This is a genomic window from Streptomyces sp. NPDC017225, from assembly GCF_044331465.1.
Taxonomy (GTDB): domain Bacteria; phylum Actinomycetota; class Actinomycetes; order Streptomycetales; family Streptomycetaceae; genus Streptomyces.
Map to the genome: position 1 here is coordinate 677,973 of NZ_JBIRNE010000001.1, position 57,209 is coordinate 735,181.

Below are 57,209 nucleotides of genomic sequence, written 5' to 3' on the forward strand. Positions count from 1 at the left end.
CGGCGGTGAGTCCGCTGTAGGAGTAGAAGGAGTTCCTGCCGGGGAACGTCTGGTCGAACTGGGCCTCGCTGACCACGAATTCGGCCGCGGCGGCCGACAACGCGAGTTTGCGGGGTCGCATGAGGTCGACTCCTGGTCGGTGGGAGATGCGGCGTGTGCCGGAGGGGGAGGGGGAGCGGCCGCGGGTGCCCAGGGGGCAGGACGGTCGCTCCCCGTCCGCGCTCGTCCGTCAGCCGCCGACCTTGACGTCGATACAGGCGTAGAAGGCGTTGTCGGTGTCGGCGACGTTCCAGACGGCGAGTACCTTCTGCCGGCCGGACAGGCCACCGAAGTCGACCTGGTGGTTCACCACTTCACCCGGCTTGGCACCACCGTCGTCGAACAGCGCGATGCGCTGACCACCGACGTAGTACTCCCAGGTGCTGGTGGCGTGCTGCGCGGTGAGCCGCCACGAGAACGTGGTGTTCTTCGGCACCGGTGTGACGGCCCAGCCCTTGCCGTCGTCGTCCAGCTCCGAGAAGCGGCTGTTGCCGCCGCTGCAACTGGTGAGGCCTTTGGGGCCTTCGACACTCTGGGGTTCGTAGGTGATGTCCCCGCAGGACACGGTGCCCGCGGCGCACTGGGCCTGGCGACTGGGCGGATCGGAGATGTAGCCGTGCGCGCTCGCCGAGGCGGCGGGGAGGCTGACGGCGATGACGGGAGCGAGGGCCGCGCCGATCAGGGCAGCCGTCTTCCGGTGGGTGTGCATACGGAACTCCTTCACATCGGGCCGTCCCACGGCACGAGCGGTCATGTGTGGGGGGTGACCGCACGCGCCGAGTACGACCTCTCGTGGGTGGGGCCAAGAGGCGCGAAGGTGACGCGCACTCGCCGTCCTGGCAGAGGAGTACGAGCCCCGGCAGGGGTCAACTCCGTAAACGGAGCGGCGAGTTCTGTTGGACTAGACCATACAAGCGATCGTCGTGACCGTGTCAAGGGTGTGACGCGGCGCCGTTGTCTTCCACCAGGTCGAAGCGCTCCAGTAGTTCGGCGGTGACCCGTTGTCCCTCCTGCTTGGGCAGGTGGTGCAGGTCGGCCATGAGGAGCATGTTCTCCTCGCCGGTGATCAGTCCGTCGACGGCGGAGAACTGCCCGGTGACGCCGATCGCGGCGCGTACGGCCTGGGGGGTGGCGGCGAGGTCGTTGCCGGCGACCTGGGCCTGTCCGCCGTCGGCGGTGATGAGGGTGGAGAGGATCTTGACGGCGGTGGTCTTGCCGGCCCCGTTCGGTCCGAGCAAGGAGAAGACGGTGCCGGCCGGTACCCGCACGTCAATGCCGTCGAGGACCGTCTTGTCGCCGTAGGCCTTGCGCAGCCCCCTGGCCGCGATGGCGAGTGTGTGCGATGTCCGTGTCGTCATGCCGCAGATGGTGCGGCAGCGCGCGTTCAGCGCGGTTTCACCGTGGTTTCAGCGCCCTGAAGCCGGACCGAGGGGTCACTTGTCGGCCGAGGAGGACTGAGTGCCGCTATCGGTGCCTGCGCCCGTGCCGGTGCGGGACCACGCGAGTCCCTCCAGATGCTCGATGCCCTGGTTGAGCTCGATCAGCAGGTCGAGGAACTGCTGGGTCTGATCGCCCGCCCATCCGGACGCCTCGACGAGCCGCGCGGTCCCCGCGCGGCTGACGGCCCGATCGGCCCGCAGGCGCTCCAGACCGAGCGCGGTGGGCCGGAACTTGCGTGCCATGCCCCCGTCGGGGTCGGGGATCCGCTCGACGAGGCCGTTGCGGAGCATGGCGCTGACCTGCCGGTTGATGGTGGAGACATCCACCTGGAAGGTGTGCGCCAGCTCCTTGAGGGTGAGCGGTTCACCGGTCTCCAGCCGTGTCAGCAGCACATAGGCCGAGCGTTCCAGGCTCTGACCGATGCGGGGGCCGCGCGAAGCGACGAAGTGCCGGGACAGCAGCGTCAGTTCCCGCTCCAGATCAATCAGCCGGCGCTCTTGCTCGCTCATGTCCTGGTCCTGTCCCGCCGTCGTTTCCCGCTCGCCATCGCTCATGACCACTGAATGGGAGGGGCCACACCGAGTTCTGGGTGCGCATGGTGCATATCATGTGAATGATACACATCCTCCATGTGACGCCGTTCTCGTTCGGCGGTGACAGCCGCCGACGGGGTCGCCCCGCGAGTGCGCCGAGCGAGCCGGAGAACGCGTCAGCGTGACGCCGGGCGTGTCGTCGGCTGGGGAGGTGCTGCGAGTGTGTCGAGCAGGAGGTCGGCCGACAGCGCGGGTACGGTCCGGCCGCCGAAGCCCGTGGTCGTGGTCGCCGCGAGCAGGGAATTGAGCACCGCTTCCTCGACCCCGTCCAGGACGGACTCGAACAGCGGGCCGAGTTCGGCATCCGCCACGGGGGCGCCGTCCGGTCGCGTGGAGAAGGCGATGGCGTAGTCGCCGCTCCCATGGCTGTAGGCCGCGCCCGTGCGGGCCAGGGCGAACACCGCGCGCCGTGCGACACGGGTGAGCTGCCGGGCGTCGAGAGGGGCGTCCGTGGCCACCACGATCATGCACGAGCCGGTGTCCGCGGCCGGCGACGCACCGTCGGCTCCCACGCCCAAGGATCGCGGAGTCAGTGTGCGGCCGAGCACCCGCAACGTGCCGCCGAAGTTCGCCTGTACCAGGACCCCGGCGGTGAAGGACCGGCCCGCCAGGGCGGGGGTGCGTGAGGCGGTCCCGATGCCGGCCTTGAAACCCAGCGCGACGGTGCCGGTCCCCGCGCCGACGCACCCCTCCGCCACCGGTCCGCCGGACGCCGTGTCGAGGGCCGCCCGCACGTGCTCCTCGTGCACGGGTCGTGCACGGATGTCGGACAGCAGGCCGTCGTTGCACTCACCCACCACGGGGTTGAGGCTCCGCACCTCCTCGCATCCCGGCCGCTCGAGCACCCAGCCGACGAGGGCGTCGGCGACGCGGAAAGCGGACAGGGTGGAGGTGAGCAGGACCGGGGTCTCCAGCGTGCCGAGTTCGGTGATCTGGGTGGTCCCGATGAGTTTGCCGTAACCGTTGCCGGTGAAGACCCCCGCAGGCAGGGGTGTCCGAGGGCCGGCGAGGTCGGGTACGACGGCGGTGACTCCGCTGTGCACGTCGGGCTGCCGGCGGACGGTGGTGTGTCCGACGCGGACACCCGGCACATCGGTGATCGCGTCGAAGGGCCCGGTGCCGGCCGGTCGGGTCACGATGCCGAGATCTCGGGCCCGGCGCCGGCTGGTGGTGCCGGGCGGGGACTGGGGGTGCGGCTGCGCTTCCATGCGGCCGAACGTTACGCGTCGGGCCGACGAGACGGACGAGACACGAGACGGACGAGACATACGGGGGGACAGGGCGCCGAGGTGGTGACCGGCACCGATCGGCCGGCCGCCGGTGACCGTCGGCTTCCCGGCTCCTCCGTCGTGCCGTCAGTCCGGCGGGGCGAGACTCCGCCCGAGTTGCTCCACGGCATCCGTCCACAGGTCGGGCAATTGCTCACCAAGAGGCAGCGCGGAATCGCCCAGGAAGGAGACCTCGGCCCGGTCGCCGAAGAAGGCCAGACCCACGCCAGATCGTCCCGCAGACCCGCTTGATCGGAGTGGACATGGAGATCCTGGCCATCGGTGAGGACGCGCGAAGCCGATGGGCCACCGCCGAGGCGACGCTGTGGAGCGACGACACCCGCGTGTACCGCGCTCACGGGATCGGTATGCGGGTGGTCCGAACACCGGCCCGGAGGTTCTCAGCGCCGGGGGAGGCTGGAGCCGCGGACGACCAGCTCGGGCTGGAGAACCACGTGCTCGTGACGGTGCTCGGCCGCCCGGTCACCGGTTTCCTGGAGGAGCAGATCGGCGGCCATGGCCCCCATGACGCGTGCGGGCTGGCGCACGGAGGTCAGCGGTACGGTCGCCGCGGCGGCGAACTCGATGTCGTCGTACCCGACGATGGCAAGGTCGTCGGGGACCTTGACCCCGGCCGTGTACATGAACTGGAGCATCCCGAGGGCCAGCAGGTCGTTGGCGCAGAAGACGGCGGTGGGCCGTTCCGCCAGACCCAGCAGTCTGGCGCCGGCGTCACGGCCGGCGGACACGTCGAGGCGCTCGGTGGGGATCTCCCGCAGCGCCGCGGGAGACAGGCCGGCCTGGGCGACGGCCTCCAGTGCCCCGGTCCGGCGGTCCCGCACCTGCCGCAGGTGGGGCGGGCCGCTGACGTAGGCGATGGAGCTGTGTCCGGCACCGGTGAGGTGGCGGATCGCCAGGGCGCCACCGGTGACGTCGTCGACCGAGACGGAGCAGCCGCCCGCGTCGCCGGCCACCCGGTCCACGAGGACGTAGGGAATGCCGTGCCGGCGGAACTCGCCCAGGCTGCGCCCACTCGGGTCGGCGGGGGTGACCAGCACCCCGCGGACCCGCTGTTCGGCGAAGAGTTCGAGGTACTCCGCCTCCTTCCGGGCGCTCTGCGCGCTGTCGCACAGGGCGACGGCGAGTCCCGCCTCCCGCGCCGTGCGCTCCGCACCCTGGGCCAGGTCGACGAAGAACGGGTTGCCCATGTCGAGGACGAGCAGCGCCAGGACGCGGCTGTGGCCCGCCCGCAGCTGCCGGGCGGACTCACTGCGCACGTAACCCAGGCGTGCGATCACCTGCTCCACATGACGGCGCGTCCGCTGCGAGACGCGGCCGGGCCGGTTGAGCACGTTGGATACCGTGCCCACGGAGACACCGGCCTCCCGAGCCACGTCCTTGATGCCGACCGGAGGCGTCGGGTGCGTCATGTGTGCCTCCCGCTGTTCTGACCCCGCCCATCGAGCCGGTCCGGGGAAGCGTTCATCCTACGAAGCCGGTGCTCCGGTTCACGCCAGGTGGAAGACCTCGGTGAGGGGGCGCATGGAGGCGTCGGGGGCCCGCCCGTCCAGTTCCTCGAAGAAGTCCGCCATCTCGGCCTGCCAGCGCGCGTTCACCTCGGTGGCGTCCATGGCCGCCCGGGCCGCCTCGAAGTCGTCGGTCTCGAGGTAGCCGACGAGCAGGCCGTCCTCCCGCAGGAAGAGGGAGTAGTTGCGCCAGCCGGCCTCACTGAGCGCGGCGAGCATGTCGGCCCACACGTCCCTGTGGCGCTCGCGGTATTCGGCGGCCCTCTCGGAGCGGACCTTGAGAAGGAAACAGACGCGTTGCATCGGATCACCCTGCTGCCGAGCGTGGGGCCCCGGCGATCACCGGGGTCCACGACTGATGGACGGATCAGAAGTCGTACTCGTCGATGTTGTTCTTGTCGAAGACCGTCGGCTCACCCGGCGAGACGACACCGTCCGCACCGATGGTCATGGTGCCGAGGTCGCCGGCGGCGAAGGTCTCGCCCTCCTTGCCGGTGATCTGGCCGGATTCCAGGGCGACCGCGGCGTGGGCGGCGAGTGCGCCGAGTTTGGCCGGCTCCCACAGCTCGAACTGCTCGACGGTGCCGTTCTTGACGTAGGCGCGCATGTCGTTCGGGGTGCCGAGACCCGTGAGCTCGACCTTGCCCTTGTACTTGGAACCGGACAGGTACTGGGCGGCGGCCTTGATGCCGACCGTGGTGGGGGAGATGATGCCCTTCAGGTCCGGGTACTCCTGCAACAGGCCCTGGGTCTGCTGGAAGGACTTCTGGGCGTCGTCGTCCCCGTAGACCGTCTTCACGAGCTTGATGTCCTTGTAGGCGGGCTTCTTCAGCTCCTCCTTCATCACGTCGATCCAGGCGTTCTGGTTCGTCGCGGTCTGCGCCGCGGACAGGATCGCGATCTCGCCCTTGCCGCCGATCTGCTCGGCCAGCAGCTCGACCTGGGTGCGCCCGAGGTCTTCGGCGGACGCCGGGGAGACGAACACCTGGCGGCAGTCCTTGTTGGTGTCGGAGTCGTAGGTGACGACACTGACGCCGTTGCGCATGGCCTGCTTGAGGGCGGTGCACAGGGCGCCGGGGTCCTGCGCCGAGACGGCCATGGCGTCGACCTGCTGCTGGGTGAGGGTGTTGACGTAGCTGACCTGTCCGGCGGTGTCGGTGCCGCTGCTGGTGCCGACCTCCTTGAAGGTGGAGCCCAGTTCCTTGAGCGCCTCCTCGCCACCCTTGTCCGCGGTGGTGAAGTAGGGGTTGTTGACCTGCTTGGGCAGGAAGGCGACGGTGAGGCCCTTCTTGGTCTCCGCGCCGGGGTCGGCCTTGCCGACTGCCGCGCTGCCGTCCCCGTCCTTGGACGCGTCGTCCTTGGTGGTGCCGCCGCAGGCGGTGGCGCCGAGAGCGAGGGCGGTGGCACTGGCGAGGGCGAGGGTCAGGCGACGTGATCGGGCGGTGCTTCCGAACATGGGAAGGTCCTTTGCCTGTGCGGGAGGGAGGGGCGGGGGACCTCCCGGCCTGGCGGGCCGGCCGGGAGGGCGGGAAGGAGCCGGTGAGGGCGGACTACGGGGAAGGAGCCGGCAGCGGTGGGGGAGCGGCCGTTCTCCCCCTGGCCCGGGCCTGGGCGATCCGGCGGCCGATCCGCGGCGCCAGAACGGAGAGCACCAGGAGGACCCCGGTCGCCACGGTCTGGGACTGGGCGGTGACGTTCAGCAGACTCATGACGTTCTGCATCGTGCCGAGCAGGAACACACCGGCGACGGCGCCGCCGAGTGTGCCCTTGCCGCCGTCGAAGTCGATGCCGCCCAGCAGCACCGCGGCGATCACGGACAGTTCCAGTCCGGTGGCGTTGTCGTAGCGGGCGCTGGCGTAGTGCAGCGTCCAGAAGACGCCGGTCAGCGCGGAGATCACCCCCGTGGACACGAACATGGCCAGCTTGAGCCGCTTGACCCGGACCCCGGCGAAGCGGGCCGCCTCCTCGGAGGCACCGATGGCGAACAGCGAACGGCCGAAGCGCGTGGCGTGCAGCACGACGACGGCGATCGCCAGCAGGACGACGAAGGGGACGACGGCGTACGGGAGGAACGTGTCCCCGAACCGGCCGGCCCCGAAGTCCAGGTACGGGGCCGGGAAGTCGGTCACGGAGTCGGAACCGAGCACGATCTGCGCGATGCCCCGGTAGGCGCCGAGTGTGCCGATGGTGACGGCCAGCGAGGGCAGCCCGAGCCGGGTGACGAGCAGGCCGTTGACCAGTCCGCACACCACGCCGAGCAGAACGCAGAGCGGGATGATCGTCTCGATCGCCATGCCGGCGTTCCACAGCGCGCCCATCACGGCACTGGAGAGACCGGCCGTGGAGGCCACCGAGAGGTCCACCTCGCCACAGACCACGAGCATCGCCATCGGCAGGGCGATCAGGGCGATGGGCAGGGTGTTGCCGATGAGGAACGACACGTTCAGGGCGTTGCCGAAGTTCTCCACGAAGGAGAACGAACAGATCAGCAGGACGACCAGCAGAACGCCGACCGAGGTGTCCCAGCGCACCGCGCCGCCGAGGCGGGAGAGCACGGGGGACTTGACGGTGGTGTCAGGCATGACGGGCGCTCCTCGACTGTGCGGCCTTCTTGCGCAGGGCTCCGGAGACTCTGAGCGCCAGCACCCGGTCGACGGCGATGGCGAGCAGCAGCAGGAAGCCGTTGATGGCGGTGACCCAGACCGAACTCACGCCGAGGGCGGGGAGCACCCCGTTGATGGAGGTCAGCAGCACGGCACCGAGCGCGGCACCGTACACGGTGCCCGATCCGCCGGTGAAGGCGACGCCGCCGACGACCACGGCGCTCACCACGACGAGTTCGTACCCGTTGCCGGTGTTGGAGTCGACGTTGCCGAACCTGGCGAGGTACAGGGCACCGGCGAGTCCGGCGAGCGCCCCGCAGACCACGTAGGCCGTCATGACGCGGGCCCGGACCGGGACGCCGGCGAGCCGGGCGGCCTCCGGGTTGGACCCCAGTGCGTACATGTCCCGTCCGCCGCGGTAGTTGCGGAGGTAGTAGGCCACGACGACCAGCACGGCCACGGTGAGCAGCGCGAGGTAGGGCACCACCCGGATGCCGTCACTGCCGAAGTCCACGAAGCCGTCGGGCAGGGCACTCGCCGTGATCTGCCGGGAGCCGACCCAGATCGAGTCGACGCCGCGGATGATGTAGAGGGTGCCCAGGGTCACCACCAGCGCCGGCACCTTGCCCAGACTCACCAGTGCGCCGTTGACCACGCCGAACAGCGCGCCGACCCCCACGGCCAGCAGGACGGCGACGAGCGGGTGGCCGCCGTCCTTGAGGTGGAGCCCCGTGGCGAAGGCGGAGACGCCCAGCACGGAGCCGACCGACAGGTCGACGTTGCGGGTGATCACCACCATCGCCTGGCCGATCGCGACCAGTACGAGAATGGTTGCGTTCAGCAGCAGGTCCCTGATGCCCTGCTCCGACAGGAACTGCGAGTTGGACAGCTGGGTCGCGCCGAGCATCACCACCAGCACGGCGATCACGGCCAGTTCGCGGGCCTTGAACATCCTGTCCATGAGCCGCCGCGCGGCGGCGGACTCGGGTGCGACCTCCGGCCGCACGGGCTCGACGGTCGTGGTCATGCCGCCTTCCTCCCTCGGTCGGTGCGGCCGGTCGCGGCTGCCATCACGCTCTCCTCGGTCGCTTCCGCCCGGGGGATCTCCGCGGTCAGCCGGCCCTCGTGCATCACCAGGACCCGGTCGGCCATGCCGAGGATCTCCGGCAGGTCGGACGAGATCATCAGCACCGCCACCCCGTCGGCGGCGAGCGAGGACAGCAGGCGGTGCACCTCCGCCTTCGTCCCCACGTCGATACCGCGGGTCGGCTCGTCCACGATCAGCACCTGGGGGGAGGTGGCGAGCCATTTGGCCAGGACGACCTTCTGCTGGTTGCCGCCCGAGAGCGTCCCCACGACATCGGCCAGGCGCGCGTACTTCACCTGGAGTCTCGTCGCCCAGTCCACGGCACGGCTGCGCTCGGCCCGCCGGTTCATCAACCCGGCACGGGAGGTGGCCGCGAAGCCGGTGAGCCCGATGTTCCGCTCGATGGACATGTCCATCACCAGGCCCTGGGCGCGGCGGTCCTCGGGCACCAGGGCGAGACCGGCGGCCATGGCCAGGCTCGGGGCTCCCGGCGGAAGCTTCCGGCCGAGCACCTCGACCTCACCGCCGTCGAACCGGTCGACGCCGAAGACCGCCCGGGCCACTTCGCTGCGGCCCGCCCCGACCAGACCGGCGAGGCCGAGGATCTCGCCGCGCCGGACGTCGAAGGAGACGTCGGTGAACACGCCTTCGCGGGTCAGCCGGCGCACGCTGAGGGCGACCTCGCCGATCCGGGTCTTCTGCTTGGGATAGAGCTCCGCCAGATCACGGCCGACCATGCGGCGCACCAGGCCGTCCTCGTCCAGCTCGGAGAGGGGCTCACTGGCGATCCAGGCACCGTCCCGAAGGGTGGTGACCCGCCGGCACAGCTCGAAGATCTCCTCCAGCCGGTGCGAGATGAAGAGCACCGCCGCCCCCTGCTCGCGCAGCGTCCTGACCACGCCGAACAACCGGGCCACCTCGCTGCCGGTGAGCGCCGCCGTCGGCTCGTCCATGATCAGCACGCGGGCGTCGAAGGACAGGGCCTTGGCGATCTCCACCAGCTGCTGGTCGGCGATGGAGAGACCGCGGGCCGGCTGCGCCGGGTCGAGGGCGACACCGAGGCGGGCGAAGAGTCCGGCGGCGGCCGACGTGACCGTGCGGTGATCCACCCTGCCCAGGGAACGCCGCGGTTGCCGCCCGATGAAGATGTTCTCCGCGACGGACAGGTCGGGGAAGAGCGTCGGCTCCTGGTAGATCACGGCGATTCCCGCGTCCCGGGCGTCCGCCGGGCCGTGGAAGGCCACCGGCTCGCCGTCCAGGAGGACCCTTCCGGTGTCCGGACGGTGCACGCCCGCGAGTGTCTTGATCAGGGTGGACTTGCCGGCGCCGTTCTCCCCCGCCAGGGCATGGGCCTCGCCCGCGTACAGCCGCAGCGAGACATCACGCAGCGCTCGGACGGCACCGAAGGACTTGCTCACTCCCTCCAGGGCGAGCACCGCGGTGGTCTCCGGTTCGGGACGAGTCATGAGTTCTCCCCAGTACGTGGGCCGAGCGGAAACCCCGCTGTGAAATGTTTCAATGGGGTTGCGGGGAAGCTAGCTTCAGCCCGTCCGGGCAGTCAAGGGTCCGAGGCGTATGCGGTCGCCCGGATTTGAAGTCGAGGGAGCAGGCGACATATGGGCTGAGCGCTGTCGTGACCCTTGACGGGTCCTGTGTCACGGGTTAGTTTCGGCGCAGACTGAATCGATTCATACGAGCAGGTTTCTCAAGTCCCCACGACGGGGCAGCTTGCGCATCCAGAGGTGGACATGCCTGACATCACTGCCGTGAGAACCGCACTCGCCGACCAGCGGGTCGAGACGCCTTCCTGGGGCTACGGCAACTCCGGAACGCGTTTCAAGGTGTTCGCGCAGCCCGGCGTGCCGCGGACACCGCGCGAGAAGCTGGACGACGCGGCCAAGGTGCACGAGTTCACCGGCGTCACCCCCCGGGTGGCGCTGCACATCCCCTGGGACAAGGCCGACGACTACGCGGCGCTGGCCGCGTACGCGAAGGAGCGGGGCCTGGAACTGGGCACCATCAACTCCAACGTCTTCCAGGACGACGACTACAGGCTGGGCAGTGTCTGCCATCCCGACGCCGCCGTGCGGCGCAAGGCGCTCGCCCACCTGCTGGAGTGCGTCGACATCATGGACGCCACCGGCTCCCGCGACCTGAAACTGTGGTTCGCCGACGGCACCAACTACCCCGGCCAGGACGACATCGCGGCACGTCAGGACCGGCTCGCCGAGGCCCTCCAGGCCGTCTACGAGCGCCTGGGCGAGGACCAGCGGATGCTCCTGGAGTACAAGTTCTTCGAGCCGGCGTTCTACACGACCGACGTCCCGGACTGGGGCACCGCCTACGCGCACTGCCTGAAGCTCGGTGACAAGGCCCGGGTCGTCGTGGACACCGGCCATCACGCGCCGGGCACCAACATCGAGTTCATCGTGGCCGTCCTGCTCCGTGAGGCGAAGCTCGGCGGATTCGACTTCAACTCCCGCTTCTACGCCGACGACGACCTGATGGTCGGCGCCGCCGACCCCTTCCAGCTCTTCCGGATCCTCCATGAGGTCATCAAGAACGGCGGCCTGGACCCCGCCGCAGGCGTGGCCTTCATGCTCGACCAGTGCCACAACATCGAGGCGAAGATCCCGGCGATCATCCGTTCGGTGATGAACGTGCAGGAAGCCACCGCCAAGGCGCTGCTGATCGACGACGAGGCGCTGGCCGCCGCCCAGCGGGAGGGCGACGTCCTGGCGGCCAACGCCGTCCTGATGGACGCGTACAACACCGACGTGCGGCCGCTGCTGGCCGAGATCCGTGAGGAGAAGGGCCTGGACCCGGACCCGGTCGCCGCCTACCGCGCCGGTGGCTGGCAGGAGCGGATCGTCGCCGAACGCGTGGGCGGCGAGCAGGCCGGCTGGGGCGCCTAGGGGGTGCCGTTCGCATCCTGCCGGGGTCGGGGGGTCCGGCACGCGCGTCTGCGGCGTCGTCGTCGGTTGCCAGGACTCCGCCCGGATCCGCCCTGCCGCCCTCCTCCGCCTTGCAGCCGCACGCACCGGACCCCGTTCGGGTCAGTCGCTGGGCACCGTTGCCCGGAGCGGGCCTGATCCGACCGACACCCCCGAACCGCCGCTCCGGGGCGCCGCCCGGCTCGGGCCTCCTCCGTCGTCAACCCATCCCGAAGGAAAGATCATCATGGCCTCCGCCATCCATCCCCAAGTCGCCGGGCTCCTGGCGCGCTCGCACCGGCTGGGCTCGGACCCGCGCAACACCAACTACGCGGGCGGGAACACGTCCGCCAAGGGCACCGCCACCGACCCCGTCACCGGCGGCGAGCTGGAACTGCTGTGGGTCAAGGGCTCCGGCGGCGACCTGGGCACGCTGAAGGCCGAAGGACTGGCCGCGCTGCGCCTGGACCGGCTGCACGCGCTGAAGGACGTCTACCCGGGTGTCGAGCGCGAGGACGAGATGGTCGCCGCGTTCGACTACTGCCTGCACGGCAAGGGCGGTGCCGCGCCGTCCATCGACACCGCCATGCACGGACTGGTCGACGCGGCCCACGTGGACCATCTGCACCCCGACTCCGGTATCGCGCTGGCCTGCGCGGCCGACGGCGAGAAGCTGACCGCCGAGTGCTTCGGCGACAAGGTCGTGTGGGTGCCGTGGCGGCGGCCCGGATTCCAGCTCGGTCTGGACATCGCCGCGATCAAGGAGGCCAACCCGCGGGCGGTCGGCTGCGTCCTCGGGGGCCACGGCGTCACCGCGTGGGGCGCCACCTCCGAGGAGTGCGAGGCCAACTCGCTGTACATCATCCGCACCGCCGAGGCGTTCCTCGCCGAGAAGGGCCGCCCGGAGCCGTTCGGCCCGGTGCGGGACGGCTACGCGCCGCTGCCCGGCGAGGAGCGGCGCGCCCGTGCCGCCGCGCTCGCCCCGTACGTCCGCGCGATCGCCTCCGCCGACCGGCCGCAGGTCGGCCACTTCACGGACTCCGAGACGGTGCTGGACTTCCTCTCCCGCACGGAGCACCAGCGTCTCGCGGCCCTGGGCACCTCCTGCCCCGACCACTTCCTGCGCACCAAGGTCCGGCCACTGGTCCTGGACCTGCCGCCCGGGGCGCCGCTGGAGCAGGCGATCGCCCGGCTCACCGAGCTGCACGCCGAGTACCGAGCCGAGTACCGGGCGTACTACGAGCGGCACGCCGTGCCCGGCTCGCCGGCCATGCGCGGCGCCGACCCCGCGATCGTCCTGGTGCCGGGGGTGGGCATGTTCTCCTTCGGCAAGGACAAGCAGACCGCCCGGGTCGCCGGCGAGTTCTACGTCAACGCGATCAACGTGATGCACGGCGCCGAGGCCGTCTCCTCCTACAGCCCCATCGAGGAGTCGGAGAAGTTCCGCATCGAGTACTGGGAGCTGGAGGAGGCCAAGCTGCGGCGGATGCCCGCGCCCAAGCCGCTGGCCACCCGGGTCGCCCTCGTCACGGGAGCCGGCTCCGGCATCGGCAGGGCCATCGCCCACCGGCTCGTCGCCGAGGGCGCCTGCGTCGTGGTGGCCGACCTCGACGCCACGGGGGCGGCGGCCGTCGCCGAGGAACTGGGCGGGCCGGACCGTGCCGTGGCCGTGACCGTGGACGTCACCAGCGAGGAACAGATCGCCGCCGCGTTCGCCGAGGCCGTACTCGCCTTCGGAGGCGTCGACCTCGTCGTCAACAACGCCGGCATCTCCATCTCCAAGCCGCTGCTGGAGACCACGGCCAAGGACTGGGACCTCCAGCACGACATCATGGCCCGGGGCTCCTTCCTGGTCTCCCGCGAGGCCGCCCGGGTGATGACCGCGCAGAAGATCGGCGGCGACATCGTCTACATCGCTTCCAAGAACGGCGTCTTCGCGGGCCCCAACAACATCGCCTACGGGGCGACCAAGGCCGACCAGGCACACCAGGTGCGGCTGCTGGCGGCCGAGCTCGGCGAGCACGGCATCCGCGTCAACGGCGTCAACCCCGACGGAGTCGTGCGCGGCTCCGGCATCTTCGCCGGCGGCTGGGGCGCCAAGCGGGCCGCCGTGTACGGCGTGGCGGAGGAGAAGCTGGGCGAGTACTACGCGCAGCGCACGCTGCTCAAGCGCGAGGTGCTGCCCGAGCACGTGGCGAACGCGGTCTTCGCCCTCACCGGCGGCGACCTGACCCACACCACCGGACTGCACGTCCCGGTGGACGCGGGTGTCGCCGCCGCCTTCCTGCGCTGACCGGCGCCTCGCCCCGATGCCGCCGCCACTGGCGCGGCGGCATCCGGGCGGACGGCACGGGCCGGCGCCGCAGCCCTCGTTGCCCCACTCTCCATCGTTCAAGGGCCCTTCGCCTCGTCCCTCCTCGCCGCGCACAGCGGAGGTAACACCACGTGACCACCACCCCGGCCTCCTCGGCCTTCCCCTCGGCGTTCGCCGCGGTCGACCTCGGGGCCACCAGCGGACGGGTGATCCTCGGCCGGGTCGGGCCGGACAACCTCGACCTGACCGAGGCCCACCGGTTCCCCAACACTCCCGTACGCCTGCCCGACGGACTGCACTGGAACCTGCTCGCGCTCTTCCAGGGGACCGTCGACGGACTGCGGGAGGCCGCCCGGTCCGGCTCGGTCGTCTCCATCGGCGTGGACACGTGGGCGGTGGACTACGGGCTGCTCGACGCCGACGGCCTGCTCCTCGGCACCCCGTACCACTACCGGGACAGCCGCACCGACGACGCCGCCCAGCGGGTCTGGCCGCGCGTCGGTCCCGAGGAGCTGTACCGCATCACCGGGTTGCAGCACCTGCCGTTCAACACCGTCTTCCAGCTCGCCTCGGCGGCCGGCACCAGCCAGCTGGACGCTGCCCGCACCCTGCTGCTGATACCGGACCTGCTGGTCCACTGGCTGACCGGAACCATCGGGGCGGAGGCGACCAACGCCTCCACCACGGGCCTCTTCGACGTCCGCACGGGCACCTGGTCCGGCGAACTCCTCGACCGGCTCCCCATCGACCCGGCTCTGCTGCCGCCCCTGCGCCGCCCCGGCGACCCGGCCGGAACCCTCCTGCCGCACGTCGCCGCCCACACCGGTCTCGACGCGAGCACCCCGGTGGTCACCGTCGCCTCGCACGACACCGCCTCCGCCGTCGCCGCCGTCCCGGCCACCGAACCGCACTTCGCCTACATCTCGTGCGGCACCTGGTCCCTGGCCGGCCTCGAACTGGACGCCCCGGTACTGACCGAGGACAGCCGGGCCGCGAACTTCACCAACGAACTCGGCGTGGACGGCACCGTCCGCTACCTCCGCAACATCATGGGCATGTGGCTGCTGGAGGAGTGCCGCCGGACCTGGGAGGCGCGGGGGCTGCCCGCACACATTCCCGTACTCCTCGCGGAGGCCGCCCGGTCCAGGGCGTTCGGCGCGATCGTCGACCCGGACGATCCCGCGTTCCTCGCCCCGGGCGACATGCCGGAACGGATCCGCGCGTACTGCCGCCGTACGGACCAGCCCGCCCCCGTCAGCCAGGGGGCCGTCGTCCGCTGCGTCCTGGAGAGCCTGGCGCTGGCCCACCGCCGCACCCTGCGGCAGGCGGCCGAACTCGCCGGGCGCGACATCACCCACATCCACCTCGTGGGCGGCGGCTCCCGCAACGACCTGCTCTGCCAACTCACCGCCGACGCCACCGGGTTGCCCGTCATCGCCGGGCCCACCGAAGCCACCGCCCTCGGCAACATCCTCGTCCAGGCCCGAGCCGCCGGGCTGGTGGCCGACCTGGCGGCGATGCGCCGGCTCGTCGCCTCCACCCAGCACCTCAGGCGCTACACCCCAGGTGGCGACAGCGCGGCCTGGGACGCGGCAGCCGCCAGGCTCACCCCCGCCCGCACGGAGTCCTGACACGCGTCGCCCTCTTCGCCACCCGCGTCAACGACGCCCGCCACCCGCCCAGGGCGCTCGCCACCGTCGAGGCGCGACGCCCTTGCCGCGGAGGCGGGCGTGGACGCGCTGTGCGACGCGCAGCCGCTCCCGGGTCACCCGTGCGGCCTGTCCCAGCCGCCCGCCGCGGCGAGCCGGTGCGGCAGCCCGGCGGGGAAGGGGCCTCTCGCGAGTCGTCAGTTGTCTTCCGGCCGGTGTTCGCGAGCGTTCTGGCCTTCGAGCCGTTCGATGCCGTGGTTGAACTCGACCAGTAGCGTGAGGAACCGCTGTGTCCGCTCGCCGTCCCATTCCGCCGCTTCGAGCAGCCGGGCGGCTCCCGCGCGGCTGATGGCTCGGTCCGCCTCCAGGCGCTCCAAGCCGGTCGGTGTGGGCCGGATCCTGCGCGCGACGCCTCCGGCGGGGTCCGCGATGCGCTCCACGAGGCCCTGACGCAGCATGGCGCTGATCTGCCGGTTGATGGTGGACACGTCAGCCTGGAAGGTATGGGCCAGCTCCTTGAGCGTGAGCGGCTCGCCCGTCTCCAGCCGGGTGAGCAGAACATACGCGGAACGGTCCAGACCCTGACCGATCCGCGGGCGGCGCGAGGCGATGAAATGCCGTGACAACAGGGTCAGTTCACGTTCCAGATCGCCCAGGCGACGCTCTTCCGCGTCCGGCTCCTTCATCTGCTCGGCCGTCCTTCCTCGATGGTTCACGTCATCAGCGCTCATGTTCGCACTCCACCCGGACCCAGCTTTTTGTGCACGATGCACTGTGTATGTAGCATACATATCGCCGTCACCCCGTCAAAGAGCGCTTCGTCGGCCGGCGCCTCCCGCTGGACCACCAGAACCGTCCACACTGCGAAGAAGGAAGTACTCCCATGGAACGTCTCAAGGACAAGGTCGCCGTCATCACCGGCGCGGGCAGCGGCATCGGCCGTGCCGCGGCCCAGCTCATGGGAGCGGAAGGTGCCCGGATCGTGGTCGCCGACTACGACACCGAGGCGGCCGAGGAGTCCGCCGCGCTCATCGAGAGGTCGGGCGGGCGGGCGCTGCCCGTCACGGTCGACGTCACCGACGAGGGCTCGATCGCGGACATGATCAACGCGACCGTCCGGGAGTTCGGCGCCCTGAACGTGCTCTGTAACCACGTGGGTGGCACGAATCCGCGTACCGACCTGGACCTGCTGCGCCTGGACATGGACGAGTTCCACAGGGCGGTCGGCCGCAATGTGACCAGCACCCTCCTGGGTACCCGGCACGCGATCCCGCACATGCTGCGCGCGGGGGGCGGATCGATCATCAACACCGCGTCCGTCGCCGCCCTGGTCGGTGACGTCCTGCAGACCTCCTACGGTGCCGTCAAGGCCGCGGTGGTCAGCATCACCAAGTCCGTCGCCGTCCAGTACGGGCCCCAGAGCGTACGCTGCAACGCTGTCGCCCCCGGGGCCGTCATGACCCCCGCACTGGAGAACAACCTGCCGCGAGGCGTCATCGAGGGTCTCAAGCGGGGCAACGCGCTGCCCCGTCTCGGCTCGCCCGAGGACATCGGCCACACCATGGTGTTCCTCGCCTCCGACGAATCCCGCTACCTCACGGGGCAGTTGCTGGTCGTCGACGGGGGAATGACCGTGCAGTCGTCCGCGGCCCCCGGGCGGCGGGCGCAGCTCCCCGGCTGAGCCGGGGGCGGCCGGGGGGGCGTCACATCGGCGAGAGCTCGCCTTGTGTATGGTGCACAGCAAGTGCATTATGCATACGAGTCCGGGTGCTCGGCCGCTCAGGAGCTCCCTCGTCGCCCTTTCGGCGCCGCTCCCGTCGCTCACCCTCGCCGTCCCGCCGCGCGGGACCGCCTGCGTCGCAGGCCCACACGAAAGGAATTCCCTCATGAGTTCTCCCAGCCTGCAGGGCAAGTCGGCCATCGTCACCGGAGGCGCCTCGGGCATCGGCGGCGCCATCACCAAGGCCTTCGTCGCGCGCGGAGCCCGGGTAGTGGTCGTCGACCTCCAGGAGGAGGCCGGTGAGGCGCTGAGCCGTGAACTGGGTGACGCCGTGGTCTTCCTGAAGGGCGACGTCTCCGACCGGGCGGTCGCCGACTCGGCCGTGGCCGCCGCCGTCGAGCACTTCGGCTCCCTCGACGTGCTGGTGAACAACGCGAGCGTGTCCCGGCAGAAGCCGTTCGAGGAGCAGACGGACGACGACTGGGACCTCGCGATGAACACCGGTCTGTACGCCACCCGCAACTTCATGCTCGCCGCCCTGCCGGAGCTGAAGAAGACCGGCAACGCCTCCGTCATCAACTTCGGCTCCGGCGCGGGCCTGAACGGCCAGCCGAACCAGGCCTCCTACGCGGCGGCGAAGGAGGCCATCCGCGGCCTGAGCCGCGTGGCCGCCAACGAGTGGGCCCCGCACAACATCCGGGTCAACGTGGTCTGCCCGATGGCTCTGACCGCCGGCGTGGCCCAATGGGCCGAGGCCCGTCCCGAGCAGTACGCCCAGTCCGCGGCCATGGTGCCCCTCGGCAGGTTCGGTGACCCCGACCGGGATGTCGCTCCCATCGTCGCCTTCCTCGCCGGCGACGACGCGCGGTACATGACCGGGCAGACCGTCATGGCGGACGGCGGCTCGGTCAAGCTTCGCTGACCCGTGATTCTGGCGGCCCGTCGGGTCGGGGGGCGTTCGAACGCAGGTGCTCGTCGCTCACGGTGAAGTTATGGGCATGTGGGGGAGGCCGGCCCGGCGGACCACGTCTTCCGTCGGAGACGGTGCACCATCGTGATGATGGCGCGCCGCCGGTGCACGCACCTGCCGCGCCGGCCGCCACCCGTTGAGTGAGACCTGGGAAAGAAGCGTCATGGTCGCGAATCCACTGCGCGGTACGCCCGTCGTCGACACCCACGCGCATCTCTACCCCGCGACGTACCTGGACCGGCTCGTGGCGATCGGAGCCGACCCGGACACCGTGGCGGTCGCCCGGAACCTCCGCGCGAGCGACGAGCCGGAGGAGCTGGAAGCACGACTGCGGCAGATGGACGCGGCCGGCGTCGGTGTCCAGGTCCTGTCAGCGGTGCCCCAGGTACCCATGGTCGACGACGCCGGCAGCGCCGCCCGCGCCGCGAGGATGGTCAACGACCAGTACGCGGCCGTCCTCGCTGCCCACTCCGACCGGTTCAGGGCCTACGGCTGTCTGCCGGTGCCGCACGTGGAAGCGTCCGTCGCGCAGACCCGGTACTGCCTGGACGAGCTGGGCTTCCTCGGCGTCGCGCTGCCCACCGTCGTCCGAGGCGACATGACGCTCGCGGACGGGACTTTCGATCCCCTGTGGGCCGCCCTCGACGCGCGCGGAGCGCGTGTCTACCTCCACGCCACCGGCGGCGGCGCGAACTGCCCGCTCATCAACGACCACCAACTCCAATGGGTCAACGGGGCACCCCTCGAGGACGCGCTCGCGGTACTGCATCTGCTCAAGGCCGACGTTCCGGCCCGGTTCCCCGGCATTCGCTTCCACGTGGCGCACCTCGGCGGCGACCTGCCCTTCCTCGCCCAGCGCATCGAGGACAACTACGAGGACTGGCGGACGTTCGAACGATCCCCCCGCGCCGCGTTGCGGAACATGTGGTTCGACTCCGCGAACTTCCACGGTCCGTCGCTGCGGCTCGCGATGGAAACCGTCGATCCGGGCAAGGTCATGATGGGATCGGACTATCCGTACTTCCAGGACGACAAGTACACCAGAGCGGTCGGCTACGTCCGCGACAGCGGACTGTCCGAGACGCTCGTGGAAGCCGTCCTGAGCACGAACGCCATGAGGTTCTACGACGGCTGACGAGACGCCCCGAGGCCGCACTGGTCGAGAGGGCGCCTCGGAGGACGATTCCGGGTGCGCGTCCCAGCGGTCCGGTGCGGGGTCGCCGGATGCACCGGCCCGGGCATGGCTCCCCGGCCCTGCGGGCAGGGGAGACGTTGTTCCGTACCGAACGCCACAGGGGGGAGTCTCCGTGACCACAGGCGGAAGAGACGCCACTGCCTCGCCGGAGGGAGCGGACGACACCCCTTTGCGGCGGGTCATCGGCCCCAAGCTGCTCATCCTGTTCGTGATCGGCGACATCCTCGGTACCGGCATCTACGCGACCACCGGACAGGTCGCCGGCAAGGTCGGCGGGGCGCTGTGGCTGCCGTTCGTCATCGGGTTCGTCGTGGCGATCCTGACGGCGGCCTCGTACGTCGAGCTCGTCGGCAAGTACCCGAAGGCGGCCGGGGCCGCGCTGTACACCCAGAAGGCGTTCCAGGTATCGTTCCTCACCTTCATCGTCGCCTTCATGGTCATGTGTTCGGGCCTGTCCTCGGCGAGCGCGGCAGCGCGCGCCTTCAGCGGCGACTACCTCGCCGAGTTCACGGACTTCTTCCCGCCCACCCTCATCGCGATCCTGTTCGTTCTCGCCCTCGCGGCCCTCAACCTGCGCGGCGTGTCCGAGTCGGTGAAGACCAACGTGGTCCTCACCGTGGTCGAACTGACCGGCCTGTTCGTCATCCTCGCCGTCGGCGCCTGGGCGGTCCTCACCGGTGACGGCGACCCCTCCCGGCTCGGCGAGTTCCAGGCAGGGGGTACCGGCTACGCGCTGCTCACCAGCGTGCTGGGAGCGACGGCCCTCGGCTTCTTCGCCTTCGTGGGCTTCGAGGACTCCGTCAACATGGCCGAGGAGACCCAGGACCCGGTGCGTACGTTCCCGCGCGCCATCTTCATCGGCGTCGCCGTCACCGGGACCATCTACGTCCTGGTCGCCCTGGTCTCCTCGCTGCTCGTCGACTACCGCGTACTGGAGGGCTCCAGCGGCCCGCTGCTGGAGGTCGTCAAGGCCGGGGGACTGGACTTCCCGCCGAAGCTGTTCGCGCTGATCGCCCTGTTCGCGGTCACGAACTCGGCACTGATCAACATCATGATGGCGTCCCGGCTCTGCTACGGCATGGCGAACGAACGCATCCTGCCGCGCGCGCTGGGCCGTGTCCTCCCCCGGCGCCGCACCCCGGTCGTCGGCATCGTCTTCGTCTCGCTTCTCGCCATCGGCCTGGTCTCGACCGGGGAGATCGCGGGCCTCGGCGACACCACGGCCTTCCTGCTCCTGTGCGTCTTCGCCGTGGTCAACGTCTCCGTACTGGTCCTGCGCCGCGACCGGGTCGAACACAAGCACTTCCGTACGCCCACCGCTCTGCCGGTACTGGGCGCGGTCACCTCCCTGATCCTGGCCAGCCCCCTGTCCGACCGGCCCGCGCACGTCTACATCCGGGCAGGGGTCCTCCTGGCCATCGGAATCGGGCTGTGGGTGCTGAACAGGACGGTGATGAGGGCACGCGGCGAGGCGTGAGCCCCCTCGTCGCTGTCCTGCCCGGTCACCCACGGGTACGGACGCCCGTACCGCGCCCCATGGCCGCGAGGCGCGAGGGCGCGCTCAGCGAGCGGCTCGGGGGATGCGCCTCTCCCAGGTGCGGTGGAAGACGACGTCCTCGCCGTCACGGCACACCACCTCGTTCGACGTGACGAAGTCGTCGGCGTCGCAGGTGATCTCCGACCGGGTCTCGACCCGCACGTCCCAGTCACGCTCCGGGCGGCGCAGACGGACGCTCCAGTCGGACCGGGCCCGCGCCGACAGCGGGTCGTCCTCCCGGATGGTGTAGGTCTCCAGCGCGTCCTCGGCGAACTCCAGGCCGTCCGGGTACACGCGGGTCCCGCCGTAGCGCGGGTCCACCTCCAGCCGCCACTCGCCCTTGGCCACGTCACGCACCACGAGCCGCTCCGGGCGTTCCTCCTGCGAGGTCGCCGGCACGGTCACGCGCAACGGCTCGGACTGCTCGGGAGGCTCGAAGCGGACACCGGTGTCCTCGGGGTGTTCACCGGCTTCGCGAACCGGCAGTTCGAGTGCGGAGCCGGCCGGTTCCAGAACGAAACCGTCGGAGCCCGCCTGCGGCCAGATCCACGGCCAGTACGCGGACGAGACGGCGAGACGGATGCGGTGTCCGGCCGGAAAGGTGTGGCCGATGCCGTTGAGCTGGAAGGTCACCGTCTCCGTGGCCCCGGCAGGCCAGGGCACGTTGCGGTCGCGGCCCTGTCGCGCCGCGAGGTTGAGGGCGCCGCGGGTCACCAGGGTCGAGGATCCGTCCGGCGCGACGTCGCAGAGCCGGGCGACGGCCTGCCCGTACGGTACGTCCATCCGAAGGCGCAGGGTCACCTCGGGACGTCCGAGGATCTCGACGGGACCGTCGGTGACGGGAAAGTCGAAGCACGCCGAGCGGGCGTCCTCCTCGCGCTGGTCGGGCGGCAGGTCGGCGTCGTTGCCGAAGGGGAAGAACCGTCCGGCGTCGACGCCGGTGTGCTGGGGGGAGCGTACGACGACCGGGTCGCCCCCGAGGGCGTGGGTCGTGGGTGCGGTGTACGGCGACGGCCAGGCCGGGTCGCCGGCCCAGCGGCCCGGCAGTTCGGGGTAGACGGTGGCCGGCGGGTGGGACTCGCTGATCCAGGAGCGGAGCAGCGGTTCGTCCATGACGCCGGTGTCCTCGCCCTTCAGGTGGTGGTCCCACCAGCGCAGCGTCTCCTGGAGGAAGCCGATCGGCGGTCCCGGCGGCAGTCCGCGGTCCGGGTACTGGTGGGACCAGGGCCCGATCAGACCCCGGACCCGCTCGTTCGGGAGGTGTTCCACGAGCCGGAGCACGGTGTCGCGGTACGGGTCGTGCCAGCCGCCCACGGCGAGGACGGCGGCGTCGACGGCGGAGTAGTCCTCGCAGACGCTGCCGTGCTTCCAGTAGTCGTCGCGGAGCTGGTGGGCGAGCCAGGTGTGGATGAACGGGTCGACGGCCTCCAGCCGGCGCAGCCACATCTCCCGCCACTCCGGCCCGGCGTATTCCGGGTCCGGCGGACGGCAGACGAACGCGAGCATGGTGGCGGCCCAGGCGTGCATGTCGACACCGAGCACCGAGCCGCCCATGTAGTGCACGTCGTTGTCGTACCGGTCGTCAGCCGAACAGACGGTGACGACGGCCTTCAGCGGTTCGGGGGCGAGCGCGGCGATCTGGAGCGAGTTGAAGCCGCCCCAGGAGATGCCGAACATGCCCACCTTGCCGTTGCACCAGGGCTGCGCGGCCAGCCACTCGACGACCGCGACGCCGTCGGCCAGCTCGGTGGCGTCGTACTCGTCGCCCGGCAGCCCCTCGCTGTTGCCGTGCCCGCGCACGTCGACGCGGACGGAGGCGTAGCCGTGGCCCGCGTACCAGGGGTGGCGCTGGCTGTCGCGGGGCGCGGTCCAGTCGCTGAGCCGGTACGGCAGGTACTCCAGCAGGGCGGGGACCGGCTCGTCGGTGACCGGCCGCCAGATCCGCGCGTAGAGCCGGGTGCCGTCCGGCAGCGGGACGCGGATGTCGTCGTGGGTCGTCTCGTACGGGAAGTCTGTGCGCATGCGCATGGCGGTACCTTCCGGCGGGCCGGTGCTCAGTGGACGGGGTGCATCGTGCGCCGCAGCCACGGCGCGAGGGCTACGACGACCAGGCCGAGGACTACGGCGATGGCGCCGTTGACGCCGAAGTACATGGGGTGGGACACGTCGTCGTAGATCTTCACCACCTGGGCCTGGATGCCGTTGGCGAGGGCCAGGGAGAGGAACCACAGGGCCATGGTCTGGCTGGAGAACGCCTTCGGCGCCAGCTTGCTGCTGGCCGAGAGACCCGAGGTCTCCAGGAGCACGTCGCCGAGGCCGAGCAGCAGGTAGGAGCCGACGATCCACCAGGCGGCCATCCGGTAGTCGGTCCCGTCGTGGCCCGCGGTGGGAATCACCATCAGCAGAAACGACAGACCGCCGAGAATGACCCCGAACGCGATCTTGTTCGAGGCGTGCGGCTGGCGCCGGCCCATCCGCACCCATACGGCGGCGACCACGGGGGCCAGCGCCACCTCGAAGGCGCCGAGCGCGGAGGCGTACCAGCTGGAGGGGAAGTCGAAACCGAGGATGCTGGTGTCGGCGTTCGTCGAGGCGAGCAGCATCATCGTGGAGTACGCCTGGAAGAGGATGAAGTTGAAGACCACCGAGGCGAGGAAGAGGACGATGTAGGGCCGCAGCCGCCCGCGTTCCTCCGTGGTGACCCGGGGGCTGGTGAACATGATCCAGAAGTAGACGGCCGGCGCGATCACCGAGACGACCGTGAGGACGTCCACGAACCGGTCCATGGTGAGCCAGCCGGCGCCCGCGAGCACGCCGCACAGCGCGGCGAAGGCCAGGCTTCCGGCGACCATGAGCCACACGGCCCGTCGCATGGCCGCCGGGGCCAGTGCGAACTCGGCGGTGTGCTTGCGGCCGGCGAGGTGCCGCCGCCCGGCGATGTACTGGACGAGCCCCAGCGTCATCCCGAAGGCGGCCGCGGAGAAGCCCCAGTGCCAGCCCTGGTGCTCGCCGAGCCAGCCGGTGATCAGCGGCCCGGCGAAAGCGCCGATGTTGATGCCCATGTAGTACAGGGCGAAGCCGGCGTCGCGGCGGTCGTCGTCGGTGCGGTAGAGCTTGCCGACCATGGCGGCCACATTGGGTTTGAGCAGGCCGGTACCGGCGCTGATCAGGCCGAGACCCACCCAGGTCATGGCGGCGGTGGGGACGGCCATGGAGTAGTGGCCGAGGGCGATGAGGACGCCGCCCCACAGGACCGCCCGGTAGGAGCCGAGGATGCGGTCGGCGAGCCATCCGCCCGCGACGGAGACCAGGTAGACGAGGGTGCCGTAGGCGGCCGACACGGAGGCGGCGGTGCCCGCGTCCATGCCCAGGCCCTCGTTCGCCACCGAGTCGGCGAAGTACAGGACGAGGATCGCCTGCATGCCCAGGAACGAGAAACGCTCCCAGACCTCCAGGGCGGACAGCGTGAGCAGGCCCTTCGGCTGCCCGAAGAAGGCGCGGTCGTCCCGCGCCGGAGGCTGCTCGTCGTCGGCTGTCTCGGGATGAGCACGGTCTGTCATAGGTCCTGTCGCCGGTCGGGGATGGCTGGACCGCTGCACAGCGGAAATGGCGTGCACAGTGCCTGCCGACACCTTTGCGCGACGCTCACCGCGACATGACAGTCAGTCCCACGTCGCAGGTCAGGAGATCAGGGATCACCCGCACTTCGCAACTGCGTACGCCGCTGTCCCGTACGCACGCGGCCCGTGGTACACCGCGAACGGCAGCGCCGCACGAGCCGTTCGGGAGTCTCGGGTAACACGGCGACATGACGCCCCTGGCTCGCACGCCACCCCCTGCTGCGCGATCGGTCCAGGAGAGGGGCACCGGCGGCCGGTCCCCGCGGGCACAATGACCGGCTCGGCTTGCTTACTCCAAGTAACAAGACCAGAGTTGATCTCCGCACCTCACGCGACTACTTGAGGCAGCCCGCCCTCCCCATGTGTCCGTGGTCCTGACACCCGGACGACCAACAGGAAGCCGAATGAATCCGTCGTACGACCGCCTCGAGCAGGCGCGCGAAGACTACGAACACCACCTGCGGACCTGTCGTCAGTGCGAGGCGGACGGTGCGAGGTGCCCCGCGGCCAAACACCTGAGACGCCTGTACAACAACCTTCTCAGATCGACGCGACCACGAACGTCGAGCGCGGGCCACGCGGGCCGGCCGGCGAGGGGTGGTCCGGCCGGGTGACGCGAGGTCCGGGCCGTCCGCTCCTGTCCATCGGCACGAGTGGCACAGCGCCCGGACCGACGACCGGCACGTCCACGCCGTTCCGCCCGTGCCGTCACCGGAGCGACAGTACCGGGGGTGAGGCGAGCAGCCGGGCAGCACCGTGGGGGGCGGTGACTGCCTGTGCGCGGCAGCGGCTCGTCCGGGGACGATGAGCGCGCCGACGTCTGTCCGGTCGACGCCGCCGCGGGATCGGCCGGCAAACGCGGAAGGTGCGCGGAGCCGCCCACCGTCGGCCGTCGACGATATGCGCCGCCGCCGCGACCGGTGGCTGAGGCCGCGCCGATTCCGCCTCACCGTCCGCGTGTCCTGACCCCGTCCCGTCGCACATAGGCTGGTGCTCATGACCTCAGTGAGGGAGGGACGCCCCCGCGCGCTGTTCGCGGGGGCTTCGCGCAGGTGGGTGCGGCTGCTGCCGTGGGGAGTGGCGTTCGTGCTGTGCGTCGCCCTGCTGCCCACCACCATCCGGGTGCTCAGCGTCGACTACGGAATGCACGCGGGCGTCGCGAGCGCCCTGGCGGTCGCGCAGAGCGCGCCGCTGCTGCTCGCCGTTCTCCGACCGCTGCAGGCCTGGTGCGTGATCTTCGCCGCGGACGTGGCCGGAGCGCTCGCCCTGCGCGCCGTCGACTTCGAAGAACGGCTCCTGTGGCCTTTCCCGCCGATGGAGATCGTCGGGTACGTCGGCCTCTGCCTCGCGCTCGGCCTGCGCGAGCGGCGCCGGACACTGCTGCTGGTGTGGCTTGCGACGGCGGTCGCGGGCATCGGCCTGGAGTTCGTCGTGCCCCACGGCACGAACAGCAACAGCACGGTACTCACCATGCTCAGCGGCATCACCCTCGTGGTCGCCGGTGCGCTGCGCGAGCGGCACGAGGTGCAGCGCAGGCTGGCCGAGCAGGAGACGATCAGCGAGGCCGAGCGCGGCCGGCGGACGCTGCTGGAGGAACGGGCCCGGATCGCGCGCGAGCTGCACGACGTGGTGGCGCACCACATGTCCGTCATCACGGTGCAGGCGGACACCGCGGAGTACCGACTCGACCGGCTGCCGCCGAAGGTGCGGGAGGAGTTCACGTCCATCGCGGCGACCGCCCGCGCGTCGCTCGGTGAGATGCGCAGGCTCCTGGGGGTCCTGCGCAACGAGGAGACGCATGGCGAGCTGGCACCCCAGCCGGGCCTGACGCAGATCGCGCGGCTGGCGGAAGCGACGGCGAGGGCCGGCGGACCGGTGGAGTTCACTCCCTGCGACGCCGACGTGCCCGAGGCGGTGGGCCTGTCCGCGTACCGCATCGTCCAGGAGGCTCTCGCGAACGTCGTCCGGCACGCACCGGGTGCGCGGACGCAGGTGTCGCTCTCGGTGGCGGAGCCCGTTTCGCAGGACGGCGCGCGGCTCACCGTCCTGGTGGTCAACGGCCCGCCGCCGAAGCCGCCCGCCGCACCGCTCGAGGCGGGCGGCACCGGGCACGGTCTCGTCGGCATGCGTGAACGGGTACGGCTCGCCGGCGGCACCCTCGACGCGGGGCCGCTGCCGGACGGCGGCTTCCGGGTCGTCGCACAACTCCCACTGAGTGAAGAGGACCCCACGTGACCACGCGTGTCATCGTCGTCGACGACCAGGCCATGGTGCGAGCCGGTTTCGCCGCGCTGCTGGCCGCCCAGAGCGACATCGACGTGGTGGGCGAGGCCCCCGACGGCGCCCAGGGTGTCGAGCTGAGCCGGCGCACCCATCCCGACGTCGTGCTGATGGACGTCCGCATGCCCGAGATGGACGGACTGGAGGCCGCGCGCCGCCTCCTGACGCCGCCGCCGGGTGTGACGCACCGGCCGCGCGTCCTGATGCTCACCACCTTCGACGTCGACGACTACGTCTACGAGGCGCTACGGGCGGGCGCGAGCGGATTCCTGCTCAAGGACGCGCCACCGGCCGACCTCATCGCGGCGGTACGCGTCGTGGCCTCGGGCGACGCGCTGCTCGCCCCTTCCGTGACCCGCCGCCTCATCGCGGACTTCGCCAGGCAGCGGCCCGTGACCCGGGGCAAGCCGGCGTCGCGGCTCAAGGGCCTGACCGAACGCGAGACCGAGGTCCTCACGCTGGTGGCCCGCGGCCGGTCGAACGGGGAGATCGCGGCGACGCTGGTGCTCGCCGAGCAGACGGTGAAGACGCACGTGAGCCGCGTCCTCACCAAACTCGACCTGCGCGACCGCGCCCAGGCGGTGGTCTTCGCGTACGAATCGGGACTGGTGGCCCCGGGCGAATGACACACCCCCGTCGGGGCGGCCGGCGAGGACGAAGGCCCCGTCCCGCGCCGAAGGGCGGTCGGGCCCCGCCACCGCGGGCGTGGCGTGCGAGTGTACATCGTCCCGTTGCCCCCGCAGCCGCCCCGTGCGCCGGGTCCGGGCGTGGTCCCGGCGAGGAAGCCGCTCCGCCGCCGCGGGGCGTCGGGTGGCCACCGGCCGGGGGAGGGGCCCGGGTCCTGTCCTCCCCCACCCCCTACCGTGGTAGCACCTCCACATTGGCTCCCGGGTATGACGCCCGGCGCGCAGCCGTCCCCGCACTCTTCACCCGTCACAGAAACGCACGTGTGAGGGAGACGGGACATGAGGCTACGCAGCGGCAAGCGGACGAAGGCGGACGACCGGACGAAGGCGGACAACCCGCTGGAGGCGGACGACCGGCCCGAGGCCCGGGCCGCCACGCCCGGTCTCGCCGTCGAGCTGCGCGGTGTCCGGCGCCAGTACGGCCGCGGAGCGGGCACCGTACACGCACTGGCGGGCATCGACCTCGCCCTCCCGCGCGGCACGTTCACCGCCGTCATGGGCCCCTCCGGGTCCGGCAAGTCCACGTTCCTGCAGTGCGCCGCCGGCCTCGACCGGCCGTCGGCCGGCTCCGTGCGCCTCGGCGGTACGGAGATCACCGGCATGAGCGAGAACGAACTCACCGAACTGCGCCGCAGCCGTCTCGGCTTCGTCTTCCAGGCCTTCAACCTGCTGCCCTCCCTCACCGCGGAGCAGAACGTACTGCTGCCCGTGCGCCTGGCCGGCAAGCGCCAGGACCGGCGCCGGGCGCAGACGGTGCTCGCACAGGTCGGGCTCGCCGACAAGGCCAAGCGCCGGCCCGGCGAACTCTCCGGCGGCCAGCAGCAACGCGTGGCCGTCGCCCGCGCCCTGGTCACCAGCCCGGACGTGATCTTCGCCGACGAGCCGACCGGTGCCCTCGACACGGGCACCGCCACCGAGGTCCTCGGCCTGCTCCGGCACGCGGTGGACACCCTCGGCGCCACCGTCGTCATGGTCACCCACGACCCGGCCGCGGCCGCCTGGGCCGACCGCGTGCTGTTCCTCACCGACGGCGCCTTCTCCGACCACCTCGAGCACGGTTCGGCCGAGCGGATCGCGGCACGGATGGCCGTGCTCACCTCCCGTACCTCCCGCGCGGGCGCGATGGCGGGTGTGGCGGCATGAGGCGCCCCAACGGACTCGCCCGTGAGGCCGTCCGCTTCAAGCCCGCATCCTTCGCGGGAACCTTCCTCGCGCTGCTGATGGCCGCGCTGATCGTCTCGGCCTGCGGAATCCTGCTCGAGACCAGTCTGCGCGCGTCGGTGCCGCCGCAACGGTACGCGCGGGCGCCCGTCGTCGCGGCGGCGGACCAGTACGAGTACGTCGTCACGGGCAGCGGCGAAGACCGCGAGAAGGAGGCGGTTCCGCTGCCCGACACCGCACGGGTGGACGCCGGGCTGGCGGCGAAGGCCGCGAAGGCGCCGGGTGCGGCCACCGCCGTCCCGGACTTCACCTTCCCGGTGCGCGCGGCGGACGGCGGCGCGGACCTGGGCGCACGCGAACTCCCCGTTCCTGGCGGGGTGCTCACCGCGCACGGATGGGGCTCGCACACCTTCACCGGCACCGCGTTGACCACCGGTTCCGCGCCCCGCGAGGGCGAAGTCGTGCTCGACGCGCTCACGGCCCGCGCCGCGAAGGCCGCTGTCGGCGACACCGTCGCGCTGCGGACCGCCGCCGGGCAGCGGGACTTCGGCGTCGCGGGCGTGGCCGAAGCCGGAGCCGCGGACACCGCCCGGAACACGGGCGCCGCGGGAGCCGTCGCCTGGTTCGCCGACGCCCAGGCTCCCACGCTCGCCGGACACCCCGGCAAGGCGGACGCCATCGTCGTGCTGGGGAAGGACGGCACCGATGCCGACGCCCTGGCCGGCTCGGTGAAGAAGGCTCTGACCGGCTCCGGCGCCCAGGTGCACACCGGTGACGACCGCGGTGCCGTCGAAGACCCCGGCCTCGGCCACGCCAAGCAGACGCTCTTCGGAATCGGCGGCTCCTTCGGTGGCATCGCCGCCGTCGTCGCGGTCTTCACCGCCGCCGGAACCGTCGCGCTGTCGGTCGGTCAGCGAGCCCGCGAATTCGCGCTGCTGCGCGCCGTCGGCGCCACCCCGCGGCAGATCCGCCGCGCGGTCGCCTCCGAAGCACTGCTCGTCGCGCCGCTCGCCGGGATCGCCGGGTGCCTGCCCGGCATCGGGCTCGCGCACTGGTGGTTCGGGCAGCTTCAGGACCGCGGCGCCGTCCCGCAGGCGGTGGACCCGCACGTCTCCGGACTCCCGCTGCTCGCCGCCGTCGGCGTGGGGCTGCTCACCGCGCTCGGCGCCGGCTGGGCGGCCGGGCGCCGGCCCGCGAAGATCAAGCCGGGCCAGGCGCTGTCGGAGGCGTCGGTGGAGCGGCTGCGGCCCGGCCTGGTCCGTACCGTCCTCGGCGCAGGCGCTCTCGTCTCAGGCGCGGTCCTCACCGGCGTGTCCGCCCGCTCCGCCGGCGCAGACGCGGCCGGCGCCGCCCTCGGCGTCGTCATGTGCTTCATGCTCGCCGTCGGGCTGCTGGGCCCGCTGGTGGCGCGGCTGTGCGCGGGCCTGTTCGGCCTCCCGCTGCGCGGGGCGGGCCCGGCGGCCCAGCTCGCGGCCGCCAACTCCCGTACCAACGCCCGCCGCCTCGCCTCCGCGATCACCCCGATCGTGCTCGCCATGGCCTTCGCCTCGACGCTCGTCTTCATGCACACGAGCGAGACCCACGCCGCCGACAAGCAGCTGCGCGCGGGCATCACCGCGGACCACGTGGTCACCGACCCGGCGGGGCTCCCGGTGGACGCGGCGGCGCGGGCCTCCCGCGCGCCGGGTGTGGAGGCGGCCGTCGGCCTGCTGAACACCCAGGTGCTGGTGCCGGTCGGTTCCGGGGAGTTCAAGTCGTTGCAGGGCGCGGCGACCCAGGGCGTCACCGGCTCCGGCGCCGAGCTCGCGAAGGTGCAGGACCTGGACGTACGAGAGGGCAGCCTCGACCAGCTCGGCAAGGGCCGTATCGCCGTCGACAAGACCCTGGCGAACTCGGCGGACGCCGGCGTCGGCGACCGGCTTCCGCTCTTCCTCCCCGACGGCACCGAGGCCCGTCCCGAGATCGTCGCGGTCTACGGCCGCGGCCTCGGTCTGGCCACGGTGACCATGGACCGGGCGTCTCTCACCGGGCACGTCACCTCGGGCTTCGACAGCACCCTGCTCGTACGGGGCGGCTCGGAGAAGCCGCTCACCGCCCTTGGCAAGGTCACCGACGCCTCCGGCTACGCCACCGAGCGGAGCCTCGACGCGCGGCTGGGTGCCTGGATGAACAACACGATGGCCGCGGTCCTCGGCGGCTTCGCCGCCGTCGCCGCGGTCAACACCCTGGTGATGACGGTCCTGGACCGCCGCCGCGAGCTGGGCACGCTGCGGCTCGTCGGCTCCACCCGGCGTCAGGTGCTGACGATGCTTCGCTGGGAGGGCCTGCTGGTCTCCGCGGTGGGCGTGGTCCTCGGCTCCGCGATCGCCGCGGCCACGCTGATCCCCATGATGAGCGGCACGACCGGCGAGGCGCCGTACGTGCCCCCGCTGGTGTACGGATCCTTCGTGGCCGCCGCCGGCGGCCTGGCCCTGCTCGCGGTCACGCTGCCGGCCCGCGCGGCGCTGCGCCGCTGGTCGTAGCGCGTACGCAGGAGGCGGGAGCCGGCATCACATCGGCTCCCGCCCGTACGACCTCTCGGACCGCGGGCTTCGAAGCAGCGAGCACGTCGCGCCCCGGTCACCCTGGCCCGCACCCGGCGAGGCGGCACGGCCACGCGTACGACAGCCCCGCCGCTCTCCCGGGCAATGACGGAAAGGACGTCCATGACCACAGCACCGGCACCCCCGGCCCGCATCGGGAAGGCCGCTGTCGGGGCCCTCGGCATACTGGCGCTCTCCACCGGCGCACTGGAGTCGGTGGTGACGCCGACGCTCCCGCTCCTGCAACGCGAGCTGGACATGAGTCCGGCCGAGGGGGCGCTCCTGAGCATCGTGCTCCTCATCACCGGCGCGCTCATCACACCGCTCGCGGGCAAGCTGGGCGACCGCTACGGCGGAAAGCGAGTCCTGGTCCAGCTGATGGCCGTGGTCTCGGCAGGTGGCCTGGTCTCCGCCCTGGCACCGAGCCTTCCGGTGCTGCTGCTCGGTCAGATACTTCAGGGGGCGATGGTGGGCGCGCTGCCCCTGTCGTTCATCGTGGTGCGCAAACACCTCCCCGCGGGCGAGTCGAAGGTGGCCATCGGGGCGGTCAGCGGGATGTTCGTGGGGGGCTCGATGGCGGGAATGCTGTCGGCCGGTCCCGTGGCGGAACAGCTCTCCCGGCACTGGATGTTCGCGCTGCCGACGATCGCGGTGATCGGGTCCACACTGCTGGTGAACAGGCTGATGCCGTCCGATCGGCCGGGCCGGCCGGACGGTGCCGGAATCGACTGGCCCGGCCTGGCTCTTCTGAGCGGGACGCTGATCACGCTCATGCTCGTGCTCGCCCTGGCGCCCGAGGCCGGCTCGCGGCCACTCGTGCTCGGCGCCCTCGTCCTGGTCCTGGCCGCCTTCGTGACCGGATGGACAGCCGTTGAGCGTCGTGCCGCCGCGCCGATGATCGATCTGCGCATGCTGGCACGGCCTGTGATGTGGAAGTCGTGTGTGCTGACGTTCGTGATCTGCCTCGGTACCTCGATGGGGGTCTATCTCGTCCCCCAGCTGCTCGACGTGTCCGGCGACGGATACGGTTTCGGCATCGGAGCCACCGGGATCGGCGTCATCCTCCTGCCCGGCGCCGTGGCCGCGTCGCTGGCCGGGCCGGTCGGCGGGATCGGGGAACGGCGTTTCGGCTCGCGTGCCGTCGTCACGGCCGGGGTCGTCATCATGGCCGCCGCTCTGCTCGCCCTGTCGGCCGCGCACACCGAGGTCTGGCACATCGTCGTCGGCAAGGCGCTGATCGCGCTGGCCAACGGTCTGTGCGTCACCGCGTTGGTGACCGGCATCGCCACCGCCGTCGACGAAGGAGACACCGGCATCGCCACCAGCCTGGTCCTGGTGACTCGCGTGATCGGCTACGCGGTGGGCGGGCAGGTCGGCGGTGCGCTCCTCACCGCGGGGACCCCTTCGGGATCGGACGTCCCGGCCGAATCGGCCTTCGTCAGCGGCTTCCTCATCGCCGGTGTCATCACGGCGCTGTCCCTGCTTGTCGTCCGCACCATGAACAAAGGAGTCGAAGAATGACCCGCACCGATCAGCCGACGGAAATCCGCAGTACGCCCAGGCGCAAGGTCCTGATATCCGGGGCCGGCATCGCGGGCTCCGCCCTCGCGTTCTGGCTGAACCACTACGGATACGCGGTCACGGTGGTGGAGAAGGCACCCACGCCACGCAGCGGTGGCTACCCCGTCGACGTCCGCGGCACCGCACTGGAGGTGGTCCGAAGGATGGGGATCCTGCCGCGGCTGCGGGAGGCGCACGTCGACCTGCGCCGGCTGACCTTCCTCGCCGGGGACGGCAGCGAGGTCGCCTCGCTGCACCCCCACTCCGTCACCGGCGGTGTCGCGGGACGGGACCTGGAGGTGCGGCGCGGGGACCTGACCGACGTTCTCCACGGGGCGGTCCGTGACGACGTGGAGTTCTTGTTCGACGACTCCATCGACACCCTCGACCAGTCCGGACACGGGGTCGACGTCACCTTCCGCGGAGGCGGCAGCCGTACGTTCGACATGGTGTTCGGTGCGGACGGCACCCACTCGCGTACCCGGGAGCAGCTGTTCGGCCCCGAAGAGCGGTTCCACCGGTACCTCGGCTACTGCTTCGCCGTGTTCACCATGCGCAACGCCTTCGGCCTCTCCCACGAGACCATGATGTGGAACACCCCGGGCAGGGCCGCGGCACTCTACGCGGTGGGGGACGACGACGAGGTGCACGCTTTCCTGAACTTCGCACACCCGGAACCGCCGTTCGACGCGTTCCGGAACCCGTCAGCCCAACGGCCCCTGATCGCCGCGACCTTCGCCGACGCGGGATGGGAGGTCCCGGGCATCCTCGCCGCCCTGCGCGACGCGGACGACCTGTTCTTCGACGGGGTCAGCCAGATCCGCATGCCCCGCTGGTCCAGCGGCAGGGTCGCACTGGTGGGCGACGCCGCGTACGCGCCCTCGTTCCTCACCGGACAGGGCACCAGCCTCGCCCTCGTCGGCGCGTACATGCTCGCCGGCTCCCTGGCCGACCGCGACCACGCCGCGGGTTTCGCCGCCTACGAACACCATCTGCGTGAGTTCGTGACCGCGAATCAGGAGCTGGTCGGCGAGGCCGATGCCGCACTCTTCCCGACCACCGCCGTGGCACTGGAGCGGCGCAACGACAGGCTGCGCGGTCTCAGCGCCGTACCCTCCCCGGAGGGGCGACCGGCCCATTCGGCCCTCACCCTGCCCCAGTTCACGTCCCTGACGTCGTAGAGCTCCGGCACCTCGTCGAACACCCGGCCGAGGGCCTGTCGAGATTCGGGGGCGTCTTCGCGTCGTCGGCCACCAACGAACAAGCTGGAGGGCTCGTCGGGGAAGACACCCCTGGGCTGGGGTGGCAGCCGCCGACGCGCCGCCGCCGGTGGTTCGAGCAGTTCACGGACACAGGAGTGGGAAGTCGGCCTCCGCCCAGAGAGCACGGACAGCGGTGGCCTTGTCATCGGCGGGTTCGCCGTCGGCGCTCCACACCTTGGCCCGGGCGGGGGAGTCCTTGACCGATGGCCAGCCCGGGTCCCCGGTGGCGGCGAAGTCGGCCCACGCGCGCACCATGCGGCGTGCCAGCCCGTGGTCCGCGGGTGTCGGTGCTCCGCCGATGAGGAAGGCCAGGCAGTCGGTGTCGAGGTTGCCGAAGGCGAACGGGATGTCCGCACAGTGCCAGGCCCGCACGGCACCGTCCGGGCCGCTGCGCCGGCGGTCGAAACGTGACAGGAAGGCCCGCCCGCCTGCTTCGGCGTGAAGCTCGGCGAGTCGGTTGCTGTACTCGCCGAACAACAGGTCCCCGAAGACGGCGAGGTAGACGTCGAGCACCGGGGCGTGCGGCATCGCGGCGCGGTAGCCGGCGACCAGGCCGTCGGGGAGACCGAAGTCCCCGGCGAAGCGAGTCAGCTGTTCCTCGGTGGTGACCTTCGCGCTGCTGCCGACGGCGTCGAGGAGCCAGTACTCCTCGGTGGTGTGGCAGACCAGCAGGTCCACGTCCCGGGCCGCACCGGACGCCATCCCCGTCAGGGGATCGGTGGGCAGGACGGCACCGTCGAGGACAGGCGCGTAGAGGGAGGGGTCGTAGTGGCGGGAGCCGGAGGCGGGGTCCCGCCGGTAGGCGCCGACCACCCGGTCGGAGGCGATGACCAGGGCCTGCGCGGACGCGGAGGCCAGGCCCTCGGCGGTGGCGGGGCAGCCCGCCGCCGCAGCGATCTCGCCAGTGGTCGCCGCGGCGGTCTCGAGCGTGTAGCAAGGACTGGCGGCGCTGTGGGCGATGGCACGGTGGAACAGGCCGCGGGCGCGGTCCATCACCATCAGACAGGCGATCGAAGCGGCCCCGGAGGACTGGCCGGCGACCGTGACGTTGCCGGGATCGCCACCGAACGCGGCGATGTTCTCCTGGACCCAGCGCAGGGCCGCGACCTGGTCGAGCAGACCGCGGTTGTCCGGGTAGGCGGTCGCTTCCGCGGCGGGGACGTGGCCGAAGCCTTCGAAGCCGATCCGGTAGTTGAGGGTGACCACGACCAGACCGGCACGGGCCAGCGCGGCGCCGTCGAAGTCGGGTTGGGCCGATGACCCGAAGGTGTAGGCGCCACCGTGGATCCAGACCAGGACGGGCAGACGGCCGCCCTCGGGGGCCGGCGTCCATATGTTGACGGTGAGGACGTCCTCGTCGTCGGGCGACCACACGGGTGCGCCGGGCAGCTCTGCCGACTGCGGGGCGACCGGCCCGAAGGCCGTGCAGTCCCGCACTCCGGTCCAGGCCCGCTCCGGGGAAGGTTCCCGGAACCGGCGGGCCCCGAACGGCGGGGCGGCATAGGGGACACCGAGGACGGCGACGACGTCGGCGCAGGCTCGGAACCCCTGGACCGAACCGCTCCTCGTCCTGAAGGTGTTGACCATCGGAAGACTGCCTCTCGTTGCACCCCGGATCGCCGAGGAGGACGGGGACCCAGCTTCGCATCGCGCGGCGCCCCTGGACCAACACCGAGATCATGCCGATTCACGCACCGGCGATGTCAGTCCTGTGCTCCCTGTCCGGGGCCGGGAGTGATCAGGAGACGTCCTGGGCATCGGGCCGGTGCGTCACACGGATCTTGGACTGCCCGTGGCCGAGGTCCTCCCAGTCGTCCATGAAGCGCGCCGTGAGGCCGTGCTCGGCGGCCAGGGCGATCAGCGTCTCGGTCCGGTAGTAGAAGTCCTCCCGCAGTACGTGGTGCTCCTCGCCCTCCGTCCGGTCGAAGGTGAAGTCGAACCAGCCACCCGGCGCCAGGACGCGGCCGATGTGCGCGAAGCACTCCTCGATCACCGGCAGTGGGGAGTGCGAGAAGACGCTGTGCGCGTGCACCACGTCGAAACGGCCCGCGGGCAGGAAGCCCAGGGTGAGACCGCGGACCGGTGTCAGCGCGGGCAGCCGGTCCTGGAGCCCCTGGGCCTGGAGGGTGTCCTGCGCGGCGACAAGGATGTCGGGGGAGATGTCGACACCGTAGTAGTGGCCGGCGTCGAGGTACTCGATGAAGCGCCAGCCCGCCCGCAGGTTGCCGCAGCCGATCTCCAGCATCCGGTGCTCCGGGCGCAGCCCGTGACGCAGCAGGTAGTCGAACTGCATCTGCCCCAGCGCGAGCCAGCGCTCCCGGCTGTGACTGCCCACCGCGGCGTCCGGGTCGCGGCGGGTGTCGGACCGCATGACCGCCCGGTAGTAGGCGACATGGTCCGGTGAGCGGTACCGCAGCCAGGTGTCGCGTGCGGTGCGGCGCAGGTGGCGTGGCACCCGGCCGGGGTGACGCAGAGCGTAGGACAGGCGGTGCGTGAGGGAGGCCCGGTTGGCTGTGAGGTTCTTGGACACGGCGGCTCTCGATCTCCGTAGGGGACGTGTCCCAGAAGTCTCACCGCTGAGCCTGCCCCGCCCCCCGGACGTGTGGCTGGTCAGAGGCACCCGCAGGACTATGCGGATGTCAGCTGAACGGATGATGTCCCTCATGGTGTGTACGTGTATGAGTGGTGGGACAGGGACCGGCGAGGCGATGGGGACACGGTGGAGCGAGACGGCATGAGGCCGGACCCCGACGCGCGATGGCTGACCGCCGCCCTGCACGTCGCCTTCCTGCTGCTGCTCGGCGGGGCGATCGCCCGGCTGCTGACCCACGGACCCGTCGACAGCGGCCGTACGGCGTTGACCCTCGTCCTGTTCCTCGCCTTCGGGGCGGTCTACCTGCTCGGGCTGTGGCGGGCGCCCGCGCCGCGGTACGGGGAGCGCCCAGCCACCCGGCATCTGCTCTGGCTGAGCGTGGTGTTCGCCGTCTGGGTGGTCCTGCTCGCCCTGGAACCGAGCGCCACGTGGTGCACGATGCCGCTGCTGTTCACCGGACTCCACCGGTTGCCGGTGCGGCTCGCGGTGCCGCTCGCCGCCGCGCTCGTCGCACTCGTGGTGATCTCCGAACTCCGCGTGCTCACCGGCCCCTTCAACCCCAACCTGGTGCTCGCCCCGGTCGCCCTCGGCACGGTCGCCACGGCCGTCCTGGTCGACAGCAGACAACTCGCCGCCCGGCAACGCCTGCTCATCGACGACCTGGTGCGCGCCCGCGGCGAACTGGCCGCCACCGAACGCCACGCCGGCATCCTGGCGGAGCGCCAACGCCTGTCGACGGAGATTCACGACATCCTCGCGCAGAGCCTGTCCAGCCAGCAGATGCTGCTCCAGGCCGCCGACCGCCGCTGGCACACCAGCCCGGACACCGCGCACGGCCATGTGCGCGAAGCCGCGGCGACCGCCGAGCGCGCACTCGCCGAGGTCCGCCGGTTCGTACGTGACCTGACGCCGCTGGACCTCGCCGAGAACACCCTCGTGCAGGCACTGCGCGCCCTTGCCGCGCCGGGCGGCGGACCGGATCCGGGTCCGGAGTCGGAGTCGGGGCCGGTGGTGGGACGGGGAGCGGCAGGGGGACCGGCCGTCGAGTTCCGACTGGACGGGGCCCCCGACGCCCCCGGCCCCGTGTCCGCGCCCGTCGAAGCGGCCCTGCTGCGGGTCGCCCAGCAGGCGCTGGCCAACGTACGGGAGCACGCCGGCGCCACCCGGGCCGTCGTCACCCTGACCTGTCTGGAGGATCGGATCACCGTGGACATCGCCGACGACGGGCGCGGCTTCGACACGCGCCGGCCTTCTGGCCGCGGCGGGGCCGCCACCCGCGGCCACGGACTTCCGGGCATGGCCATGAGAGCGCGGCAGGCGGGTGGGACGCTCGCCGTCGAGTCGGCGCCCGGTGACGGGACGGTGGTCACGATGTCGGTGCCGCTGGCCGTGCACGGCGCCGGAAGGCAGGCGTGGTGACCCCGGCCGCCGCTCCCGCGGTCCGCGTACTGCTCTGCGACGACCACGCCGTCGTACGCGCCGGACTGCGCGCCTTGCTGTCCAGTACCGACGGCATCGACGTGGCCGGTGAGGCGGGCAGCGGTGAGGAGGCCCTCGTGATGGCGGCGAGGCTGCGACCGCACGTGGTGCTCATGGACCTCCAGCTCGGCACCGGCATGGACGGGGTCGAGGCCACCAGCCGGCTGATCGCCCAGAGCGGGCCGGACGGGGCCGCCCCGCGGGTGCTGGTCCTCACGATGTTCGACACCGACGCCGACATAGCCCGCGCCGTGGCGGCGGGTGCCACGGGCTACCTGCTCAAGGCCGAGCGGCCGGAGCGGCTGTTCGAGGCCGTCCGGGACGCCGCCGCGGGACGCGCCGTGCTGTCGGGAGCGGTCACCGACCGGGTCGTCGCCCGCCTGCGCGTCCCCGGCCCGGCCCTCACCGCGCGGGAGCGTGACATCCTGAGCCGACTCTCCGAGGGACTGGGCAACCGGGAGATCGCCCGGGCCCTCTTCCTCAGCGAGGCCACGGTCAAGACTCATCTCGGCCGCGTCTACGCCAAGTTGGGCGTGCGGACCCGGGCGGGTGCGGTGGCGGCCGCGGCTCGCCACCGTCTGCTGCCGTGAGCGGTCAGATGCCGCAGGTGGGAGCCGACCAGTACGGTGACGGGTCGAAGGCCACGTGGGTGTGGTCGTTGTGGCCGGGGTAGCCCGGGCCGAGGATCTCCGAGAAGCCGTGTGTCCTGGACTGCTGGGCGAGCCGGCACAGGGACGGGGAGCCGACGAGGTCGGCCGCGTCGCCGTAGAGGTGGCGGCTGGTGGCGGAGCCGCCGACGGCGTTGTTGCACGCGCGAGAGCGGAAGCCGCTGGAGATGGTGATCGGGACGTCGCCGAGGGCGTGCCGCATTGCCTCGAGCTTCCACATGGTCTTGAGCGCGTTCGACTTGGCGGTGGCCGCGGAGACCGCGCCGCCGGACCAGTCGGAGTTGCACTTGTTGAGTTCGGCGTAACTGAAGTGGACGGGCGTGCAGTCGGCGTCCTGGAGAGCGTAGATCTTGCTGAAGGTCGCGGGTCCGGCGACCCCGTCCGCGCTCAGGCCGTACGCGGCCTGGAACTTCTTGACGGCGGCGGCGGTCCGCGCGCCGTACTGGCCGTCGTAGGAGAGCCGCTCGCCGGAGGTCACCCAGCCGGCGACCCGGACCTGGAGCTGGGTCACGTCGCCGCCGGAGGAGCCCTGGGAGAGTGTGCGGTTCCAGGTGTAGCAGGAGTCGGCGTGCGCGGTGCCGGTGGTGGCGCTCACCCCCACCACCGCAGCAGCCATGAGCATGACAAATGAGAGAAGCAGACGTGACACGCGTCTGAACATCCCGGCCTCCCGACCGTTGAGCCGACATCAACCGGAGCCCAGCGTGCGGCAACGGGCTACGCGCGTCAATGGCGCCCCGGGGAAGCGAGGATGACGCTTTCGCGTCCGGCGGTGACCACGAGTGCTGTGTTCGGCGGAGGCGGAGGCGGTGACACTCGCGGCGAGGCGGCGAGGCGGCGCGCTGGTCCCGCGACGCCGCCTCGCCCGGTGGCCGAGGCCTCCGGCCTGCCCCACCGGCCCGTCCCGCTCAGTTCTTGACCGCGACACCGCAGACGGAGACGTCGGCCGTGGCCTCCGCGGAGGTGCCGGCGTCCGGACGCCAGGCAGCCGTGGACACGACTCCCGGCTCCACCAGATCCAGCCCGGCGAAGAAGGAGGCGATCTCCTGAGGTGACCGCAGATGATAGGTGTTGGCCGACTGCCCGTTGTAGACCTCGACGGCGGTGTTGAGCGCCTCGTTGGTGTTCGTGCCGTCGCTCAGGGCGAGGTAGCTGCCCGGGGGCAGACCCGCCAGCAGCCGGTTCACCAGCTCCGCGGGGCGTTCGGCGTCGGAGATCTGCCCCATGATCCCCAGCATGGTCAGGGCGACGGGACGGCTGAGGTCCAGGGTCTTCGCTGCCTCGGTGAGGATCCGGTCGGGGTCCCTGACGTCGGCGTCGACGTAGGCGCAGGCGCCCTCGGCGCTGCTGGTGAGCAGGGCCTGCGCATGCACCAGGACGAGGGGGTCGTTGTCGACGTACACGATGCGGCTCTCCGGCGCGATGCGCTGGGCCAGCTCGTGCGTGTTGTCGGCGGTGGGCAGCCCGGTGCCGATGTCGAGGAACTGGCGGATGCCGGCCTCTTCCGACAGGTGGCGCACGGCACGCGCGAGGAACCGCCGTTGCACCCGGGCAACGGCGGCGAACTCCGGGAACGTCGTCAGGATGACGTCACCGGCCTCGCTGTCGACGGGGTAGTTGTCCTTGCCGCCCAGCAGGTAGTTCCAGACACGGGCGGAGTGCGGGCGATCGGTCTGCAGCCTGGCCCTGACTTCTTCACGCGGGTGGGTCATGGGGAAAGCTTCACACACAGATGAGCGCTCGGGGGACAAGTACAGTGGATCTTTCCCTGACTTCGGCCTTAGACCGGTCCGCCGATCCGCTCGACGTCCGAACCGGGCGGGCAGGCGCGGACGGGGCATTCGGGCCACATTCATTTCGCCTGTTTTCGGTCTGTGACGTTCCGGTGGCGAAGGGCCGGCCCCCGCCGTTCGGGCCGCCCGGCAGACGCTCGGCGTGACGCCCGGTCGTGTGAGCAGTTCACGGGCGTGGTCACCAGGAAGGCCCTGCCGGAGGACCGCGTACACCACCGACGTGTTCCAGCCTGTTCCCGACTCGTCCCTCCGCCTCTCGCAGGTGCTGAGAAAGGCGTGTTGATGTCGCTGTGTCCCGGCCGAGATCGAATGCTGTGCTTCTTATGTGATGTCCAGGGGCAGACGGCTGGGGACTGGGGACGAGTCCGGGAGTCCGTTGGACGGCCGGGGAAAACAGGGGGTTGTACATGGTCCGTGTTCTCGTGGTGCACGACGCGACGCTGCTGCGGTCGGCGCTTGTGCAACTGCTGCGGTCCGCCGACGGACTCGAGGTCTCGTGCATGTCCTCCCGCGCCGACGACCCCGGCGGTGACGACTTACCCGCGGACGTGTGCGTGGTGGACGGAGACTGTCTGGAGGGGCCACCGGGGGACGTCGCTCGAGCGCCCTTCTGGAAGCGGTGCGGGGCGCGACTGGTGGTCCTCGCGGCTCCGGAGCGGCCGGGTCTGCTGCGCAGGGCGTTCGACACCGGCGTGCTCGGCTTCGTGGACAAGGACGCCTCGTCGCAGCGGCTGATCACCGCGGTGCGCACGGTGGCCAAGGGGGAACGGTTCCTCGACGAGCGGCTCACCGTCGCGTTGCTGCGTGCCTCGGAGATGCCGCTGACGCCCCGTGAACTGAGCGTCCTGTTCCAGGCGTCGCAGGGTGCTTCCGTCGCCGAGATCGCCGTCTGCCTGCATCTGTCCCGGGGGACTGTCCGCAACTACATGGCCAGCGCCATCCGGAAGGTCGGAGCACGCAACCGCGTGGACGCGATCCGCATCGTCCACGACGCCGGCTGGATGTGACGGGAGAGCGCCCTCGCGTGTGCGAGGGCACCGCTCGCGGGTCAGCCCCGGTTTCTGTGCCAGTGCCCCACCAGGTCGCGGTAGAGAGGCGATCCCTCGAGCAGCTCCTGGTGGGAGCCGTGCGCCGCCCGTACACCGTCCAGTACCAGGATCCGGTCGGCCCGGACCGCGGACGACATGCGGTGTGCCACGACGAGAAGCGTTCCGGGGCGCCGCCCGAGCGCCTCCTCGGCGCGCGCCTCGGACGCCGCGTCGAGATGGCAGGTCGCCTCGTCGAGCAGAAGCAGCCGAGCACTGGACAGGTGGGCGCGCACCAGGACGATCAGCTGGCGCTCGCCCTGCGAGAGATCGTCGGGCCGCAGCGGCGCGGCCAGCCCGCCCAGACGCTCGACGAGAGGGGCGGCCCCGAGGTCTCCCACGGCGGCTTCGATGTCGTCCGGGGAGGCGTCCCGCCGCAGGTAGGTGAGGTTGTCCCGGACCGTACCGGTGAAAACGTACGCCTGCTGGGGTACCAGGACCCGCGACGCGGCGAGTTCCGCCGCGCCTCGGTCGGTGACCGGCTGGCCGGCCAACCGCACCGCTCCGCTCCTCGGCGCGCACATCCCGGCGATGAGACGGACGAGGGTCGACTTGCCGATGCCACTGGGACCGACGACGGCCAGGTGCTCGCCGTCCTCGACGCGCAGGTCCAGCGCGTCGAGGACCGGCTCCGCCCGAGCGCTGTAGCCCACGGTCACCCCGCACAGTTCCACCGCGGGGGCCTGCCGCGGCGGCGGAACCGAAGTGAGCGGAAGGGGGGCCCGTGGTCCGGCCCGCCCGGACAGGGGAGCAGAGGGCGCCGCACCGGTGAGGGACGGGCGCCCGTCCGTGCCGGTGAACCGGTCCAGCACCACGAGCAGCCGGGTCCCCGCGGCGCCGATCGCGGTCATCAGGGTGTGCAGGGCGGGCAGCAGGGCCTGGGCGAGGTACGTGAACGCCCCCAGCAGGCCGCCGGTCGTGACGCCCCGGCCGCGCAGCCAGGGGACGGCCACCAGCAGGAGCAGGAGGGGGAGCTGACCCGCGACACCGAGGGCCAGGGTACGCACCGCGGCCCAGCGGGCGAGGACCCGGGACGTGGCGGCGGCACGCGCGACGAGCCGGGTTCCGCTCCGCGCCACCTCCGGCTGCGTACCGCAGGCGGTGATGTCACGCAGAGCCCCACGCGTCCGCGCGGCGTGGTCGCCCAGCGCCTCGTCCGCGTCGAGAGCACGCCGCTGCGCCCCCGCCATCGGCCGCAGCGTCACCAGGAACAGCGCCAGCCCCGCGGCGAGTGGCGGCACCACGACCACCAGGAGCGCCGGGTCCAACGAGAACAGCCCCACCAGCGCTCCGGCCGCGGTGAAGACGAACGAGCGCAGGGTGAGGACCAGCCCGGCGAAGCTGTCCCGGACCATCTCCACCTGGTTCGTGATCCGCGACACGGCGGCACGGTCTCCGCCGGCGGGTCGGGCCAGGGCCCGCGACAGGGACTGGTCGACGGCCCGCCGCACGAGGTGGTCGCGCAGCGGCTCCGTCAGCCCGGCCAGTTGGGTGAAGACACCCCTGATGACGGGTGCCCCGAGCACCACGGCGACGCCGGCGACCCCGAGCCAGCCGAGTCCCGTGAGGGTGTCACCGGCGAGGAACCCACGGTCCACGGCCTGGGCGACGCCGTAGCCGACCAGGAAGGTCTGCGCCGACTCGGCCACCGACCACGCCGCGAGCCGCGCGAGGACTCCCTTGCGCTGGGCCAGGAAGCGCCGGGCGGGCGGGCCGATCCGGTGCAGGGCCCCCGATGTGCCGCGGGGCTCGGACGCACGCCGTCCGCCAAGGGAAGTCATGGTCGCGCCTCACGCTGCGGGGAGCCGGACCGCCCGCGGCGGAACCCGCCACGGCCGTCCTGCGAGGAGAACGGCTCGACGCCGTCCTCCGCCGTACCGAAGACCGCCCGGTAGGCGGCCTCCTTCCACAGCCGTCGATGAGTGCCGACCGCCCGCACTCGTCCGCTCTCCAGCCAGATCACGAGATCCGCCCGGGCCGCGACCGACGGGCGGTGCGCCACGACCAGCCGCGTGGTGACTTCGGGCGAGCGACGCTGCGCCTGTTCCACCGCGTGCTCCGTCGCGGTGTCGAGGCTGGAGGTGGCGTCGTCCATGACCAGTAGCCGGCCCGCGTGGGCGAACGCCCGGGCCAGTCCCAGACGCTGGTACTCGCCGCCGGACAACGGGGCGTCGGCGAGCCGGGTGTCGTACGCCCGTGGAAGCCGGCGTACGAAGGCCTCGGCGTCGGCGAGGCGGACAGCGGCCCGTACCTGGTGAGGTGACACGGTTCGTGGCCCGGCCGCCACCGCTTGCGAAACGGTGCGGTCGCCCAGGGCCGGACGCGCGAAGGCGAAGCCGACCTCGGCCCGCAGGCAGGGGCGGGTCAGACGATCGAGCGGTGTTCCGTCCAACAGGACCTGCCCCCGGTCGGGATCGATCAGCCGGCCGGCGACCGCCGCCAGGACGGACTTGCCGGCGCCGCTGCGACCCACGACCGCGGCGGTCAGGCCGCCCGGCACCACCACACGGTCCGCCCGCAGGACTTCCGTCCCGCCGCGCAGGACCCGCACCCCGCGCAGCTCGAGGCAGCCCGGGCCGTGCGGGGGCAGGGTCCGCGTTCCGTAGGGCAGGGCGGGCAGTTTTTCCAGCGTCGTGGTGCGCTCTCGCGCCGAGCGGCCCCGGACCAGCGCGCCGACCAGCGTGGCCGCGCTGCCGAACCCCGCGGCCAGCTGCGCGTACCGGCACACCGCCAGCAGTTCGCCGACGCTCAGGGCCCCCGCGCCGAGCCGCAGGCCCCCCACGGCGGTGGCGGCCACCGTCAGCAGCGGGACGAGGACACCGCCGGTGGCCAGCGCCCGTCCGTGCAGCGTCCACATGCGCGTACCCAGCGTGGCGAGTTCGGTCAACGGGCGGAGTACGCGGTCGCGTTCGAGCGTGCGGGTGCCGGCGGCGGCGATGGTCTCCGCGCCCTCCATGGTTTCCAGCAGCCGGGCAGCGATGTCCGACTGCACCCGCTGGTACGCCCCGACCGAAGCCCCTGTGTCCCGGGCGAACGCCCTTAGCACCAGCGCCAGGACCGGCAGCCCGGCCAGGACGCACGCGGCGACCCACACGTCGACGACGGCCAGTGCGACCAGCGCGCCGGCCGGGGTGAGGAGCGAGGCGGCGAGCGCGGCCCGGGCCGCCGGCGCGGCGCCCGCGTCGGCGGCGTTGAGCGTCAGCCGGGTCGCGGTGTCTCCGGGGGAGTGGGACCGGGCCAGGTCCGGTACGGCGTGCAGCAGGCCCCCGAGGGCGCGGGAGCGGATCGAGGCCGTCCAGTCGGCGGTGCACCGGCCGGTGAGAAGGGCGGTCAGACCGTCGAGCAGAACCTCGCCGACGAGCAGTGCGGCGCTCGCCACGAGCCAGGGGCCGGTGTCCTCGTCGCGCAGCAGCAGGTCCAGTGCGCGGCCCAGGACGAAGGGCTGGCAGACGGCGACCGCTGCCGCCGCCACCGAACACACCAGCACCAGCAGTTCGGGCACCCGTCCGGGACCGTTGTCGGACGGGCCGTGCGCCGGACGCGTCCGCCGACGGACCGGGATCGTCTTCACCTGCCGCCCCTCCACTGGTCCAAGCCGCCCGCGGCGGCGACGGGGCGCGGTACCGGCGCCCGGGTGATGGAACCGGGGCGCCGGTACCGCGGCGCGCGGCCCGCCGCGATCGTCGCGACGGGCCGACACGGACGTCAGTTACACGTCGTGATGCTGAGGCTGCTGTCGCCGCAGAGCAGCAGGCTCGCGCGGCTGCCGGTCTCCACGTCGCCCATGGCCTCTTCCTTGGGGGTCTCCATCGACTGCAGTTCGAACAGGTTCATGTTCTCTTCCCTTCGATACGACAACGGGTGTTCTCTTCACGGCCCCGGACGGGGTCGGCTCATGGGCCGCGGCTCTCGCCGCAGCGGTGGGAGGAACGGCAGACCGGCGGGCCGGTCGCCGTGCACGGAAGCGACGGCCAGCAGGCATCCGGCCGTTCCGGTGGAGAGGTCCATGGACAGGCGCATCATCTGCTCGCCCGGGAAGGCGAGGTGACCGCGGTACGACATGGCGTGCCAGCCCAGCGCGTCGATCTGGCGCCGGACGGCCTCGGGGCCGGCGCCCGGCCCGGTGGCGGTCGTACGGTTGAGGTACAGCGCCATACCGGCCACGCCGCGGTAGAGCCCGGGCTGCGCGTAGAACATGGCCTGCGCCGCCCGTACGATCTCGTACCTTGCCCGCTCGAACCGCTCGTCGGCGCGGTGCGCCAGGTAGTCGTCGAGCACCATGCCGATCCCCACGCTGCCCGCGCCCAGGTACGGCATGGTGCGCCAGCCCTCGTCCACCTGGAGGGCGCCTCCCGCCCCGCGGACGCAGTGCGCGAGGTCCTGACGCAGTGCGGCCCCCGCGAGGTCGAGCAGGCCGGTGTCACCCGTGCGTTCGTACAGGCGCAGGAACAGCAGGGCGCTGCCCGTCGCGCCGTACAGCAGACCGGCCCGAGCGCGATGGCCCGGCGCGTCGGCCGTTGTGGTCCGGGCGCTGAGTTCGGCGCACCGCATGGCCGCGTCGTGCAGGGCGGTGTCGCCGGTGGAGGCGGCCAGGTGGTCCAGCGTCAGGCCCACCCCGGCCGCCCCGCTGTGGAGGCCGGTGGCGAGAGAGTCCAAGGGGTGCTCGACGATCAGCCGGGTGAGTTCGAGTGCCTGGGCCCGGTGACCGAGGTGGTCCAAGGTCCACGCGATCCCCGCGATCCCGTCGTGGAAGCCGACCGGCATGCCCGAGGGCGGCTCCTTCGTCCGGTCGAGCAGCCACTGTTCCTCGCCCTCGTCGCGCTCCGCCCCGCTCTCGGCCAGGGCGTACAGCACGCCGGCCGCGCCGTAGCCGAACGAGAGCCCCCCGCCCGCGGTGGCGAACTGGGCGACGTCTCCCGGGAAGAGCCGGTCGTCGCGCGACGGAGTGGCCGAGGCGCGGACGGCCGCCGTCATCGAGTCCCGGCTGCGGGGCCAGTCACCCGGAGCGACCGGGACGAAGGGGTCGGCGGCGTCCCGAGCCGCGGGCCGCCGGCCGGGAGCGTCGGTGATCTCGTCGAGCGCCGCGTCCAGGAAGGCGCGCGGTACGGGGAACTGCCCCGCCACCACGTCGGCGAGGTGCTCCGCCTTGCGCCGGTCCAGGGCCAGCAGGCTGGTCAGCGGCAGGAACAGGGCCAGACGCAGACAGGCGAGCGCGTACCGGTCCACGGCGATGCCCCGTCGGCCGGGCGGCGCCACGAAGCCGGGATGGGCGACCGTCTGCCGCCCCGGCTCGTCGACGAGGTGGGCGGCCTCGAAGTCCAGCAGGGCCACTCGCCCGTCGTCGCGGACCATGACGTTGAACAGATGCAGGTCGTTGAAGACCACACCCCGCGCGTGCACCTCCGAGACGGCCCGCTCGACCTGGGCGTGGACATCGAGAGCCCACTCGGTGTACTCGGCCAGCCGCCTGTCGTCGGGGTCAGCCTCGATGAGCGGGTGACGCCGGGCGAAGAAGGTGTTGAGGGGTTTGCCGTCGAGGTACTCCAGCACCAGGAAGTGGTGGTCCCCGACGGTGAAGCCGTCCCGCACCTCGGGCGTGCAGGACAGACCCGACAGCTGTTCCAGGGCCCGGCGTTCGCGCCGCAGGCGGGCCACCGCGTCGGCGCCGTCGGCCGCGAGCCCGGCGTACGGGCGGGCCTCCTTGAGGACCACGGCCTCACCTGTACGGGTGTCCCGTGCCCGGTAGACACCACCGCCGTTGGAGAAGTGGATGGCCGACTCCACGATGTACGGGACGCCGGCCAGCGTCATCGTCTCCCGCGCGTCGATGTGGGGCCGCAGGAAGGCGGGCACGCTCACCCAGTCGGGGACACGGAACACCGGACCGCGGAAGTCGGGAACGAGTACTCCCTCGGGGTTCGCGACGGCCGGACGGAGTTCCCCGCTCTCGTCGTAGCAGTCGCGGCGGGAGAAACTGCCATAGCGCACGTGCACCGGGCCGTCGCCGATCCGGAGATCGCTCAGGATGTGCGGCCCGGGCTCGCCGTCCAGCAGAGCGGCCAGCTCACCCACGAGACGCTCGAACTGTTCCTCGCCCGCCGGGTACACGGTGATGAACTTGCCGCTGCCCGCCCGGTCCGCGTACTTGGCGTTGCGCTGGTGCAGCAGATAGCGGCTCGGCACGAACTTGAACGCGATGCCGCGCTCGACGCAGTAGTGCCGTACGCGCTCCAGGACGGACTCGGCGTTGTCGAGGCAGGCGGAAACGTGGACCTTCCATCCCTGCGGCGGCAGTACGGCGTCCAGCGGGCGCAGGGCGAGCCAGTCGCCGCTCTCGCCGCGCTGCCATCCCGCCGGCACCGGCAGGACGGCTGCCGCGTACCGGGTGCCCGCCGCTCGGGTGCCGGGTGCGGTGCGGTGCGGCGCGTCGTAGAAGTGCGGGTCCGCGTCACAGTAGACGGCGTAGCCCTTGTTCACGCCTTCTCCCTCCACCGGTCGATGCCGAGCAAGACGCTGTCACGCGCCGCCGTGTCCGGGACAGTCACCGCTGTCATGTCTCCGGCGTGCGGAACGCACAGGTAACTTCGGCGAGCGGCGCCCGCTCCGTCGCCGGCGGGTGACATCCGTGGCGTCAGCGGGGCGCCTGCCCCTTTGCCCGACGCGACGGCGAGGACCCCACGCGGCGCGGAGGGCCGACAACCGGTGAAACCAAGGTGCGTCGACGGGCAGTGGTCGGATAGCGTGCGGGCCATGCCGAGTCCTGAGTCAGACAGGGTGGGGGCTTTCGGTCACGCCGTCAGCCCCCTGAACCACTGAGCTCGTAGCCCTGCCGTCGCCCCACGTTCCGGGGCCGGACGAGGGCGCGCTCGGGGGCCGGCCGCGGTGACGGGACGACCTACTCGTGCCTCTCCTCGCCCCGGAGCCACTCGATGCCTCTTCCGCTGTACCTGCTCGCCGTGGCCGTCTTCGCCATGGGCACCTCGGAGTTCATGCTCGCCGGCCTCTTGCCGGACATCGCCTCGGATCTCGACGTCTCGGTCGGGACGGCGGGCGTGCTCACCTCGGCCTTCGCGATCGGCATGATCGTCGGCGCCCCCCTGGTGGCCGCGCTCGCCCGCGACCGGTCCAGGCGCTCAAGCCTGCTCGGGTTCGTCCTGGCCTTCGCGGCGGCTCACCTCGTGGGCGCCGTCACCACGAGCTTCCCGGTCCTGTTCGCCACCCGGGTCGTCGCCGCGCTCGCCAGCGCGGGGTTCCTCGCCGTCGCCCTGACGGCTGCCGCCGCGCTGGTGCCGCCCGACCAGAAGGGCCGTGCGCTGGCCGTGTTGCTGTCCGGCACGACGACGGCCACGATCGCCGGTGTCCCCGGCGGCTCGGTGCTCGGCGCGTTGCTCGGCTGGCGGGCCACCTTCTGGGCGGTCGCCGCTCTCTGCCTGCCCGCGGCTCTCGGCATCCTGAAGGGCATCCCGGCGGGACGTGTGGAGGAACGGGCGAATGGCGGGCCCGCCTTGCGATCGGAGCTCGCCCAGCTGGCAAGGCGGCGGCTGGTCCTGGTGATGCTGCTGGGCGCCCTCGTGAACGCGGCGACCTTCGCCGGCTTCACCTTCCTCGCCCCCGTCGTGACCGACACCGCCGGGCTGAGCGAGCTGTGGGTACCAGTCGCGCTGGTGCTCTTCGGTCTTGGTTCCTTCGCCGGGGTCACCGTCGCCGGTCGCCTGTCCGACCAGCGCCCCGGCACGGTCATCGCGGTCGCCGGCCCGCTGCTGCTCGTCGGCTGGCCGGCCCTTGCCGTGCTGGCCGACGAGCCGGCCGTCCTCCTCGCCCTCGTGTTCGTCCAGGGGGCCCTGTCGTTCGCGCTGGGCAGCACCCTGATCACGCGGGTCCTGTACGAGGCGGAAGGGGCCCCCACCATGGCGGGCTCGTACGCGACGGTGGCACTCAACGTCGGAGCCGCCGTCGGTCCCCTCATCGCCGCGACCACGCTCGGCAGCGGAGCCGGGAACCTCGGGCCGCTGTGGTCGAGCGCGTTCCTGATCGCTGTCGCGCTGCTCACCGCGTTGCCCCTGCGCACCGTGACACCGGTGGGCCGAAGCGGCGACGCGCTCCGGTGAATGCGAGGACGCCGGGCGCCGGGCGCCGAAGGAACGCTCGGTACCGAACCGGCGGACACGGGCGTCCAGGTCCAGGTCCGGTGCCCCGGCGTCGAAGACGCACTCGCCTCCCGGTACCGGGGCCGAGTGAACCAGCCCCGCGTACTGCCGCACCGCCACGAGGGCGCGGACCGAGTTCCGCGTCAGCCCCGGCCGAGGACGCAGAACTCGTTGCCCGCCGGGTCCGTCATGACGACCCAGGAGACCTCACCTGACCCACGTCGGTCCGCGTCGCGCCGAGGCCTTCGAGCCGGGCGACCTCCTGGACGGTCCAGTCGATCGCCGCGCCCCAGAACCGGGCCATGGCCCGTGGGTCGGCGCAGTCGACCACCACGGCGGCTATCGGCCCGGTGTCCCGGTAGAGCTCCGGGGGCTCCAGGACACCGAACACGTTGCCCTCCGGGTCGGCCAGCACCGTCCACGGCACATCGCCCTGACCCACGTCGGCAGGCGTCGCGCCGAGCTTCTTCAGACGCGCGACCAGCTCCGCCTGGTGCGCGCCGGAGGTCAGGTCGGGGGCTCCGTCGTGGCCTGCCTGTCGTACGGCTGGCTCTGTCGGCGGCTTGGTAGGGTGCGCGCAGGCTGGATCGCTTGGAGAGTTGTAGCGGCGTTCGGGGGAGGGCCAGGCGGCTGTGCGGGTGTCAGAGGTCCGGCGTGCGACGGCTGCGGCCGTGTCGACTGTCTCGTCGCTCGGGTTGGCTGTCGATGACGTGGTCGTTCTCTACGACTCGAACAAACTTACTTTGCGTCTTCTGCCCTGTGACGTCCTGGCCCGGGTGGCACCTGTAGAGGATCAGGTCGCGCGGTTCGAGGTCGGTGTTGCTCGGCGGCTGGCCGAATCCGGGTGTCCTGTGGCTGCGCTCGATCCTCGGGTGGAGCCTCGTGTCCATGAGCGTGACGGGTTTGTGGTCACGCTGTGGACCTACTACGAGTCCGTGGGGCCTCGGGAGGTCTCACCGGCCGACCATGCCGGTGCACTCGAGCGGCTGCATGCCGGCATGCGCACGCTGGACGTGCCGGTGCCGCGGTTCACCGATCGGGTCGCGCAGGCGCGACGGCTCGTGGCGGACCGTGACCGCACACCGGCGCTTGCCGAAGCGGACCGGGAGCTGCTCGGCGACACGTTGCGCAGTCTGGGGCGAGTGGTCGGCGAGTGCGGCGGCGAGCAGTTGCTGCACGGCGAGCCGCACCCGGGCAACGTGCTCGCCACGAGGAGCGGGCCGCTGTTCATCGACTTCGAGACGTGTTGCCGTGGTCCTGTCGAGTTCGACCTCGCTCATGCGCCCGAGGAAGCCGGCGAGCACTACCCGGGTGTCGACCAGGACGTGCTGCGCGAGTGCCGGGTTCTCGTGCTGGCGATGGTCACAGCGTGGCGCTGGGACCGGTGTGACCAGTTCCCGGACGGGCGCCGGCTGGGCACGGAGTGGCTCGGCCGGATCCGGGCGGCGCGCGGTCGTTGACCGCGGCCAAGACGACCTCCGTCACGGGCGTGGACCCTGAGGTCGTCGCTGTCCCGCAGGCGCTCAGCGCGATGGCCCTGAGGGCCCGGCAGGTCGAGTCCCCTGTGCCGGTTCGGCGCGGTCTCCGGCGGCAGCCGGGCGTGAGGACGACGGCTGCGACCGTCACCACGAGTGGCACGGCGAAGGTCCGACGCCAGCAGCCCCGCTATCCCGCGCTGCGCGGCGACAGACGCTGCGTGATCCGGTCGAACAGCTCCGTCAGCGGCTCGCCGACGTCCCGGCCGAACTCGGTCAGACCGTAGGTGACCTGAGGTGGCGTCGTCGGTTCGACCTCCCGCCAGACCAGACCGTCCTGGACCAGCGCGCGCAGGGTCTGGGCGAGCATCTTCTCGCTGATCCCCCGGATGCTCTCGCGCAGCTCGTAGAACCGGAGGCTGTTGCTCCGCAACGAGATCAGTACCCACACGCCCCACCTGCTGGTCACGTGGTCGACCACATTGCGCGCGGGGCAGTCGGTGTGAAACACGTCATACCGCTTCTCCGCCTCGGCCTCTCTGTGCTGCACGCTTCCCGTCATCGCATGAGCTTACCCCGAGGTATGTCCTTACCAGAAGTTAGCCCGCACTCCTAGCGTGACGGCCACAGAGAACATCCGACAAGGAGCTGATCATGATCGTAGTGACCGGGGCCACCGGGAATATCGGCCGGCCGCTGACGCAGGCACTGGCCGAGGCGGGCCAGCAGGTGACGGCGGTGTCACGGCACCCGGCGGCGGTGCCGAACGGCGTCCGTCACGTGGTGGCCGACCTGTCCGAGCCGGCCAGCCTCAAGCCCGCGTTGGCCGGGGCGAAGGCGCTGTTCCTGCTGCTGTCCGGCGACCTGCACGCCACTGGAGCCAACCCTGCCGACATCATCGGCGAAGCGGCGGCCGGCGGGGTCCGCCGGGTCGTCCTGCTCTCCACGCTGGGCGTGGTGACCAGGCCCTCCGGCCAAACCCGGATCGCGATGCGCGCACTGGAGGACGGACTGCGGGAGTCCGGCCTGGAGTGGGCCATCCTGCGACCGGGCGGCTTCGCCTCCAACACCCTGTGGTGGGCCGAGTCCGTCCGCGCGCAGCAGGTCGTCGCCGCGCCCTTCGGCGACGTCGGGGTGCCGCTCATCGACCCGGCGGACATCGCCGCGGTCGCGGCAGCCTGCCTGACGGAAGACCGGCACACCGGCGGCGTCTACGAGCTGACCGGCCCGGAGGTGATCACTCCGCGGCAGCAGGCGGAGGCCATCGCAGCCGCGCTGGGCTCGCCGGTGAGGTTTCACGAACTCACCCGGGACGAGGCCAGGACTGCCATGGCCCAGAGCATGCCGACGGAGCTCGCCGACGACACTCTGGACATTCTCGGCTCCCCGAGCCCGGCCGAGCTGCGCGTCAGCCCGGACGTCCAGCAGGTCCTCGGCCGCGCTCCGCGCCCCTTCGCCGACTGGGCCGCCCGCAATGTCGCCGCGTTCCGCTGAGACCGGCCAGCACCGCTGCACCTGCTCTCGTGCTCGGCGATCCACTGCTGACGGTCGGTGATGAACCCGACCCGAGACCGACGCTGACATGACCCCGGGTCGGGCCGGAACCGACGCAGGCCCACCGGTTCGACGAAAAGGACCTGCTGACCCGGGGGAGGAGGGCCGCCCGGAGCACGCAACCGGTTCGATCACAGCCGGGAGGCCCGGGCCTCCGTCAGACCGGCATCCGCACCGCCGCCCCCGCCGCTGACGATGACACCGCGGTACCGCCGTCCGCTGCCCGCCCGAGGGCGGGGACGGTCGGCGGTCAGCTCAGATGCCGGGTGAAGAACTGAGTCGCGGCGTCCCCCGCGAACCGCGGAACGCCGGTGTGCCCGCCCATGTTGGCGTGCAACGTCTTCTCCTTGGACCCGAACGCGTCGAACAGCTCCAGGGCGGCCTGCCGGTCGTTCCCCTCGTCGTCCCACTGCAGCAGGACGTGCAGCGGAACGGTGATCCGCCGGGCCTCCTCAAACATGGCACGCGGTACGAGACTCCCGGCGAACAGAACGGCGGCCGAGATGCGCGGCTCGACCACCGCCAGACGGATCCCGACGGAGATCACACCCCCCGAATACCCGACCGGGCCGCCGATCCCGGGCAGCGAACGGAGGGCGTCCAGGGCGGCCTGCCATTCCGGGACCGCCGTGTCGACCAGCGGGAGGACCAGGGCGTCGACGATCTCCTCGGCGACCGGCTCACCGGCCTCCAACGCCCGGCGCAGGTCGGCGCGGGCCTGCTCGGCGGCGGGCAGGCGGGGCCGGTCGCCGCTTCCGGGAAGCTCGATGGTGGCGGTGGCGAAGCCCTCCGCCGCGGAGTGCCGGGCCCGGCCCACCAGCCGGGGGTACATCTTGCGCAGCCCGAGGGGAGGGTGGCCGAGCAGGATCAGCGGCGTCGGTGCGGATGCGGACGCCGATGCGGGTGTCCACAGGATGCCGGGGATCCCGTCGAGGGTGAATTCGCGTTCGAGGACGCCGTCTTCGAGGCGCTGCTCGGAAGTGAAACGCATGGTCGTGCCTTTCGGAGTGCACTGGAACGGCGCTCCCGGACGACCTGCCTATCGCCCGACCGTGACCCCGAAGGGGAGCACCCAGGTCGATACTGCGTTCACGGGTACCACCTCCTCGTTCTCTCGCACGGCCTCCGGAAAGCTAGCAGTGGCCGCCGTGGTCCGCCAACGGGTTTGCGCGAAGGCTCCGCGCACCGGCCGCGACTCGGGCCGGTGTCCTTGCCCCCCGTTGGTTCCTCGACGACGACCGTGACCTGACCGCGCCGCGTCGTACGGACGCGCAACGTCCGGGTGCGTGAAGGGCTGCCCCGAGCGGCGCGGGACGCCGTACGAGCACGCAGAGGGAATCCGGAAGCGGTTCTCGAGTACCGCGACATCACCGACAGACGCTGGGGCGGGAGTTCCCCGGGTCCGACGTGTCCTCGGTGCCGAGCCGCCCCGGCCGAGTGCAGGCGGTGACGCGGGCCGCGCTTGATCTGCCTGGCCCACCGGACGGGCCCCCAAGCGACGGCCCTGCCCCGGTGCGGGGGTGTTGAGCTCCGTCCATGTGCGCAACCGGGTGCGGAAACCGGGGCCCCGCACCAATCCGGCCAGTTCGATCCAGGCGTCGACCTGCTTAGGTGTGAGATCGTCGGGCAATTCCCTCACGGACCACTCGAACCGGCGGCCGACTGGAATACGGCCTCCGGAAAGACACGGCGGGTTCGCGGTACGGGCGTGGCTGCTTGTGAGCAGGCCGAGCGAGCCGAACGAGCCGGACGCACGGCGCGGCCTCCGGTCCGAGGCACGCCGCTGCTTTCGGCCCGAGGCACACCCCGGCCGCCGGACCCCGACCGGGCGGCGACCTCGCCCCGACCGGATGACGACCAGCCGGCGCCCCGCCCGCGGGTGCCGGCGTCCAGTAGCGTGAACCGAGCCGGGTGCCACGGAACTTGCGGCTTATGTCCGCTGCCCGCGATCATGGGCCCATGTCGTCCGGTGCCACGCCCTTCGATGTCGCCTCGGTCCTTCGGGAGGTGAAGATGATCCGCGCGGAAGGACTGGTCCGGATCCGCGGCCTCCCCCTCCCTCTGCTGCGCCAGGCGGCTGCCGCGCGCTCCGCCGCCGTCACCGACGCCTGGCCCGTCGAGGTCGAGCACCTCCTGCGCACGGCGGTGTCCGGTCTGGGTGGGGGAGACCTGCAGGAAGCGGCCTCGCTCACGCTCGGGCTGGCCCCCGGTATGCGTGACCGGCCGGCGGCGGACCGCCGCCGGCTCGCCGCCCAGGTCTACAGCGTCAGCGTCGAACGCTTCCGGAAGAGCCACGAGGAGATGGTCCTCGGGCAGATCGCCGAGCAGATCTGCTGGATCGCCGGGACACGCGACCGCGGCACCGACGCGACGCACGTTCCCCTGCTCGCACCGTCCTTGCAGCACCGCGCGCTGCGCGTGGGGCCCGTGGAGCTGACCCTGCACGTGCATCCGGTCGAACTCCTGCGGGACATCGACGTGATCGTCTCGCCGCTCAACACCCACCTGTGCCTGCCCGAGATGTACAAGGCGTCCGTGTCCGCGGCGCTGCGCCGCGCGGGTGCCCTGCGCGACGCCGTCGGCGACGTGATCGCCGACCCGGTCCACGACGAACTGCTCGACTGGCGTGCCGGCAACGGCCTGCGCGGCCGTCCCGTCCTGCCCGGGACGGTGGCGCCGACCGGTCCCGGCGCCCTCGCGGCGCGGGGAGTCCGGCGCATCTACCACGCGGCCGTCACCGTCCCCCGGCCCGGCACGAACGACTACGACGTCACCCCGCAGGACGTCACGGCTGCCGCCGCCCGCGTGCTCGCCCTGATGGAGGAGGAACGGGACGGCTTCGGACCGCCGCTGCGGTCGGTCTGCTTCCCCCTGCTCGGCGCGGGCCGTGGCGGCCTGCCGCCGCAGACCAGCGTCAGCGCGCTGTGGGCCGCCCTCGCGGCCGGCACCGCGCTGGACCGGGACGTCCACCTGGTCGTCCGCAGGCCGTCGCTCGCCGACCTGGTCACCGACGTGCTCGGGGCGCGCCGGCCGCACCGGGCGGGCGACGGGTTACCCGACAACAAGGAGACAAGGCACAGGTGCGTGTGAATCCCTTCAAGGTGCTCGCCGCGTGCGCGGCGCAGTGGAGCAGCTACCGGAGTCTGCTCGGCCCCGCCGCGACACGGATGCTCGGACAGCGGCTGGCCGAGCTGCGCACCGCCGGCGACGACCGGGACGCGGCCGCCGACCGCGCGGCACGGACCCTGCTCGACGCCCTGCCGCCCGACGCTGCCGCCGCACTGCGGGAGGACGGAGCCCAGGCGCGGTTCTCGGGACCGCCCTCGACGGTCCTGCACCAGGGGTACGGCGTGCAGGACCTGTGCATGCTCGTCCTCGACGGCAACCCGATGGTCGGCCCGCTCTACGGCCCCGTACGCGAACGCCTGCTGTCCGAACCGGCGGCGCCGTGGCACGAGGGCGGCGACCCGCTGCTGATCGTGCTCTCCGACGACGACGGACGCGGACGCGTCCCGCTGTTCCAGTTCGAGGCCGGGGCCATGCCCTGGCAGGTCGTCCTCGACGTCAACTCCGTGCTGCGCGCCGACCTCGACCCGTGGGGCGCGGCGGACTGGTGGCTGTCCGGCAGCACCTGGTGGCAGGGCACCCCGGCCTCCCTCCTCGGCCAGGGCCGCGACGCCGAACTGCGCGGCGCCGCGGACGCCCTGGTGGGCATGGACACGGGGGAGTAGCCGATGCCCAAGTACCCGCCCCCCGACACCCTCCCCGGCGTACCGGCCCGCGCCGTGCTGTGCGCCGGCACGCCCCTGTACCGCGTTCACACCAGCCCCCGCGATCCGGCCGCGTACAACTCCCGCACCTCGCACGCCTTCTACTTCGGCGGCCGCTTCGACACCACCCCGTACGACCGCTACGGCTACCTGTACGTCGGGTTCAGCCCCGGCGCCGCCGTGTGCGAGGTGCTGTTGCGCTCGCTGGCCTTCCCCGGTGACGGCGGCCCGCGGCTGCTGCCCCGGGAGGCGTTCGAGCGGCGCAGCCTGTCCTTCCTGCGGCTGGCCGACGACACGGAGGTCGTCTCCCTGATGTCCGCGTCCGACCTGGCGGCGCTCGCACAGGACCCCTGGCTCATCCACGCCGAGGGCGCCGACTACCCGCAGACCCGCGACTGGGGCCACTGGATCCGCACCCACACCAAGCCCTGGGCGCAAGGCTTCGTATGGCCGTCCAAGCGGGACCCCGCCGACCGGGTCGCCGTCCTCTTCGACGACCGGGGCCGGCCACCGGCGCTGGAACCCACCGGCGCCCCGCCCGTCGACTTCGGCACCGAGGAGGGCGAACGCTGGCTCAACGGCGTGCTCTCGCCGTACCTGGCGCGGACCGCGCCACGCAT

General features: G+C 71.8%; 46 protein-coding genes and 2 pseudogenes (2 of these 48 cut by a window edge). 22 read left to right on the forward strand and 26 right to left on the reverse strand.

Annotated elements, in window-relative coordinates; genetic code table 11:
• The 12 genes and pseudogenes from ACH4NX_RS02975 to ACH4NX_RS03030 all read right to left on the reverse strand — a co-directional run.
• Nucleotides 1–121, reverse strand: partial view of a chitinase gene (locus ACH4NX_RS02975; RefSeq protein ID WP_398127432.1) — the beginning only. Its footprint begins 536 nt before the window's first position; the window shows 121 of its 657 coding nt (coding positions 1–121); it begins with the start codon at nt 119–121; its stop codon lies beyond the left edge, outside the window.
• Nucleotides 122–229: 108 nt separating this feature from the next.
• Nucleotides 230–748, reverse strand: coding sequence for a lytic polysaccharide monooxygenase auxiliary activity family 9 protein (locus ACH4NX_RS02980; protein WP_351393972.1), 519 nt, complete (start codon nt 746–748; stop codon nt 230–232).
• Nucleotides 749–998: 250 nt separating this feature from the next.
• Nucleotides 999–1,397 (reverse strand): annotated as a pseudogene (locus ACH4NX_RS02985) (ATP-binding cassette domain-containing protein); the annotation flags it as partial.
• Nucleotides 1,398–1,472: 75 nt separating this feature from the next.
• The gene (locus ACH4NX_RS02990; protein ID WP_398127433.1) at nt 1,473–2,033 is read right to left on the reverse strand and encodes a MarR family winged helix-turn-helix transcriptional regulator; all 561 of its coding nucleotides are present in this window, start codon (nt 2,031–2,033) and stop codon (nt 1,473–1,475) included.
• A 155-nt stretch (nt 2,034–2,188) separates the two neighbouring features.
• Complete coding sequence (locus ACH4NX_RS02995; RefSeq protein ID WP_398127434.1) at nt 2,189–3,280, reverse strand: P1 family peptidase; 1,092 nt, start codon at nt 3,278–3,280, stop codon at nt 2,189–2,191.
• A gap of 147 nt (nt 3,281–3,427) precedes the next feature.
• Nucleotides 3,428–3,565 carry a hypothetical protein gene (locus tag ACH4NX_RS03000; RefSeq protein WP_351393981.1) on the reverse strand — a complete coding sequence of 46 codons (138 nt, stop codon included), beginning with the start codon at nt 3,563–3,565 and terminating at the stop codon, nt 3,428–3,430.
• 176 nt (nt 3,566–3,741) lie between these two features.
• Nucleotides 3,742–4,770, reverse strand: a complete 1,029-nt coding sequence (locus tag ACH4NX_RS03005) for a LacI family DNA-binding transcriptional regulator (protein WP_351393984.1) — start codon at nt 4,768–4,770, stop codon at nt 3,742–3,744.
• Between the two features lie 78 nt (nt 4,771–4,848).
• Nucleotides 4,849–5,169 (reverse strand): L-rhamnose mutarotase, encoded by a 321-nt coding sequence (locus tag ACH4NX_RS03010; protein ID WP_351393987.1) that lies wholly within the window; start codon nt 5,167–5,169, stop codon nt 4,849–4,851.
• Between the two features lie 64 nt (nt 5,170–5,233).
• Entirely contained in the window at nt 5,234–6,322 is a 1,089-nt protein-coding gene (rhaS, locus tag ACH4NX_RS03015) for a rhamnose ABC transporter substrate-binding protein (RefSeq protein WP_351393990.1), read from the reverse strand.
• A 94-nt stretch (nt 6,323–6,416) separates the two neighbouring features.
• Nucleotides 6,417–7,448, reverse strand: a complete 1,032-nt coding sequence (locus ACH4NX_RS03020) for an ABC transporter permease (protein ID WP_398127435.1) — start codon at nt 7,446–7,448, stop codon at nt 6,417–6,419.
• Nucleotides 7,441–8,496, reverse strand: a complete 1,056-nt coding sequence (locus ACH4NX_RS03025; protein ID WP_398127436.1) for an ABC transporter permease — start codon at nt 8,494–8,496, stop codon at nt 7,441–7,443. The genes ACH4NX_RS03020 and ACH4NX_RS03025 overlap by 8 nt, the downstream gene beginning before the upstream one ends.
• A complete protein-coding gene (locus ACH4NX_RS03030; protein ID WP_398127437.1) occupies nt 8,493–10,022 on the reverse strand; it encodes a sugar ABC transporter ATP-binding protein in 1,530 nt (509 codons plus the stop codon). The genes ACH4NX_RS03025 and ACH4NX_RS03030 overlap by 4 nt, the downstream gene beginning before the upstream one ends.
• A gap of 282 nt (nt 10,023–10,304) precedes the next feature.
• On the opposite strand from ACH4NX_RS03030, the gene rhaI reads away from it, so the two are divergent.
• From rhaI to ACH4NX_RS03045, 3 genes are all read left to right on the forward strand, one after another.
• Nucleotides 10,305–11,471 (forward strand): L-rhamnose isomerase, encoded by a 1,167-nt coding sequence (rhaI, locus tag ACH4NX_RS03035; RefSeq protein WP_351394000.1) that lies wholly within the window; start codon nt 10,305–10,307, stop codon nt 11,469–11,471.
• 265 nt (nt 11,472–11,736) lie between these two features.
• Entirely contained in the window at nt 11,737–13,782 is a 2,046-nt protein-coding gene (locus ACH4NX_RS03040; RefSeq protein WP_398127438.1) for a bifunctional aldolase/short-chain dehydrogenase, read from the forward strand.
• A 152-nt stretch (nt 13,783–13,934) separates the two neighbouring features.
• Nucleotides 13,935–15,434, forward strand: a complete 1,500-nt coding sequence (locus ACH4NX_RS03045; protein WP_351394005.1) for an FGGY-family carbohydrate kinase — start codon at nt 13,935–13,937, stop codon at nt 15,432–15,434.
• A 215-nt stretch (nt 15,435–15,649) separates the two neighbouring features.
• Here ACH4NX_RS03045 and ACH4NX_RS03050 read toward each other — a convergent pair whose 3' ends face one another.
• Nucleotides 15,650–16,183 (reverse strand): MarR family winged helix-turn-helix transcriptional regulator, encoded by a 534-nt coding sequence (locus ACH4NX_RS03050; protein ID WP_398127439.1) that lies wholly within the window; start codon nt 16,181–16,183, stop codon nt 15,650–15,652.
• Nucleotides 16,184–16,335: 152 nt separating this feature from the next.
• Here ACH4NX_RS03050 and ACH4NX_RS03055 point away from each other — a divergent pair, with 152 nt between their 5' ends.
• From ACH4NX_RS03055 to ACH4NX_RS03070, 4 genes are all read left to right on the forward strand, one after another.
• Entirely contained in the window at nt 16,336–17,133 is a 798-nt protein-coding gene (locus tag ACH4NX_RS03055) for an SDR family NAD(P)-dependent oxidoreductase (protein ID WP_398127440.1), read from the forward strand.
• A 205-nt stretch (nt 17,134–17,338) separates the two neighbouring features.
• Nucleotides 17,339–18,094, forward strand: coding sequence for an SDR family oxidoreductase (locus tag ACH4NX_RS03060; RefSeq protein ID WP_351394011.1), 756 nt, complete (start codon nt 17,339–17,341; stop codon nt 18,092–18,094).
• 211 nt (nt 18,095–18,305) lie between these two features.
• A complete protein-coding gene (locus tag ACH4NX_RS03065; RefSeq protein ID WP_351394014.1) occupies nt 18,306–19,277 on the forward strand; it encodes an amidohydrolase family protein in 972 nt (323 codons plus the stop codon).
• Nucleotides 19,278–19,449: 172 nt separating this feature from the next.
• On the forward strand, nt 19,450–20,814 hold the full coding sequence (locus ACH4NX_RS03070) for an APC family permease (RefSeq protein WP_398127441.1): 1,365 nt from the start codon (nt 19,450–19,452) through the stop codon (nt 20,812–20,814).
• Between the two features lie 84 nt (nt 20,815–20,898).
• On the opposite strand, the gene ACH4NX_RS03075 is transcribed toward ACH4NX_RS03070, so the two are convergent.
• Both ACH4NX_RS03075 and ACH4NX_RS03080 read right to left on the reverse strand, forming a co-directional pair.
• Complete coding sequence (locus ACH4NX_RS03075) at nt 20,899–22,902, reverse strand: CocE/NonD family hydrolase (protein WP_398127442.1); 2,004 nt, start codon at nt 22,900–22,902, stop codon at nt 20,899–20,901.
• A gap of 26 nt (nt 22,903–22,928) precedes the next feature.
• Nucleotides 22,929–24,434: a peptide MFS transporter gene (locus ACH4NX_RS03080; RefSeq protein ID WP_398127443.1), complete on the reverse strand. Its 1,506-nt coding sequence runs from the start codon at nt 24,432–24,434 to the stop codon at nt 22,929–22,931.
• Nucleotides 24,435–25,490: 1,056 nt separating this feature from the next.
• On the opposite strand from ACH4NX_RS03080, the gene ACH4NX_RS03085 reads away from it, so the two are divergent.
• From ACH4NX_RS03085 to ACH4NX_RS03110, 6 genes are all read left to right on the forward strand, one after another.
• Nucleotides 25,491–26,729, forward strand: a complete 1,239-nt coding sequence (locus ACH4NX_RS03085; protein WP_351394025.1) for a histidine kinase — start codon at nt 25,491–25,493, stop codon at nt 26,727–26,729.
• Nucleotides 26,726–27,400 (forward strand): response regulator transcription factor, encoded by a 675-nt coding sequence (locus tag ACH4NX_RS03090; RefSeq protein WP_351394028.1) that lies wholly within the window; start codon nt 26,726–26,728, stop codon nt 27,398–27,400. The genes ACH4NX_RS03085 and ACH4NX_RS03090 overlap by 4 nt, the downstream gene beginning before the upstream one ends.
• Before the next feature lie 339 nt (nt 27,401–27,739).
• A complete protein-coding gene (locus ACH4NX_RS03095) occupies nt 27,740–28,603 on the forward strand; it encodes an ABC transporter ATP-binding protein (protein ID WP_351394029.1) in 864 nt (287 codons plus the stop codon).
• Complete coding sequence (locus ACH4NX_RS03100; protein ID WP_398127444.1) at nt 28,600–31,143, forward strand: FtsX-like permease family protein; 2,544 nt, start codon at nt 28,600–28,602, stop codon at nt 31,141–31,143. Before ACH4NX_RS03095 ends, ACH4NX_RS03100 begins: the two co-directional genes overlap by 4 nt.
• Nucleotides 31,144–31,326: 183 nt before the next feature.
• Nucleotides 31,327–32,724, forward strand: a complete 1,398-nt coding sequence (locus ACH4NX_RS03105; RefSeq protein WP_398127445.1) for an MFS transporter — start codon at nt 31,327–31,329, stop codon at nt 32,722–32,724.
• Nucleotides 32,721–33,944, forward strand: a complete 1,224-nt coding sequence (locus ACH4NX_RS03110; protein WP_351394034.1) for an FAD-dependent monooxygenase — start codon at nt 32,721–32,723, stop codon at nt 33,942–33,944. Before ACH4NX_RS03105 ends, ACH4NX_RS03110 begins: the two co-directional genes overlap by 4 nt.
• Before the next feature lie 162 nt (nt 33,945–34,106).
• On the opposite strand, the gene ACH4NX_RS03115 is transcribed toward ACH4NX_RS03110, so the two are convergent.
• Entirely contained in the window at nt 34,107–35,612 is a 1,506-nt protein-coding gene (locus ACH4NX_RS03115; protein ID WP_398127446.1) for a carboxylesterase/lipase family protein, read from the reverse strand.
• A 151-nt stretch (nt 35,613–35,763) separates the two neighbouring features.
• Nucleotides 35,764–36,555 (reverse strand): class I SAM-dependent methyltransferase, encoded by a 792-nt coding sequence (locus ACH4NX_RS03120; protein WP_351394038.1) that lies wholly within the window; start codon nt 36,553–36,555, stop codon nt 35,764–35,766.
• Between the two features lie 204 nt (nt 36,556–36,759).
• Between ACH4NX_RS03120 and ACH4NX_RS03125 the strand changes: the two genes are divergently transcribed.
• Together ACH4NX_RS03125 and ACH4NX_RS03130 are read left to right on the forward strand one after the other, a co-directional pair.
• A complete protein-coding gene (locus ACH4NX_RS03125) occupies nt 36,760–38,037 on the forward strand; it encodes a histidine kinase (RefSeq protein WP_351394040.1) in 1,278 nt (425 codons plus the stop codon).
• A complete protein-coding gene (locus tag ACH4NX_RS03130) occupies nt 38,031–38,687 on the forward strand; it encodes a response regulator transcription factor (RefSeq protein ID WP_351394042.1) in 657 nt (218 codons plus the stop codon). The genes ACH4NX_RS03125 and ACH4NX_RS03130 overlap by 7 nt, the downstream gene beginning before the upstream one ends.
• A 4-nt stretch (nt 38,688–38,691) precedes the next feature.
• Here ACH4NX_RS03130 and ACH4NX_RS03135 read toward each other — a convergent pair whose 3' ends face one another.
• Together ACH4NX_RS03135 and ACH4NX_RS03140 are read right to left on the reverse strand one after the other, a co-directional pair.
• Nucleotides 38,692–39,426 (reverse strand): D-Ala-D-Ala carboxypeptidase family metallohydrolase, encoded by a 735-nt coding sequence (locus ACH4NX_RS03135; RefSeq protein WP_351394044.1) that lies wholly within the window; start codon nt 39,424–39,426, stop codon nt 38,692–38,694.
• Between the two features lie 247 nt (nt 39,427–39,673).
• On the reverse strand, nt 39,674–40,477 hold the full coding sequence (locus tag ACH4NX_RS03140) for an SAM-dependent methyltransferase (protein ID WP_398127447.1): 804 nt from the start codon (nt 40,475–40,477) through the stop codon (nt 39,674–39,676).
• 488 nt (nt 40,478–40,965) lie between these two features.
• On the opposite strand from ACH4NX_RS03140, the gene ACH4NX_RS03145 reads away from it, so the two are divergent.
• Nucleotides 40,966–41,565: a LuxR C-terminal-related transcriptional regulator gene (locus tag ACH4NX_RS03145; protein ID WP_398127448.1), complete on the forward strand. Its 600-nt coding sequence runs from the start codon at nt 40,966–40,968 to the stop codon at nt 41,563–41,565.
• A gap of 41 nt (nt 41,566–41,606) precedes the next feature.
• On the opposite strand, the gene ACH4NX_RS03150 is transcribed toward ACH4NX_RS03145, so the two are convergent.
• The 4 genes from ACH4NX_RS03150 to lanKC form a co-directional block, all read right to left on the reverse strand.
• Complete coding sequence (locus ACH4NX_RS03150) at nt 41,607–43,424, reverse strand: ATP-binding cassette domain-containing protein (protein ID WP_398127449.1); 1,818 nt, start codon at nt 43,422–43,424, stop codon at nt 41,607–41,609.
• Entirely contained in the window at nt 43,421–45,214 is a 1,794-nt protein-coding gene (locus ACH4NX_RS03155) for an ABC transporter ATP-binding protein (protein ID WP_351394056.1), read from the reverse strand. The genes ACH4NX_RS03150 and ACH4NX_RS03155 overlap by 4 nt, the downstream gene beginning before the upstream one ends.
• Before the next feature lie 134 nt (nt 45,215–45,348).
• Entirely contained in the window at nt 45,349–45,477 is a 129-nt protein-coding gene (locus ACH4NX_RS03160) for a SapB/AmfS family lanthipeptide (protein ID WP_351394059.1), read from the reverse strand.
• A gap of 36 nt (nt 45,478–45,513) precedes the next feature.
• A complete protein-coding gene (lanKC, locus tag ACH4NX_RS03165; protein WP_398127450.1) occupies nt 45,514–48,120 on the reverse strand; it encodes a class III lanthionine synthetase LanKC in 2,607 nt (868 codons plus the stop codon).
• A 452-nt stretch (nt 48,121–48,572) separates the two neighbouring features.
• On the opposite strand from lanKC, the gene ACH4NX_RS03170 reads away from it, so the two are divergent.
• A complete protein-coding gene (locus tag ACH4NX_RS03170) occupies nt 48,573–49,751 on the forward strand; it encodes a Cmx/CmrA family chloramphenicol efflux MFS transporter (protein WP_351394065.1) in 1,179 nt (392 codons plus the stop codon).
• A gap of 182 nt (nt 49,752–49,933) precedes the next feature.
• On the opposite strand, the pseudogene ACH4NX_RS03175 reads toward ACH4NX_RS03170, so the two are convergent.
• Nucleotides 49,934–50,298: pseudogene (locus tag ACH4NX_RS03175) on the reverse strand (VOC family protein); the annotation flags it as partial.
• 124 nt (nt 50,299–50,422) lie between these two features.
• Between ACH4NX_RS03175 and ACH4NX_RS03180 the strand changes: the two are divergent.
• Nucleotides 50,423–51,250, forward strand: coding sequence for a phosphotransferase enzyme family protein (locus ACH4NX_RS03180; RefSeq protein ID WP_398127451.1), 828 nt, complete (start codon nt 50,423–50,425; stop codon nt 51,248–51,250).
• Between the two features lie 205 nt (nt 51,251–51,455).
• On the opposite strand, the gene ACH4NX_RS03185 is transcribed toward ACH4NX_RS03180, so the two are convergent.
• Complete coding sequence (locus tag ACH4NX_RS03185; protein WP_351394071.1) at nt 51,456–51,827, reverse strand: helix-turn-helix domain-containing protein; 372 nt, start codon at nt 51,825–51,827, stop codon at nt 51,456–51,458.
• 92 nt (nt 51,828–51,919) lie between these two features.
• Here ACH4NX_RS03185 and ACH4NX_RS03190 point away from each other — a divergent pair, with 92 nt between their 5' ends.
• The gene (locus tag ACH4NX_RS03190) at nt 51,920–52,759 is read left to right on the forward strand and encodes an SDR family oxidoreductase (RefSeq protein ID WP_398127452.1); all 840 of its coding nucleotides are present in this window, start codon (nt 51,920–51,922) and stop codon (nt 52,757–52,759) included.
• A gap of 310 nt (nt 52,760–53,069) precedes the next feature.
• Here ACH4NX_RS03190 and ACH4NX_RS03195 read toward each other — a convergent pair whose 3' ends face one another.
• Nucleotides 53,070–53,810: an alpha/beta hydrolase gene (locus tag ACH4NX_RS03195; RefSeq protein ID WP_351394077.1), complete on the reverse strand. Its 741-nt coding sequence runs from the start codon at nt 53,808–53,810 to the stop codon at nt 53,070–53,072.
• A 968-nt stretch (nt 53,811–54,778) separates the two neighbouring features.
• On the opposite strand from ACH4NX_RS03195, the gene ACH4NX_RS03200 reads away from it, so the two are divergent.
• The 3 genes in view from ACH4NX_RS03200 to ACH4NX_RS03210 are tightly spaced (at most 3 nt apart) and all read left to right on the forward strand, a layout consistent with a single transcriptional unit that may run on beyond the window.
• Nucleotides 54,779–55,909 (forward strand): hypothetical protein, encoded by a 1,131-nt coding sequence (locus ACH4NX_RS03200; RefSeq protein WP_351394079.1) that lies wholly within the window; start codon nt 54,779–54,781, stop codon nt 55,907–55,909.
• A complete protein-coding gene (locus ACH4NX_RS03205) occupies nt 55,900–56,550 on the forward strand; it encodes a hypothetical protein (RefSeq protein WP_351394082.1) in 651 nt (216 codons plus the stop codon). Before ACH4NX_RS03200 ends, ACH4NX_RS03205 begins: the two co-directional genes overlap by 10 nt.
• A 3-nt stretch (nt 56,551–56,553) precedes the next feature.
• Nucleotides 56,554–57,209, forward strand: partial view of an RES family NAD+ phosphorylase gene (locus ACH4NX_RS03210; RefSeq protein ID WP_351394084.1) — the 5' portion only. The gene runs 19 nt beyond the window's last position; 656 of the gene's 675 nt are visible here — the first part of the coding sequence; it begins with the start codon at nt 56,554–56,556; its stop codon lies off the right edge, out of view.

Excerpts from the sequence above, each read along its gene's own strand:
- ACH4NX_RS02980 (WP_351393972.1), bottom strand. The coding sequence starts at position 748 with ATGCACACCCACCGGAAGACGGCTGCCCTGATCGGCGCGGCCCTCGCT.
- ACH4NX_RS02990 (WP_398127433.1), bottom strand. The coding sequence starts at position 2,033 with ATGAGCGATGGCGAGCGGGAAACGACGGCGGGACAGGACCAGGACATG.
- ACH4NX_RS02995 (WP_398127434.1), bottom strand. The coding sequence starts at position 3,280 with ATGGAAGCGCAGCCGCACCCCCAGTCCCCGCCCGGCACCACCAGCCGG.
- ACH4NX_RS03005 (WP_351393984.1), bottom strand. The coding sequence starts at position 4,770 with ATGACGCACCCGACGCCTCCGGTCGGCATCAAGGACGTGGCTCGGGAG.
- ACH4NX_RS03010 (WP_351393987.1), bottom strand. The coding sequence starts at position 5,169 with ATGCAACGCGTCTGTTTCCTTCTCAAGGTCCGCTCCGAGAGGGCCGCC.
- rhaS (WP_351393990.1), bottom strand. The coding sequence starts at position 6,322 with ATGTTCGGAAGCACCGCCCGATCACGTCGCCTGACCCTCGCCCTCGCC.
- ACH4NX_RS03020 (WP_398127435.1), bottom strand. The coding sequence starts at position 7,448 with ATGCCTGACACCACCGTCAAGTCCCCCGTGCTCTCCCGCCTCGGCGGC.
- ACH4NX_RS03025 (WP_398127436.1), bottom strand. The coding sequence starts at position 8,496 with ATGACCACGACCGTCGAGCCCGTGCGGCCGGAGGTCGCACCCGAGTCC.
- ACH4NX_RS03030 (WP_398127437.1), bottom strand. The coding sequence starts at position 10,022 with ATGACTCGTCCCGAACCGGAGACCACCGCGGTGCTCGCCCTGGAGGGA.
- rhaI (WP_351394000.1), top strand. The coding sequence starts at position 10,305 with ATGCCTGACATCACTGCCGTGAGAACCGCACTCGCCGACCAGCGGGTC.
- ACH4NX_RS03040 (WP_398127438.1), top strand. The coding sequence starts at position 11,737 with ATGGCCTCCGCCATCCATCCCCAAGTCGCCGGGCTCCTGGCGCGCTCG.
- ACH4NX_RS03050 (WP_398127439.1), bottom strand. The coding sequence starts at position 16,183 with ATGAGCGCTGATGACGTGAACCATCGAGGAAGGACGGCCGAGCAGATG.
- ACH4NX_RS03055 (WP_398127440.1), top strand. The coding sequence starts at position 16,336 with ATGGAACGTCTCAAGGACAAGGTCGCCGTCATCACCGGCGCGGGCAGC.
- ACH4NX_RS03060 (WP_351394011.1), top strand. The coding sequence starts at position 17,339 with ATGAGTTCTCCCAGCCTGCAGGGCAAGTCGGCCATCGTCACCGGAGGC.
- ACH4NX_RS03065 (WP_351394014.1), top strand. The coding sequence starts at position 18,306 with ATGGTCGCGAATCCACTGCGCGGTACGCCCGTCGTCGACACCCACGCG.
- ACH4NX_RS03075 (WP_398127442.1), bottom strand. The coding sequence starts at position 22,902 with ATGCGCATGCGCACAGACTTCCCGTACGAGACGACCCACGACGACATC.
- ACH4NX_RS03080 (WP_398127443.1), bottom strand. The coding sequence starts at position 24,434 with ATGACAGACCGTGCTCATCCCGAGACAGCCGACGACGAGCAGCCTCCG.
- ACH4NX_RS03085 (WP_351394025.1), top strand. The coding sequence starts at position 25,491 with ATGACCTCAGTGAGGGAGGGACGCCCCCGCGCGCTGTTCGCGGGGGCT.
- ACH4NX_RS03095 (WP_351394029.1), top strand. The coding sequence starts at position 27,740 with ATGAGGCTACGCAGCGGCAAGCGGACGAAGGCGGACGACCGGACGAAG.
- ACH4NX_RS03100 (WP_398127444.1), top strand. The coding sequence starts at position 28,600 with ATGAGGCGCCCCAACGGACTCGCCCGTGAGGCCGTCCGCTTCAAGCCC.
- ACH4NX_RS03105 (WP_398127445.1), top strand. The coding sequence starts at position 31,327 with ATGACCACAGCACCGGCACCCCCGGCCCGCATCGGGAAGGCCGCTGTC.
- ACH4NX_RS03110 (WP_351394034.1), top strand. The coding sequence starts at position 32,721 with ATGACCCGCACCGATCAGCCGACGGAAATCCGCAGTACGCCCAGGCGC.
- ACH4NX_RS03115 (WP_398127446.1), bottom strand. The coding sequence starts at position 35,612 with ATGGTCAACACCTTCAGGACGAGGAGCGGTTCGGTCCAGGGGTTCCGA.
- ACH4NX_RS03125 (WP_351394040.1), top strand. The coding sequence starts at position 36,760 with ATGAGGCCGGACCCCGACGCGCGATGGCTGACCGCCGCCCTGCACGTC.
- ACH4NX_RS03135 (WP_351394044.1), bottom strand. The coding sequence starts at position 39,426 with ATGTTCAGACGCGTGTCACGTCTGCTTCTCTCATTTGTCATGCTCATG.
- ACH4NX_RS03140 (WP_398127447.1), bottom strand. The coding sequence starts at position 40,477 with ATGACCCACCCGCGTGAAGAAGTCAGGGCCAGGCTGCAGACCGATCGC.
- ACH4NX_RS03145 (WP_398127448.1), top strand. The coding sequence starts at position 40,966 with ATGGTCCGTGTTCTCGTGGTGCACGACGCGACGCTGCTGCGGTCGGCG.
- ACH4NX_RS03150 (WP_398127449.1), bottom strand. The coding sequence starts at position 43,424 with ATGACTTCCCTTGGCGGACGGCGTGCGTCCGAGCCCCGCGGCACATCG.
- ACH4NX_RS03160 (WP_351394059.1), bottom strand. The coding sequence starts at position 45,477 with ATGAACCTGTTCGAACTGCAGTCGATGGAGACCCCCAAGGAAGAGGCC.
- ACH4NX_RS03170 (WP_351394065.1), top strand. The coding sequence starts at position 48,573 with ATGCCTCTTCCGCTGTACCTGCTCGCCGTGGCCGTCTTCGCCATGGGC.
- ACH4NX_RS03185 (WP_351394071.1), bottom strand. The coding sequence starts at position 51,827 with ATGACGGGAAGCGTGCAGCACAGAGAGGCCGAGGCGGAGAAGCGGTAT.
- ACH4NX_RS03190 (WP_398127452.1), top strand. The coding sequence starts at position 51,920 with ATGATCGTAGTGACCGGGGCCACCGGGAATATCGGCCGGCCGCTGACG.
- ACH4NX_RS03195 (WP_351394077.1), bottom strand. The coding sequence starts at position 53,810 with ATGCGTTTCACTTCCGAGCAGCGCCTCGAAGACGGCGTCCTCGAACGC.
- ACH4NX_RS03200 (WP_351394079.1), top strand. The coding sequence starts at position 54,779 with ATGTCGTCCGGTGCCACGCCCTTCGATGTCGCCTCGGTCCTTCGGGAG.